General features: G+C 45.2%; 39 protein-coding genes and 2 pseudogenes. 34 read left to right on the forward strand and 7 right to left on the reverse strand.

Annotated features, from left to right (window positions below):
- Window positions 1-110 precede the first annotated feature (110 nt).
- Entirely contained in the window at window positions 111-647 is a 537-nt protein-coding gene (locus DEF30_RS00125; RefSeq protein WP_294094889.1) for a hypothetical protein, read from the reverse strand.
- A gap of 403 nt (window positions 648-1050) precedes the next feature.
- On the opposite strand from DEF30_RS00125, the gene DEF30_RS00130 reads away from it, so the two are divergent.
- From DEF30_RS00130 to DEF30_RS00140, 3 genes are read left to right on the forward strand one after another with little or no spacing between them, the layout of a single operon-like run.
- Window positions 1051-1728, forward strand: coding sequence for a helix-turn-helix transcriptional regulator (locus DEF30_RS00130; protein ID WP_294095002.1), 678 nt, complete (start codon window positions 1051-1053; stop codon window positions 1726-1728).
- Between the two features lie 8 nt (window positions 1729-1736).
- Window positions 1737-2384 carry a DUF6273 domain-containing protein gene (locus tag DEF30_RS00135; RefSeq protein WP_294094892.1) on the forward strand — a complete coding sequence of 216 codons (648 nt, stop codon included), beginning with the start codon at window positions 1737-1739 and terminating at the stop codon, window positions 2382-2384.
- The gene (locus DEF30_RS00140; protein WP_294094896.1) at window positions 2371-2844 is read left to right on the forward strand and encodes a pyridoxamine 5'-phosphate oxidase family protein; all 474 of its coding nucleotides are present in this window, start codon (window positions 2371-2373) and stop codon (window positions 2842-2844) included. The genes DEF30_RS00135 and DEF30_RS00140 overlap by 14 nt, the downstream gene beginning before the upstream one ends.
- A gap of 96 nt (window positions 2845-2940) precedes the next feature.
- Here DEF30_RS00140 and DEF30_RS00145 read toward each other — a convergent pair whose 3' ends face one another.
- Both DEF30_RS00145 and DEF30_RS00150 read right to left on the reverse strand, forming a co-directional pair.
- A complete protein-coding gene (locus tag DEF30_RS00145) occupies window positions 2941-4002 on the reverse strand; it encodes a HAMP domain-containing sensor histidine kinase (RefSeq protein WP_294094898.1) in 1062 nt (353 codons plus the stop codon).
- On the reverse strand, window positions 3995-4672 hold the full coding sequence (locus tag DEF30_RS00150) for a response regulator transcription factor (protein ID WP_294094901.1): 678 nt from the start codon (window positions 4670-4672) through the stop codon (window positions 3995-3997). The genes DEF30_RS00145 and DEF30_RS00150 overlap by 8 nt, the downstream gene beginning before the upstream one ends.
- 190 nt (window positions 4673-4862) lie before the next feature.
- Between DEF30_RS00150 and DEF30_RS00155 the strand changes: the two genes are divergently transcribed.
- From DEF30_RS00155 to DEF30_RS00165, 3 genes are all read left to right on the forward strand, one after another.
- Window positions 4863-7610 carry an ABC transporter ATP-binding protein/permease gene (locus DEF30_RS00155; protein ID WP_294094904.1) on the forward strand — a complete coding sequence of 916 codons (2748 nt, stop codon included), beginning with the start codon at window positions 4863-4865 and terminating at the stop codon, window positions 7608-7610.
- Between the two features lie 254 nt (window positions 7611-7864).
- Window positions 7865-8893, forward strand: a complete 1029-nt coding sequence (locus DEF30_RS00160) for a helix-turn-helix transcriptional regulator (RefSeq protein WP_294095004.1) — start codon at window positions 7865-7867, stop codon at window positions 8891-8893.
- Between the two features lie 155 nt (window positions 8894-9048).
- On the forward strand, window positions 9049-10416 hold the full coding sequence (locus tag DEF30_RS00165) for an RNA-binding domain-containing protein (RefSeq protein ID WP_294094907.1): 1368 nt from the start codon (window positions 9049-9051) through the stop codon (window positions 10414-10416).
- Between the two features lie 69 nt (window positions 10417-10485).
- On the opposite strand, the gene DEF30_RS00170 is transcribed toward DEF30_RS00165, so the two are convergent.
- Complete coding sequence (locus DEF30_RS00170; RefSeq protein ID WP_051651667.1) at window positions 10486-11235, reverse strand: ECF transporter S component; 750 nt, start codon at window positions 11233-11235, stop codon at window positions 10486-10488.
- A gap of 105 nt (window positions 11236-11340) precedes the next feature.
- Between DEF30_RS00170 and DEF30_RS00175 the strand changes: the two genes are divergently transcribed.
- From DEF30_RS00175 to DEF30_RS00205, 7 genes are all read left to right on the forward strand, one after another.
- Window positions 11341-12735 (forward strand): PLP-dependent aminotransferase family protein, encoded by a 1395-nt coding sequence (locus DEF30_RS00175; RefSeq protein WP_294094927.1) that lies wholly within the window; start codon window positions 11341-11343, stop codon window positions 12733-12735.
- A gap of 2 nt (window positions 12736-12737) precedes the next feature.
- Complete coding sequence (locus DEF30_RS00180; RefSeq protein ID WP_294094930.1) at window positions 12738-13256, forward strand: GNAT family N-acetyltransferase; 519 nt, start codon at window positions 12738-12740, stop codon at window positions 13254-13256.
- 222 nt (window positions 13257-13478) lie between these two features.
- A complete protein-coding gene (locus tag DEF30_RS00185; RefSeq protein WP_294095005.1) occupies window positions 13479-13976 on the forward strand; it encodes a flavodoxin domain-containing protein in 498 nt (165 codons plus the stop codon).
- A 75-nt stretch (window positions 13977-14051) separates the two neighbouring features.
- The gene (locus DEF30_RS00190) at window positions 14052-15176 is read left to right on the forward strand and encodes a DUF5050 domain-containing protein (protein ID WP_294094932.1); all 1125 of its coding nucleotides are present in this window, start codon (window positions 14052-14054) and stop codon (window positions 15174-15176) included.
- A 196-nt stretch (window positions 15177-15372) separates the two neighbouring features.
- A complete protein-coding gene (locus tag DEF30_RS00195; RefSeq protein ID WP_294094935.1) occupies window positions 15373-16545 on the forward strand; it encodes an HD domain-containing protein in 1173 nt (390 codons plus the stop codon).
- A gap of 44 nt (window positions 16546-16589) precedes the next feature.
- Window positions 16590-16802, forward strand: a complete 213-nt coding sequence (locus DEF30_RS00200; protein WP_294094938.1) for a hypothetical protein — start codon at window positions 16590-16592, stop codon at window positions 16800-16802.
- Window positions 16803-16851: 49 nt separating this feature from the next.
- Window positions 16852-17304 carry a hypothetical protein gene (locus tag DEF30_RS00205; protein WP_294094941.1) on the forward strand — a complete coding sequence of 151 codons (453 nt, stop codon included), beginning with the start codon at window positions 16852-16854 and terminating at the stop codon, window positions 17302-17304.
- Window positions 17305-17385: 81 nt separating this feature from the next.
- Here the strand turns inward: DEF30_RS00205 and DEF30_RS00210 are convergent, their stop codons facing one another.
- Window positions 17386-18351, reverse strand: a complete 966-nt coding sequence (locus tag DEF30_RS00210) for a DUF1002 domain-containing protein (RefSeq protein WP_294094944.1) — start codon at window positions 18349-18351, stop codon at window positions 17386-17388.
- 199 nt (window positions 18352-18550) lie between these two features.
- On the opposite strand from DEF30_RS00210, the gene DEF30_RS00215 reads away from it, so the two are divergent.
- From DEF30_RS00215 to DEF30_RS00300, 18 genes and pseudogenes are all read left to right on the forward strand, one after another.
- On the forward strand, window positions 18551-19345 hold the full coding sequence (locus tag DEF30_RS00215) for a Cof-type HAD-IIB family hydrolase (RefSeq protein WP_294094946.1): 795 nt from the start codon (window positions 18551-18553) through the stop codon (window positions 19343-19345).
- A 20-nt stretch (window positions 19346-19365) separates the two neighbouring features.
- The gene (locus DEF30_RS00220; protein WP_294094949.1) at window positions 19366-19941 is read left to right on the forward strand and encodes a 3'-5' exonuclease; all 576 of its coding nucleotides are present in this window, start codon (window positions 19366-19368) and stop codon (window positions 19939-19941) included.
- Between the two features lie 89 nt (window positions 19942-20030).
- Window positions 20031-20675: a MurR/RpiR family transcriptional regulator gene (locus DEF30_RS00225; RefSeq protein ID WP_294094952.1), complete on the forward strand. Its 645-nt coding sequence runs from the start codon at window positions 20031-20033 to the stop codon at window positions 20673-20675.
- Window positions 20676-20802: 127 nt separating this feature from the next.
- A complete protein-coding gene (locus DEF30_RS00230) occupies window positions 20803-23379 on the forward strand; it encodes a glycoside hydrolase family 38 C-terminal domain-containing protein (protein WP_294094955.1) in 2577 nt (858 codons plus the stop codon).
- 15 nt (window positions 23380-23394) lie between these two features.
- Window positions 23395-25026: a PTS transporter subunit EIIC gene (locus tag DEF30_RS00235; protein ID WP_294094958.1), complete on the forward strand. Its 1632-nt coding sequence runs from the start codon at window positions 23395-23397 to the stop codon at window positions 25024-25026.
- Window positions 25027-25090: 64 nt separating this feature from the next.
- The gene (locus DEF30_RS00240) at window positions 25091-26413 is read left to right on the forward strand and encodes a 6-phospho-alpha-glucosidase (protein ID WP_294094961.1); all 1323 of its coding nucleotides are present in this window, start codon (window positions 25091-25093) and stop codon (window positions 26411-26413) included.
- Window positions 26414-26700: 287 nt separating this feature from the next.
- Window positions 26701-27675, forward strand: coding sequence for a choloylglycine hydrolase (gene bsh / locus DEF30_RS00245; protein WP_294094962.1), 975 nt, complete (start codon window positions 26701-26703; stop codon window positions 27673-27675).
- Between the two features lie 69 nt (window positions 27676-27744).
- Entirely contained in the window at window positions 27745-28374 is a 630-nt protein-coding gene (locus DEF30_RS00250) for a sugar O-acetyltransferase (protein WP_294094965.1), read from the forward strand.
- Window positions 28375-28510: 136 nt separating this feature from the next.
- Window positions 28511-29443, forward strand: coding sequence for a tocopherol cyclase family protein (locus tag DEF30_RS00255; protein WP_294094968.1), 933 nt, complete (start codon window positions 28511-28513; stop codon window positions 29441-29443).
- Window positions 29444-29501: 58 nt separating this feature from the next.
- Window positions 29502-29936, forward strand: a complete 435-nt coding sequence (locus tag DEF30_RS00260; RefSeq protein WP_294094970.1) for a DUF1801 domain-containing protein — start codon at window positions 29502-29504, stop codon at window positions 29934-29936.
- A 90-nt stretch (window positions 29937-30026) separates the two neighbouring features.
- Window positions 30027-30233: pseudogene (locus DEF30_RS12115) on the forward strand (DUF1232 domain-containing protein); the annotation flags it as partial.
- Window positions 30234-30560: 327 nt separating this feature from the next.
- Window positions 30561-32300 carry a methyl-accepting chemotaxis protein gene (locus tag DEF30_RS00270; protein WP_294094975.1) on the forward strand — a complete coding sequence of 580 codons (1740 nt, stop codon included), beginning with the start codon at window positions 30561-30563 and terminating at the stop codon, window positions 32298-32300.
- 267 nt (window positions 32301-32567) lie between these two features.
- Complete coding sequence (locus DEF30_RS00275; RefSeq protein WP_294094978.1) at window positions 32568-34307, forward strand: methyl-accepting chemotaxis protein; 1740 nt, start codon at window positions 32568-32570, stop codon at window positions 34305-34307.
- A gap of 196 nt (window positions 34308-34503) precedes the next feature.
- Window positions 34504-35646 (forward strand): DNA repair exonuclease, encoded by a 1143-nt coding sequence (locus DEF30_RS00280; protein WP_294094980.1) that lies wholly within the window; start codon window positions 34504-34506, stop codon window positions 35644-35646.
- Complete coding sequence (locus tag DEF30_RS00285; protein ID WP_294094983.1) at window positions 35636-38737, forward strand: AAA family ATPase; 3102 nt, start codon at window positions 35636-35638, stop codon at window positions 38735-38737. The genes DEF30_RS00280 and DEF30_RS00285 overlap by 11 nt, the downstream gene beginning before the upstream one ends.
- 240 nt (window positions 38738-38977) lie before the next feature.
- Complete coding sequence (locus DEF30_RS00290) at window positions 38978-40573, forward strand: PTS transporter subunit EIIC (protein WP_294094986.1); 1596 nt, start codon at window positions 38978-38980, stop codon at window positions 40571-40573.
- Between the two features lie 159 nt (window positions 40574-40732).
- Window positions 40733-41422, forward strand: coding sequence for an N-acetylmannosamine-6-phosphate 2-epimerase (locus DEF30_RS00295; RefSeq protein WP_294094989.1), 690 nt, complete (start codon window positions 40733-40735; stop codon window positions 41420-41422).
- A gap of 35 nt (window positions 41423-41457) precedes the next feature.
- Window positions 41458-42312 carry a MurR/RpiR family transcriptional regulator gene (locus tag DEF30_RS00300; protein ID WP_294094990.1) on the forward strand — a complete coding sequence of 285 codons (855 nt, stop codon included), beginning with the start codon at window positions 41458-41460 and terminating at the stop codon, window positions 42310-42312.
- Window positions 42313-42409: 97 nt separating this feature from the next.
- On the opposite strand, the gene DEF30_RS00305 is transcribed toward DEF30_RS00300, so the two are convergent.
- Window positions 42410-43075 (reverse strand): rhodanese-like domain-containing protein, encoded by a 666-nt coding sequence (locus tag DEF30_RS00305; protein WP_294094992.1) that lies wholly within the window; start codon window positions 43073-43075, stop codon window positions 42410-42412.
- Window positions 43076-43096: 21 nt separating this feature from the next.
- Window positions 43097-43825, reverse strand: coding sequence for a hypothetical protein (locus DEF30_RS00310; protein ID WP_294094995.1), 729 nt, complete (start codon window positions 43823-43825; stop codon window positions 43097-43099).
- A gap of 884 nt (window positions 43826-44709) precedes the next feature.
- Here DEF30_RS00310 and DEF30_RS00315 point away from each other — a divergent pair.
- From DEF30_RS00315 to DEF30_RS00325, 3 genes and pseudogenes are all read left to right on the forward strand, one after another.
- Entirely contained in the window at window positions 44710-48489 is a 3780-nt protein-coding gene (locus tag DEF30_RS00315; protein WP_294094997.1) for an efflux RND transporter permease subunit, read from the forward strand.
- On the forward strand, window positions 48489-49142 hold the full coding sequence (locus tag DEF30_RS00320) for a TetR/AcrR family transcriptional regulator (protein WP_294095000.1): 654 nt from the start codon (window positions 48489-48491) through the stop codon (window positions 49140-49142). Before DEF30_RS00315 ends, DEF30_RS00320 begins: the two co-directional genes overlap by 1 nt.
- Window positions 49143-49433: 291 nt before the next feature.
- A pseudogene (locus DEF30_RS00325) lies at window positions 49434-49748 on the forward strand (oxaloacetate decarboxylase subunit alpha); the annotation flags it as partial.

The following is a 49748-nucleotide window of genomic DNA, read 5'->3' on the forward strand; positions in this document are numbered from 1 at the left end:
GTTTCATCACCCAAGAATCCCATCGCTTTAGCTGTGGGAGTGTCAATAGATGAATAGTGAAGATGAGGCTCCTTTTCAGTTTGAACTGGGCGTCATGATAAAGTATCAATTTATCGTTTGTTGACGAGAACGCGGCTCTCTAAGTCAGATATTCTGTTCTTATGGTCTACATTGTACAGCAAGACCCAATAGAAATCTTCGCCGTCCACTCTGAACTTCGTGATGGCTTGTCTCGTTCCAGTTCCAATGTTGTCACTGCCAAAGGGGACAGTGTAGAATGAAGGTTCTGTGTGCTTAAGAGTCAAGGACTCCCGGTCGATTTTTGCTCTTAGACTCAGTTTCATTGCATAGGATTTCACGCCAATAGAAGTATACCAATATCGGTTAGACGAATAGATGTCCTTACCGTTAGCTGCAATACTGAACGTAATACCAGACTGGTTTTCCAGAACCTGAAGATCTTGAACTCCCCATCCATAGGTTTCTTTGAACTCCTCCAAGGTTAAAGCGTTGCTCATGAAAAGACTGTCCCTACCCAGCATACTGAGGACCTCTTCGGAATTCTTATTGTAGTAATCAACAGCAAAGAGAATACATACAAATAAAGCAGTAAATAGGACTCCTTTCATGAACTCATTATTTTTCATCAAGATTCCCCCTTTTTTTGTTATGGACATATGATTAACGGTAAAGCCAAAAGAAGATAAAGGAACAGTTCCGTGGTATATAGCTCAGATTCATCGTCATCTGAACTGTTAGTGTTATAAAACAAGAAATATCTAGAGCTGTTTATTGTTTCTCAATTGATAAGAATATAAATCTTCAGATATCTTAATTAAATTTAATATACAATAAAGTGATAATTGAATCAATATCAAAAGTGGATAAATGGATTTTATAAAGAATGGTCCAGACTGACATCCGATCCACCCAGTCTCTCGGCAATGAATGTGATGCAACTTTAAGTTGCGAAATCAGCTGATTCGCAACTTAAAAGTGGTTGTACTGCTATAAAAGATAGTAGATAATGATATGCAAAGGGGTGATATGATGAATTTTGGAAGAAATCTGCAATATCTTAGAATGATATCAAAAAATATGACACAGGAAGATCTGGCTCAAAGGTTGGGCGTCTCGAGACAAACCATCTCCAAATGGGAACTCAACCAGGGAAACCCAGAGCTCACAAAAATCAAAGAAATCTGTACGCTTTTTAATTGTAAGTCCGATGATCTTCTTTTTGGAGATCTGAAAATTTCCAGTGATGCCTACTCAGAAATCACCATAGAGAAGCTGGATGAGTTCCGGTATATGAAATATACTGTCATTTCGCCTGAGCCTGAGGACGATGCAATTCGGAGGATAGAGCTTTTAGCAAAAAATCTTCATCTAAAAGATCCGAAAATCATCGGATGGGATTTTCCTTACTTGTCTCAGGAACAAATCAATGTTTACCATATGCATGGATATACCGCTGCTCTTGTTCTGCCTGAGGGCTTCGAGATCAAAGAAGGCGGTCTTCCGGTGGAAGTCAGAAAGGCAGGAAGCTATGTGACCATCACCATCGAAGAGCCAATGAAGAATCCTTTCCATCTCATCTCCAATGCGTTCAAATCGGTTTTCCAGTATATCGATGTCAACAGGTATCCGCATGGAAGGTTCTGCTTTGAATATCAATACAAGAGGAATGGAATAGAATATATGACCATTTATGTGGCCATTGAGTAGGAGGGAATATGAAGAATTCTGTAGGTGACAGGATTGATTTTGGTGGTATTCTATGGCGTATTCTGGACCTGCAGAAGGAAAAGATGCTGATGCTCACCGAGGATATACTGTTTCAGAAAGACTACCATGAAAAACCAGTAGAGATCACATGGAAAGAGTGTTCACTGAGGGACTATCTCCATAAAGAGTTTCTCGATAGATTCTCCATTGAAGAAAAAAGCAGGATTCTAGAAGTGACCAATAAAAATCTCGGTAATCCCTGGTATGGTGGAATGGAGGAAGAAGATACCGTAGACCGTGTCTTCCTTCTCTCTTTAGATGAAAGTGTCCGGCTCTACTTTGGCGACAGCAGCAAGCTTCTGGACTTCAGAAGCCCAAAGCAGCGCTACTGGTTTCAGAGAAAGGATTTGAACAATGTAAAAAGAAGAGCTGTATTTGATTCCTGCAGCTGGTGGTGGTGGATCAGAACATCAGGAAAAAATGGAAAGTATGCCGGATATATCCATGGAGATGGAAACATTGGGATTCAAGGTAATGGTGTATCGAAAAGAAACACCAATGTGATCCATCCGCACACTGGAAGTGCTGCGGGCGGTGTGCGGCCAGCCATGTGGATCCAGATAAATAAAAAGGAGAGGGATTATGACAAAATTTGAGGAAGGCATGAACATTCTAGAAGAACGTTTTGGAAGGGGCAAAGACAATGTCATTGCCTTGGCGACCATTTCTCTGGAGAATAGCCAAGATGGATATCCGATGCCCTGCGTCCGGGATGTGGATGCTTATTATGAAGATGGCGCTTTCTATGTGGTGACCTATGGAACTTCCCATAAGATCCGGCAGATTGAGGCGAATCCCGAAGTATCTGTTTCTGTGAATTTTGAAGATTTTTTTGGCAGCGGCAGAGGGGAAAATCTGGGCTGGGTGCTGGACCCCAAAAATGCAGAAATCAGATCGAAGCTCAGAACTGTCTTCAAGGACTGGTATGATTTTGCCAACAATGAAGCAGATGAGAACTGCTGCTTTTTAGCCATTCATCTGAAGAAGGGCACCCTACGAATCAACCATGGGGAGAACTTCTATCATTTTGATTTTGAAAACAAAAGAGCAGAGTAGAAGCAGACAGAATAAGTTCTACTTGAATGAAACAGAAGAACGCCATGAGTTAAAATTTTGTGACTCATGGCGTTCTTTTCCATAGGCTATTTTCTTTCAGTTCATTCTATCTTTTGATGTGTTTGGCAGCTCCACATAAAAGGTGGTGCCTTTACCAGGAGCCGTCTCCACACGAATGGAGCCTCCGTGAAGGGTGACGATTCTATGGGCGATGGTCATGCCAAGACCATTGCCGCTTGCCCCGTGAGAAGTATCTCCCTGATAGAACTTGTCAAAGATGCGGGAAGCTGTGTCCTCATCCATCCCCGGTCCCTGGTCCCGGATAACAAAGATGAAAGAAGAGACCTTCTCTATGATGTGCACCTTGATGACAGAACCATCCGGAGAGAACTTCACTGCGTTGTCCAGAAGGTTTATGAATACCTGCTTCATGAGCTCTTCATTGGCATGGAGCATCAGTTCTCCTCTTTCGAACTCAATACCCATGTTTCTCTCACTCCACTTGCTGTACATCATGGCAATGATGAGGCGGATCTGCTCACTGACATTATAGACCTTCTTATCGGTGATGATGGCTTGGTTTTCAAGCTTTGACAGGCTCAGCACCTGATCCGCAAGGTCCGCAAGACGCTCAGATTCACCGATGATGGTGTTAAGATACTCGCTCCGCATCTCTTCTGTCAGATCCTTTCTTTTCAGAATCCTCGCAAAGCCCCGGATGGAAACGATGGGTGTTTTGAATTCATGGGAGAAGTTGTTGACAAAATCAGTTCTTAAAAGCTCCACACTGGCCAGCTCCTCTGCCATATGGTTGAAGCTGTCCGAAAGCTGCTTCAGTTCATAAGGCCCCTTCAGGTGGATTCTCGCACTGTAGTCTCCTTCTGCAATCCTGTCTGTGGCCTTCATGATCTCCAGCAGAGGTTTCAGGGGCTTCTCGCTGAAGAGGAAAGCAAAGACAGTTCCGATGACAAGGCTGATGATGGCGAAGATGAGAAGAGAGAGTCTATGGTCATAGTCAATGACGTTGACTCCCATTTTTAGAAGCATGAATCCAAAGAGAAAGATCACCACAGAGGAGCCAAACATGATGATGCAGACGATGAGGGCAAAAAGAAGAGCCAGCTGTACTCTTTTGAGCTTTCTTTTCACTCTATCCATGGTGGATCACCGCTTTATATCCGATGCCGCGGATGGCCATGATATCAAACTCAGGAGCATCTTCAAAACGCTTTCGGAGCCTGTTGATGTGGACATTCACCGTCACATCGGACGTCTCGGTATCCATACCCCAGATCTCGTCCATGAGCTGAAGTCTTGTAAAAATCTTATCCGGGTAGGAAAGGAGCTTATAGAGGAGATAGAATTCTTTCTGAGGGAGGGTCTGGCTCTCGCCTTCTCTTGTCACCGTCAGAGCATCATAGTCCAGGGTGATTTTTCCCACATGGAGTTTATGTTCGTTGGCGATGGAGGCTCTTCTTAAAAGCGCTTTGATCCGAAGAAGCATTTCTTCTTCCTTTACCGGTTTCACCATATAATCATCGGTTCCGGCGATGAATCCCTTTGAAAGCTCTTCCGGGAGGTGCTTGGCTGTGACCATGAGAATTGGCGTGTTATCTCCGACACTACGAAGGTGCTCTGTGAACTCATAGCCATCCATGTTTGGCATCATCACATCCAGCACAATAAGATCAATGTGATGATTCTCCATCATCTTCAGGGCATCCAGTCCATCGGAGGCTGAAACCACCTTATAACCGGAGAGCTCTAGGACAGCTTTCATAAGTTTTGCGGTGCTTTTGTCGTCTTCCACGACCATGAGCTGAAACATAAAAAATCACTCCTTCAATGGGAAAATTATACCATACTACATAAACTGAAGATAAACTCCCTTGCAGCCATAGAGAACTATTCTGGAAGAAAATATTGAAAAAAAGAAAGTGATACGTTTTCAGTTTATTTTCAGTTTTTCTAAGGGCAGTAGAATAACAGTCGTTAGATCAAAAGAAGGAGACGAACATATGCTGCAGATTAAAAACATCAGTAAGAAGTATCAGACAGGAGACCTCATTCAGACTGCTCTGGACGGAGTGAGCCTGAACCTGAGAGACAATGAGTTCGTGGCCATCCTGGGTCCCAGTGGATCCGGAAAGACCACGCTCCTTAACATCATCGGAGGGCTGGACCGCTATGACAGCGGAGACCTCATCATCAATGCCATCTCCACCAAGAAGTATAAAGACAGAGACTGGGATTCCTACAGAAACCATACCATCGGTTTTGTGTTCCAGAGCTATAATCTCATCCCCCACCAGAGCATCCTCTCCAATGTAGAGCTGGCCTTGACCATTTCCGGCATCTCCAGAAAAGAGAGAAAAAACAGAGCCAAAAAAGCACTGGAAGAAGTGGGACTTGGTGAGCAGATCCATAAGAAGCCGAACCAGATGTCCGGCGGACAGATGCAAAGAGTGGCCATCGCAAGAGCCCTTGTGAACAACCCGGACATTCTTCTGGCCGATGAGCCCACAGGCGCACTGGACACAGAAACCAGTGTCCAGGTCATGGAGCTGTTAAAAGAAGTGGCAAAAAACAGACTGGTGGTCATGGTGACCCACAATCCGGAGCTTGCAGAGGAGTATGCCACAAGAACGGTCAGATTACGGGACGGAAGGGTTGTGGATGATACAGACCCCTATGAAGTGGAAGCGGATTCTTTAAAAGAAGCCGAGCATAAGAACATGGGAAAAGCGTCCATGAGCTTTATGACCTCTCTTTCTTTGTCCTTCAACAACCTGAAGACAAAGAAGGGAAGAACCATCCTTACAGCCTTTGCAGGATCCATCGGAATCATCGGCATTGCGCTGATTCTATCCCTCTCCACTGGCGTGAATCAGTATATTGAGGACATCCAGAAGAGCACCATGGCTTCCTATCCCATCACCATCGAAGAGAGGACCTTTGATCTCAGCACTGTCATTGCAGAGACCCCAGCCCCAGGGTTTGCTGAAGAAGAGGCTGACCATGCTCTGGACGGCGTCTATGTCAACGGCTCTGATTTGGAGCAGGCTTCCAAGGTTCAGACCAACTACAATGAGAACAATCTCACGGAGTTCAAGAAGTATCTGGATAAAGAAGACAGTGAGATCCATGAGTATGTGGGTGAAAATGGCATCATCTACAGCTACAATACGAACTTCAGTATCTTCACAAGAGACAGTGAAGAGGCTCTGGTGAATACCGATGGCAGTACACTGGAGGACAAAGAAGAAAATTCCGGAAGACCTGGCGGTGGGATGTTTGGTGGAAATCTCATGGGCGGAAGCGCAGGAAACTTTACAGAGCTTCTTCCTGGAGTGAATGGGGAGGGCATCAGCACTGCCATTACAGACACTTACGATGTGGTGGCAGGAGACTGGCCAAAAGAGTTCAATGAGATGGTGCTGGCTCTGGATAAAAACAGTGAGATTTCAGCCACCAAGCTCTATGAGATCGGCGTACTGCCCACCTCTGAATACAAAGAAATCATGGATCAGATGGAAAATGGTGAGGAAGTCACCATCGAAAACAGAAAGATTGATTATGAGGAAATCATGAATCAGCCGTTCTATCTGCTGCCTGCCGTTGATGCTTTTGTGAAAGAGGAGAACGGACAGTACAGACAGCAGACAACGACAGAAGAACTGGAAAATCTTCTGGAAAATGCAGTGGAGATGAAAGTCAGCGGGATCATCAGACTGAAAAAGGAAGCAGAGTATGCCTTTGTCAGTGGCGTCTTTGGCTACACCCAGGCTCTTACAGATTATCTCATCGACTATACCAATGGTTCAGGGATTGTGAAAGAGCAGGAAGCTTCCAAAGAGATCAATGTGCTCACAGGTGTCAGCTTTGCGCCCGCTGATGATGAGGCGAAGATTGAGGATGCCAAGAAATATCTTGCTACCTTAGGTGTTACAGAGAAAGCAAATCTGTTCCGGACCATCCTGGCCAGCGGCCAGGGCAGCACACCTGGAGACGGAAACGGTATGCCAGGGGCAGGGGCACCAGGACAGAGCGGGCAGATGGGAGAAGTGGAGCTGGCAGCCATGTTTGACAGCTATATCCAGGACCCTGAGGATGAGACCATCCTAGCAATTTACGAAAGTTATATTTCTCCTGGAAGCTATGAGGAGAACATGGAGAAGTTCGGGGTGGTAAGTCTGGATGCTCCGTCTGCCATCAACATCTATGCGGACAGCTTCGATGCCAAAGACAAGATTTCTGAAGCCATCGAAAACTACAATGGCACTGTGGCGGAAGAAAACAAGATCGTCTACACCGATTATGTGGCCATTCTGATGTCTTCTGTCACCACCATCATCAATGTGATCACCTATGTGCTCATTGCCTTCGTGGCAGTATCTCTTGTGGTGTCTTCCATCATGATAGGAATCATCACCTATATCTCCGTACTGGAAAGGACCAAGGAAATCGGAATTCTTCGAGCCATTGGTGCTTCCAAGAAGAACATCTCTCAGGTGTTCAATGCGGAAACCTTCATCATTGGGATCATCACTGGATTCATTGGAGTAGGGGTAACGCTTCTTCTTCTCATTCCAGGAAATGCCGTGATTCATGCCATGACGGGACTTGACACAGTGAATGCGGTGCTTCCACCAGTGAGTGGAATGGTACTCATCGTGCTCAGTATCCTTCTTACCGTGCTCGGTGGTCTTCTGCCAGCAAAGAAAGCAGCGAAGCAGGACCCTGTGGTTGCCTTGAGAACGGAATAAAAAAAGAAGCAGCAGGTATAAAATATCAGAAGAAGCTGATTTTTAAACATGGGCGGGAGTATCGAAGGGTACGCCCGCTTTTTGAGTGTCATGAAATTTAGTGGAGCGTAAAGGAAACCTGGGGCTCAGTATGTTCATTCACTGGAATGATGGTTGATTGATAAGCCTATGAGTTGAATACAGCTCCCTTGTATTTCAGTTTCAATCCAGTATGATGAAGACAGAGAGAAGAAAAGGAAGTGGTTATCGTGAACATGCAGGAAATCATCAGGAAGAAAAGAATGGAAAAGAACCTTTCTCAGAAAGATCTGGCGGAGTATCTGGGGGTCACGTCTTCTGCAGTGAGCAAGTGGGAAAAGGGCAAGGCTCTGCCTGATGTGACCCTCCTTGGACCCTTGGCAAGACTTCTTAAGGTGTCCTTGGAGGAGCTGCTTAGTTTTCAGCGGGAGCTGTCTCCAGAAATGGAAAAAGGATACTTGGAAGAACTTCATAGAAAGCTGAAGGAAGAGCCTTACATGGAAGCAGTCCAGTGGGCAAGGGAGATTCTCCTTACTTATCCTTCTTCCTATCATCTTATGCTCTGGGTCACGAGCCTTCTGGAGTCCCATACTGTGATGTCCCAGGAGAAAGTGCCTGATGAGAATAAGGACCTATTTGAAAAATGGTATCTGAGGGCTCTTGAGCATGGAGAGGAAAAGGAGAGACTCTTAGCTGCAGAGAGGCTCTATTATTTCTATCTGAGAGACGAAAACTATAAGAAGGCGGAAGAGATGCTTACTTATTTCTCTCAGGAAAATCCCCAGTGGAAGAGAAAAAAGGCGCTGCTGAAAACGAAGACCGGAAACCTGGAGGAAGCCTGGAAAACCTATGAGGAGCTGCTCTTTGCCACCTTCCAGATGGCCAATGAGACTTTTCAGGAAATGACCGTTCTGGCCATGAAGAAAGAGGATATGGATCGGGCTAAGCTTCTTATAGAGAAGCAGACGGCCCTTGCCAGAGCCTATGACATGGGGCTTTATTATGAGGCGTCACCAAGGCTTGAGCTCGCTGTTTATGAGAAGGATCCGGGTGAAACGAAGAGAATCGCCGAGGAGATGCTGGAAGGGATCGAGAACTTAGATCACTTCACCCGTTCTCCCTTATATGCTCATATGACCTTTAAAGCTTTCAGCCCGGACTTCAAAAATGAGATGAGAGAGAATCTTCTGCAGGCTCTGAGAGATCAGGAGACCTTTGGATATATGGAAAAGGAGGGATTGGAACAAGCTCAGAAAAACTTGTAGGAGGACTGGAATAAGACAGGGGGTTGATTTGAACCTTAGTACGCAGTGGTTCTGATTGACTTATTCTTACTGATTAAAGTATAATTAATAATAATCAGAGAGATGATTAGTAAGGATAAATGACATAAATTCATCATCAGTGAGGTGAGAGGAAAATGAGAGAGAGCAGTACCGTTGAGTTCAAGAGAGAGTTCACAGAAGACCTGAAGTACGCAGTGGTTGCATTTGCCAACAGTGATGGAGGGAAACTCTACATCGGCATTGAGGATGATGGAAGAATTCGAGGCGTGGATCAAGGGGAGGACCTCATAGTAAGAGTAAGCAATATGATTAGAGATACGGTGAAGCCTGATGTTTCTATGTTTGTCCAGTATGAGATTCTATCTCTGGAGGAAAAAGAAGTGCTGCTTCTTCAAGTTTCTCGAGGGACAGGCCGCCCCTATTATCTGCAAGGAAAAGGTATCAGACCACAAGGCGTCTATATCAGGCAAGGTGCAGCATCCGTTCCTGCTTCAGAGACAAACATTCTACATATGATCAAAGAGACCAGCGGAGACCGCTTTGAGGAAGCAAGGGCCATAAACCAGCAGCTCACCTTCCAGAAGACATGGGACTACTTCAGAAAAAAAGAAATCGAGTTTGGAGAAGCTCAAATGAGAAGCCTGAATTTCCAGGATGAAGACAATATGTATACAAATCTAGCGATGCTGTTTTCTGATCAATGCGTGTCTTCCATAAAGATGGCGGTGTTTGAAGGCAGCAAGAAAACTGTATTCCGGGATCGAAGAGAATTCACAGGGTCCATTCTCCATCAGTTGGAGGAAGCGTATGGGTTTATACACAAGTACAACAGAAACCGCTCAGAATTCAGGGGACTGGAGAGAGTAGACCGGCAGGATTATCCAGAAGAGGCCATCAGAGAGGCTCTTCTGAATGCCATTGTACATCGTGATTACGCAGTGAGAGGATCCACTCTAATCAGTATTTTTGATGATCGAATCGAATTTGGGACCTTGGGTGGGTTGGTTCGTGGGATTGCGTTTAGTGATCTTATGCTTGGTGTTTCGGTTCTTAGAAACGAAAGGCTAGGTCAGATCCTCTACAGATTGAAACTGATTGAAGCTTATGGGACAGGAATGCTGAAGATTCAGGAGAGCTATCAAGACGAGCAGAGGAAGCCGGAAATCAAGGTGGCAGAGAATTCATTCAAAGTAATCCTGCCGAACAGAAATTTCGAGCATGCAGCAGATATCCCTGCACTTAAAGAGAAAGTAGGAAAATACAGGGTTCTTCACGAAGAATCCAGGGAGGGAAAAATCCTGAAGCTGTTCATGAGAAAGAGCAGTATCTATAGAAAAGAAGTGGAAGATGAACTTTCAGTCTCTCAGGCTACTGCGGTTTTACTCATCCGAAGCTTAGTAGAGAAAGGGATTCTCCAGAATGTTTCTGGTGGTAAATACAGCAGATATGAGCTTGGGCTTGAAGGAGAAAAGGTTCTGAAGATGATGATTGAGAACCTTTGATGTGTTTAGGTCCCGAAAAGGGAAAAGGTGCAGAGGTTTCTTCATGAGAGAAACTACTCTGCACCTTTTTTAGGAGCGGTACTGTAGAATTTTTCTTTTCACTGGAGATCTTGAGAGTCCTGCGTTGATGACAAAGGCTAAGATGCCACCGATGCCAAACTGCACAATGTTCCAAGGCACACTGAAAATAGAAGCCAGGAAGTTTCCGTATATGATACCAGAAGCTACATAGTAGCCCAGTACCATGACAATGCCTGCCACAATCATGCCCACCAGCTGACTGAAGGTGATGCCATAGCGGTCCTTCAGCTTAAAGAGGATGAGAGAAAGTAAGGGGAGGCCGATGGCCACCACGAGGAGCTGGATGTTCAGGTTCTTTACAATCTCCCCTGCCAGGGCAATGCTGGAAGCGCCTTCCACATTTTCCATGATGGTTTCTAAAGTGGTGTTCCCTGCGGTGTAGATAAAGGCAAAGAGGGAACCGATCCATAAAAGGGAAGTCCCCCAGAGCACATGCTTCTGGTTTCTTTTCTCACTGGAGAAGTATCCGACGATAAAGCCCATGAGGCCTTTTATGAGGAGCGTGGGCAGTGCCCAGTGGGCATAGCCCCCAAGAAGGTCTGCCATGGCAGATCCGATGCCTGCAGCCACTGCGCCATGGACAGGTCCCAGAAGAATGCCCCCTAGAAAAATAGCGGTATCTCCTGCATGAATGTATCCATTGGTGAAGGGAATAGGAATTTTGATCACAGAGGTTGTGATGAACACAAAAGCCGTCATCAGGGCTGTATAGGTCAAAGTTCTAATGTTGCTTTTCATAGGTACTCCTTCTTCATCTTGTATTCAACTTGAGTATACTTTATAATTGACATCATCAATAGGTACAATTTAAGTGATTTCAATAAGGTCAGATGAGGTGAGAGCATGATCGGATATATGATGAAATTTGAGGATGGAACAGGCATCCCTAAATATATTCAGCTGTATGAACGGCTGAAAGAGGATATCCTCAAAGGAATCCTGAAAAAAGGAGAGAAGCTCCCTTCTGTAAGGTCGGTTTCTGCGTCCTTGGGCGTAAGCAAGATCACGGTGGAAAATGCCTATACACAGCTTCAGCTGGAAGGGTTTGTGGAAAGTGTGCCGAAAAGCGGATTCTATGTTCAGGACATAGAGAGCACTCTTTGGGATTTTGGTAAGGATCCTGGAGATAAAGAGAAAAAGGGGCATGTGCCGGAAGAAATCCCCCAGGACCGGGCCAGTGAGGGCACCTTCAATTTTCAGGAATGGAAGAAAGCCATTAACCATGTGCTGGAATATCGGAGCGACGCTCTTTTAAGTGTTGGAGACATTCAAGGGGAGTATGAGCTGCGCCTGGAAATTGCAAAGTTCATCAGCCAGTCGAGAGGCGTTCGGGCAGAGCCCAGTCAGGTGGTGGTGGGGGCAGGGATCCAGGTGCTTTTCAGTCTTCTGGCCTCTTTTCTTCGGACTTCTATCCAGGAGATTGCTTTTGAGTACCCAGGATTTTCCAAAGGCATGTATGTGTTTGAAGACCATGGCTATGAGACCTTGAAGATTCCCATTGAAGATGACGGGTTAAGGATTGAGGACCTGGAAAAGAGCAGAGCGAAAATTGTCTATGTGTCTCCCTCCCATCAATATCCCACCGGCAGTGTCATGCCCATACGAAAGAGAATGCAGCTGCTCAGCTGGGCGGAAAGGGAGAAAGGCTACATCATTGAAGATGATTATGACAGCATTCTTCGCTATGAAGGATACCCGGTGCCAGCCCTTCAGGGTATATCCACCAGCGACCGGGTGATTTATGCTGGGTCTTTTTCGAAGCTTCTTATACCGTCTCTTCGCATCAGTTTTCTCATCCTGCCCCACGAGCTTCTTGAGAGCTTCCATATGGTGAGAAATAGATACTCCCAGTCTGTATCAAAAACCGAACAGCTGGCTCTGGCAGAATACATGCGGGATGGCTCCTTTGAGAGGCACCTTCGAAGAATCCGAATTCTTTATAAGAAAAAGAACCAGCTGCTGGTGGAGGCCTTCAAAAAATATCCCACGGAATATTTTGATCTGGTGGGCAAAGAATCGGGACTTCATGTGGTCTTGTCCTTTGCAAAAGAAGTGTCACTGCCCTATATGGTGGAACGGGCGAAAGCGGAAGGCATTGCCTTGGAAGGGGTAGAGGAATATCAGGACAACAGGATCCTCGTCTTCTCCTACAGCGGCATCAAGGATGAGGAAATGGATGCTGTGGTGAGAAAACTGGTGAGATGCAGTGAGGATGCAGTGAGAAAGGAAGTGGACTGAACATGGATGGAATACTTTTTGAAACGGAAAGGCTCTATTTCAGAGCCCTTCAGAAAGAGGATCTGGACGAGATCATGGAGATCTGGGGAGACGAGGAGGTCATGGCGTGGAGCGGCGGTGCCGGAACCATAGAGCAGGAGGAACGGTCCCTCTCTTTTTATCAGACCATGCAGAAGGAGAGGGGTTTTTCTCCGTACCTTGTGTTTCTAAAGGAAACGGAAGAAGCAGTGGGCGTCTGCGGATTCAATCCGCCGGTGGAAAGTTTTCATGCGGAGCTTCTTTATCACTTCAAGAAAAGACATTGGGGGAAAGGCTATGCCACAGAGTCCGTCCTTGGAGTGACTCAGTATGCCAAAGATGTTTTACATCTCAGAAGCATCATTTCTTCTGCAGACCCCAGAAATACATCCTCCCAAAAGGTGCTGGAAAAAGCTGGCTACCGGTATATTGGGATGAAGTGGTACGAAGATCTTTCCCAGGAGGAGCCCACCTATGTGTGGGAGAGTGATGAAACAGCATAGAAACAGGGAAGTGCCTTGAAGAGATTCCAGGCACTTTTAATATGCGAAAAAGAGTGTTCCAGAACCTCATCTCAAGTGTAAAAATCGTTGCGGGAGAGGCTTCTACAGAGTATGATGAGAGTAAGATAACAAAGAATTGTATCTTTGTGAAATCATTAGAAATTCCGTGGGACAGAGTTCAGGAATTTGGAGTTTTAGAGGGGGTGAAGCAGCTTGATCATTGTGTATGCGTCAAAAACCGGGTTTACGAAAAAGTATGCGAGTATGCTGTCGGAAAAGCTTGGGGTGGATATAGTGGATGTGAAGGAGCTTCCTAAGGTGCCAAAAGAGTCGGAGGTGCTGTATCTAGGCTGGATGAAAGTGGGGAAAGTTCAGGGACTTCAGAAGATGAAGGGACATAAGGTGGTTGCGGTATGCGGATCCGGAACAGGCAGGAGTGCAGAACCCAGTGAAGAAGAAGTGAGAAAGCGAAATGGCCTTGACAATACCCCGTTTTTTTATCTTCGTGGCGGATGCAGACCTCTTCGTGATCTCAAGGGGATGGATAAGGTGATGCTTTCGATGTTTGTGAAAGCGATGATGAAAAGCGCAGAGAAGGATGAACGGAAAAAGGAGGCGGTGGATATCATTCTTCATGGCTTTGATGGAGTAAAAGAAGAAAATCTAATTCCGGTTTTAGAATGGGCTGAAAAAAGAATGTCTTCATTAGAGAATAGGTAGGGGTCCATGAAATGGTGAATGATCATTGGCAGACTATAGTTCACAGGAATAAAGAAAGAGAAAGGATGGTGTTTTATGAAAAAAATGTGGGTGTTCCCTTTTCTGATGGCAATGATTCTGATAGTTGCAGCTGGCTGTGGCAAGAGTGAACCTGTGGATACACCGGAAAATGAACCCAAGGAGGAAGAGCCCTCGGAAGAAACCCCTTCTGAGAGTCCTGAGACGGAGGAGCCTGGAGAGGAAAAGCCAGAAGAAGAAAAAACCGTCGTACTTTCCTTGGAGGGCTTCGGCAACACCATGTCCAACATCATCAATGATGGTATGGCAGTTTTTGAGGCCCCTTATCTTTATCACATGGACAGCATGATTACAGGAAATATTCTTCGGACCAACCTGGAGACAAAGGAATCAGAGGTGCTGGTGGAAGGGCAGTTCAGTTTTCTAAACTATGGAGATGGAACACTCTTTTTTGCAGGTTCCTATTATCCAGAGGAAGCTACTGAAAGCTCCTATGGTATTTTCAGAATGGATACGGATGGAGAAAATCTCATGCTGCTCCAGAAAGGATACATTACAGATCTACTACTGTATGACGAGTATCTATATTTCTTTAACAGCGATGAGGGGGGCCTCTTTAGGCTCAAGTATGATGGAACAGAAGAAACCTTGCTGGTGAAGGATGTTTACGAAGGCTATGCTTTGGTGAATGATATGATCTATCTGAATAACTATCTGGATGGAGCCAGCGAGTCTTATGTCTACAAGCTTCCTCTTACTGGCGGAACACCAGAGAAGGTGGACGAGCAGGATACCTTCGGTACCGATCTTTTCCCAACCAAGGAATTCATCTTATATGAGCCGAGAGTAAATGGCAGCAGAAGCCTCACGAGATATAGTACGGAAAATGGTCAGTTTTCTCAGCTGGATAAAGCAATCAGCGGCGTCACTGAGGCAGAAGACATCATCTACTATTATTGGTCTGGCCGCCGGCAGGATAAGGCAGACCAGGGTATTTACAAGAGCAAGCCAGACGGGACCGAAGAAGAGCTGATTCTACAGGTGCAGAATGCATTCAGCCTGAACTATGTAAACGGTAAGCTCTATTATCACACCAATGATGAGAAAAGAAGAATCTCTGTGCTGGATCCCGTGACGCTGGAACAAAGCTTCCTTCCCCTGATGGAAGAGGTTGCGCCATAGCCGTTATAATAAACTAGATAAGACTGCTTCCACTTTCAAAGAGGGGAGCAGTCTTTTTCACCGTTATCTACGGATGTCTACAAAATGATTGAAAATTTCAAAAAGATAGAGTACCGTAAAGTATATAGGTTGACGCTCAGAACGAAAGAAGAGTCTTCAGGTGGATATACGCAGATCAGATGAAGAAAGTGGTGAAATGATGAAACAGGTGATACATATCTATGGTGCCTCTGGCTCTGGCACATCCGCTCTAGGGAGGAAAGTCAGTGAGCTCTTGGGGTATACTCTACTGGATACGGATGAATTCTTCTGGAAAAGAACCAATCCCATGTACAGTGAAAGAAGAGAGCCGGAAGAAGCGGTGTCCATGATTCTCCAAAAGATCAAGGCTTCCCAGAAGACCGTCCTTTCAGGTTCTCTGGTGGACTGGGGGGATGAACTCATCAAAGAGTTCACCTTGGCAGTGCGCCTGGATACAGATACGAAAGTCAGGCTTCATAGGATTAAAGAAAGAGAATATGAAAAATTTGGAGCACGTATTCTCCCGGAGGGAGATATGTATGAGCAGCATCTGAGGTTTCTGGAGTGGGCTGGAAAATACGATACTGGAAGCGCCCATATGAGAAGCCGCGAAAAACATGATCAGTGGCAGAAGCTTCTTCCATGCCCTCAGCTGAACCTAAGCGGGGAAGATCCTCTGGAGAAGAATGTGGAGAAGATTGAGGATTTTCTCGCTTTTATGGAGAAGACCGAGGTGATTAAGAAGCTGGTAGAAAGTCATTTTCTAGGGGAAGCATCGGGTCATGATGTCTATCATACCTTAAGGGTTTATCGGAATGCACTGATGCTGGCGAAAGAAATAAACTGCTCTTTGGAGGTGGTGTCTCTAGCCGCTCTACTTCATGATGTGGATGATGAGAAGCTGTTTCAAAGCAGGGATCATCAGTATGCCCGTAAATTTTTGCAGGAAGTGAACCTCTCGAAGGAACTCACAGAAGAGGTTCTGGAAGCCATTCGCACCGTGTCTTTTAAGAACCGCAGAGAAGGAGCGCCATCCACCATAGAAGGAATGGTGGTTCAGGATGCGGACCGCCTGGATGCATTAGGTGCCATAGGAATAGCGAGAACCTTTGCCTTTGGGGGAAGCCGTGGAAGAGCCATGTATGATCCCACGGAGAAACCGAATCTTGAGATGACTCCGGAGGAGTATAGAAACAGCCAAGGCACCTCGGTGAATCATTTTTATGAGAAACTGTTTCTTCTGAAGGATCTCATGAACACAGAGGCGGCTAAAGAGATGGCTAGAGAGCGGGAAGAGTTCATGAGAAGATTTCTAGAGCAGTTCTATCAGGAATGGCATGGATTCTAAGGAAGATTTTGCAGACAAGAAAATAAAGGCAAGGGGAATGAAAAATGGATGAGTTAAGAAGTATATTGATAAAGTTTGTGGATTCAGGGTGGGAACTTATTTCTATCCCATCCCAAGGGTATTTGGATGGAGTGGTTTCTGAAGAAACACTCTTGGAAGCCGTGGAACAGGCTGATAAAGAATGCGGCAGCTGTGGCTGTGAGCTGGATCCGTTATACAAGAGATGTATGGTTCTGTTGGAAGAACAGAAGGTGTGAAGTCTACAGTTCGTTATGAAGAAAAAATGACATTGGAGGGGGACTAAGTATGTTATATGTGTTTGTGGGACCCAGCTGCTCTGGAAAATCCACTACAGCTGAGATTGTAGGAAAAAGGACCGGTGCACAGATTTATTCCGGAAAGGATTATCTGAGACTTGCAAAAGCGGAAGGTGAGGCCTGGAGGATCTTCCAGGAGAAAATGGTAGAAGCTGCTGGGCATGGTAAGGAAGAATCTCTGATTTTTGTTTGTACAGAGAAGGAACTTTTCGATCGGCTCACCCTTCAGGAGGGCTTCTTCACCGTACGGTTTACGGCGGCGCCTGAAGACATCAAAAGAAGATTTGGAGAGCGCATGCGGGGAAATCTCCCCAAACCTCTGGAGATGATGCTGGAGAAGCAGATGAATCTTTGGGAAGAAATAGAGTCAAGACTTCTGGTGGATTCCAGCAGTGAATCACCAGAGGAGGCTGCAAAAAGAGTGTTATCTGAGCTAGCATAGTGTGATTTTTAAAATCAGGACAACGAAAAAGGGAAGAAGTGATTGCTTCTTCCCTTTTTAATGCGTTTAAAGTACGGCTTATTAGCCGAAAAGTCCTTTAAAGAAATTCCCAATGGCCTCCATGATGCTTTTGAAGAATCCTGCGATGCCTGTCTTCACATCCTCATCCAGGTTGTCCCAGGTGGACTTCACATCATCCAGAAGATTTCCCCCGTTTTCAATGAGATTCTTACCAAAGTCTTTGATGGCTTCTTTCTGGGCCTCTGTAAACTCCAGCTCTCCAAACTTCTTCATGAGCTCAATGAGCTTTTCTTTATTTTCTTCAGAAAGAATATCGCCTAAGTTGTAGTTGTTGAGAACATTGTTCACGATGTTTGTGATGTTCACCTGATTGATGTCTCCGCCATTTTCCTCTTTCTCTTTCTGGATCTGGGCTTTGATTTCTGCGATGGCAGCATTTAAGAGCTCATCAGAGTATCCATCTTTCCCCTCATTCTCCTCACTGATGTCAGAGGTTTCCTGAAGCTCTTCTTGAGCTACGATGACATTTTCTTCAGGCAGCTCAAAACCTGCATCACTGAAGGCTTTGTACACACCGGCCAATGCACCGGAACCGTCCACGGCTTTTACGGAAGCGATGCGGATGGTGAGATTCACAGCTCCTGCGGTGATGGCCGCATTCTGGTACTGGGCTGGAGTGATTTTTGTGATGGTTTCTGGGGTGACAATCTCCACCCGGACCCCTTCCCCAGTGTCCCCGGGCTTCAGGTAGACGGAAGAGTATACCTGATAGTAGTCGTAGCTGTTGTGAAGAATGTCATTGAGTTCATTGATTTTTACGATGATCTCTTTGTTATCCTGCTCTACAGATAGAAGCTCTGCGGTTCTTTCCTTCTCAGATGCCGTGAGGCTTTCTCCATAGGCGAATACCGGGTCTTTCAGTTCATCGGCCAGAACTATTTTTGAAGGCATAGCAAAGTTTGAAAGCATGAGGCCTGAGAGCGCTAGAGTCAGTGCTGTATTTTTTATCCATTTTCTTTGATTCATCTTCATAGATCTCCTTTCATGAGGGCAGTATTCTATTCTCCCTGAATATAACACAAAGTTCTTGGGAAAGAATGTAGAAACCTTTAAGATTTTTCTTGGTCGTTCTTCAGAACTTTTCATCCTCACCAAAGGATTAGTTTCCATGGTAGAATAGAAGAAAGATGAAGTATGAAAGATAAGATGCGAGGAGAGAGAACGATTGATTAAGCTGATACTGACAGATATGGACGGGACGTTTCTTAATAAAGAAGGAGACTACAACAGAACCCTCTTTAAAGAGGTGAAGCAAAAACTGAAGGAAAAAGGCGTGCACTTTGCCTGCGTCACAGGAAAACAGTGTGAGCGGGTGGAGGAGCTGTTGGAAGACGAGAAAGAAGATGTCTGGATTCTAGGAGACAGTGCCACAAGAATTAAAAAAAATGGGGAAGTGATGTTTGAATCCCTCATCGAAAACAGTCTGGGAGAAAGGATCCTTGCGAAGCTGGAAGAAGTAGGAGCTCATCAGACGCTGATTCCCTGCACCAATGTGGGAGCTTATCTGAAAGATACGGTTTCAGAATCGGAAGCGCAGATTGTCAGAAACTCTTATCAGACGGTGATTATTGTGAAAGACTTTAGAGACATCAAAGAGCCCTTTGTGAAAATTACGGTGCATGACCCAAAAGGAAACTGCTATGATACACTGAAAAAAATGGAGAGCTTCCAGAAGGAAGCCTATCTTGTGGCATCCGAAGACACATGGCTTGATATCGCAGCCCACGGTGTTCACAAAGGAACTACGGTGGAAAGGCTTCAGGAGATGCTCTCTGTGAGCCGAGAAGAAACCATGGCCTTTGGCGACGGATATAACGATCTGGAACTTCTGGACCGGGCTCATTTCAGCTTTGCCATGAGAAATGCAGTGGATAAGGTCAAGGACCGGGCCAGATATATCACCGGGAATCATCATGAGGATGCAGTGATGCAGACCATGCTGGATTTTCTGGCCTTATAGATGAAGAGAGGAATAGAGATATGGAAAAAAGCAGAAGCATTCGTAGAGCTGGGAAATACATCGAAGATTTTTTAGAGGAGTATGTGGTTTTGGACCTGGAGACCACAGGACTTTCTCCGGTGACCCATGAAATTATTGAAATCGGGGCCATCGCTTTTCGGGGTGGTGTTAAGACAGGAGAGTACTGCACCCTGGTGAGACCTAAGACGAGAATCTCAGGGTTCATTACAAATCTTACTGGCATCAGCAATGACATGGTGAGATTCTCCCCTACCATTGAGGAAGCACTCCCTGGACTTCATGGTTTTCTTGATGGACGTCCAGTTCTTGCCCATAATGCAAGTTTTGATTTAGGTTTTCTCAATGCTGCCTATGAGAGGCACTTTGGCATGCCATTTCCAAATGATTATCTGGATACCATGAGAATCAGCAGAAAACTCTACCCAAACGAAAGACATAGACTTCAGGATCTGACGGAGAGATTCGGCATTGAGCGGGATGGTGCGCACCGCTCCATGGCTGACTGCATCATGACTCAGAAGGCTTATGAATGTATGCGGGAACATTGCAGAAGACAGGGGATTGTATTTCGATAAAATGATCCAAAAGGAGGTATGTTATGCGGTATAGAGTGATTCATCAGCTCCGTGAAAGAAATTTTGACAAAGCTGTAACCTGAAGTGAGATGGAAGTGCTAGATTATCTGGAAAAGAACTTTGAGAGAATACCCCACATTTCTGTTGTCAAGGTGGCAGCAGAGAGCTTTACCTCTCAAGCTACAATAAACAGAACCTGCAAGATTCTGGGATTTCGGGGATATAGTGAACTGAAGTATGCTGTGGAAGAGGATCTTGTGCTGATGAAGTCCTCCACTGAAAAACATATTGCCCATACAGAATACATTCTTAGAAAAATTTCTTTTGACAGTGTGGATGAAGTGGCAAAAGCTGTTTCTGAAAATAGACGTAAGCTACTTCTTTTTGGTCTGGGCGCTTCTAATATCTCAGCACTATATCTCCAAAGACAGCTTCTTTATAAGGGGATTCCCTCAACGATTATTGCAGAAGTGCAGATGCTGAAAAATTTTGAGGACTTTGCACTCATTATTCTCTCAAGTTCAGGAGAAACTCAGCGTTGTCATCAGATGGCAAAGGAAGCTCAAAAAAGAGGACTGAAGGTTCTGGCACTTACCAAAAAAGACTCAACTCTTATGCAGCTTAGCGATCTGACTTTTTATCATGAAGTCCCCGTGGATAAGCAGAAAGGAATTTCCAGAGAACAGCAACTGCATATCATTCTGATGGTCAACGAACTCATAGACCGAATCTAAAAGGATCCCAAAGTCCCATCCCACCAGATGGGGCTTTTCTTATGGATAATTATCCGGAATTTTGGAACAGAAGAACGTATGAAACCGTTATAATCCAAATATAGTGATAAAAAGAGGAGCTGAGGTATTGAATAGAAAAATCAAAATCCTTATGCATACCCATTGGGATCGAGAATGGTACTTCACCAAGGATGAGACAAAAGTGCTGCTTAGGAACCATATGCAAGAAGTCCTAGAGTATCTGGAAGACCATCCAGATTGTATTTACATATTAGACGGACAAAGTGTGATGATAGATGATTATCTTGAAATGGATAAAGGCGGCGAAGTGAAACTGCATAAATTTATAAAGAATGGGCAGCTTCGGGTAGGACCCTTTTATACTCAGACTGATTTGCTTCTGGTTCATGGAGAATCTGTGTTCAGAAATCTTTACTATGGAATCAAACGAGCACGAGAGTTTGGAGAACCTATGCTCATTGGTTACGCACCGGATACATTTGGTCATGCCAGTCAGATGCCTCAGATTTACAAGTCTTTTTCCATAGGATCCACTTTTTTTTGGAGAGGCTTCAGTGAGCTGAAAGCGGAGCATTCAGATTTCTTCTGGGAAGGTGTTGACGGCACCAGAATCCTTGGGGTGAACCTGGCTGCTGGTTATCAGGGGGCAAAGTATCTGGAAGAGGAAGAAGTGGCACTGAAAAATCGCATGGGGAAGATTATGAAGGTCCTGGATACTTATTCGAGTGGAAGTGGCAGACTGGTGATGAACGGCCATGACCAAATGCCGATTCAGAAGAACATTGAAGATATCCTTGAGACGCTTAGAAAACTCTACCCGGAAGATGAAATTGAGATTGGAGATTTTGAGAGCTATCTTGAGACTCTTCCACTGGAAAAGCTGGAAACTGTAAAAGGTGAACTCACACACAGCAAGCATGCGAGGATTCACAGAACCATCGGTTCTACCAGGATGGATATCAAGCTTTTGAACACTGAGATTGAACATAAGCTGCTTCATCAGCTGGAGCCTTTAGCAGTTATTGGTGTGGGGGCCGGTATAGAATATCCTCATGGGGTGATTGAAGAGATTTTGAAGATTCTCTTTGGTGTACATGCCCACGACAGCATCGGTGGATGCAACTCGGATGCCGTGAACCGGGATATATACCATAGACTTCTGAATGCTAAAGAAATGGTGGATACGCAGCTGGAACTGCATCTGAGGCTTCTGTCCTTGGCAAGACCTGAAAAGAATACCATTGTCTTGGTGAACCCATTGCCTGAAGCGAGAGAAGAGGAGATGGTGGAGCTTGTCACGCTTACGAGACAAAGGGATTTCACCATTTTGGATGAGCATCATCAGGAGATTCCTTTTTCCATTCTTTCTCAAGAAGAAGAGGATGCGGGACTCACAGACCGACAGGTGGCTGCAAGGCTCATGGATATTAAAGTCTACCGGAGCAGACTGCTTTTGAGAGTGGAGAAAATGGATGGATTGTCTGTAAAATATCTTCAGCTGCAAGAGGAGCGTACCAGTGTACGGCCGATCATGAAAGTGGAGAAGGCACTCATCATCGAAAATCTGTGGGGCGTGCTGAAAGTAGAGGGAAATCAGATCAGTTATCAGGATAAGATTACGGGTATTCATCATGAGAATGTGTTTTACCTCGAGAACTCTGGAGATGCTGGAGACAGCTATGACTATTCTCCACCCGTGAAGGATCTGTTGGTCCGATCGATGGACTATGCTGAAATCACAGGGGAAAAACGAAGGGGAGCGGGTTTTCAGGAACTTCAGCTTACGATTCAGTTTGCAGTGCCTCACTCCCAGGAAAGTAGAGAGAAGAGCGTAGCAGATAAAACGGTAACCTTTGAGGCTGCTTTCCGTCTTTATGAGAAGGACCCGAAAGTATACTGTGAGTTAAAACATAAAAATGCAGTAAAGGATTCCCGATTCCGTGGAGTTTTTTCAACTGGGATGATCGTAGATGAAGTCCAGGTGGATGGATATCTGTCCTGCCAGAAAAAGAAGGTATATTTGAAAGAGGAGCTCGCCATCTGGGAAAAGGAACAATGGGTGGAGAAGCCTGTGAGCATCGAAACTATGCAAAGCTTCGCTGTGCTTCATGATGAGGAGAGAAGCGGACACCTATATACTGAGGGACTGAAGGAATATGAAGTGCTGGAAGATCAGATTCATTTTACTTTGTTCCGGGCATTCTCTCATTTAGGCAAGAGAAACCTTGTCAATCGGCCTGGAAGGCCTTCAGGAATTGAGATAGAAACCCCGGACAACCAGCTCCTGGGAACGGAGTTTCATTTCAGATTTGCATTTTCTTTCCATCTGAAGGATGTGAACCCCTCAAAAGAATCAAAAAAGTATCTGACTCCCATCATGGGGTACCATAAAAAAGAGTTCAATCGTTTTAACATCAACAGAAGAAATGCCTTGATTGTGCCGAAGAAAAAGCTGAGCCTTCCTTTACAGGAAGCAGTTGTGTCGGCTGTAAAGAGAACAGAAGAAGGGAATGAGGTTTTCGTAAGAATCTTCAATCCAGAGAATAGAGATATCACCGTTGAGTTTCCGGAAGGAACCTTCCTTGCCAATGGTATGGAAGAAAAACTAAGACCATTGGAGAAGGTCCAGATGAGACCTCAGGAAATTCTCCAAGTAATTTTGTCTTCAATGGAAGAAATATAAATAAGAAGGAGCGTAATGATGTCTAACTTCAAGAAAAACTTTCAAAGCTTCGGCAAATCTCTCTTATTTCCAATCAGTCTGCTCTCATTTATGGCTATTTTCCTTGGGCTCGCAGCGGCACTGCAAAACAAAAATATCATCGCGACACTGCCTTTTCTAGAAAACACAAGTATCCAGAATGTCTTGGGCCTAATCCGTAGGCTGGCAGGGCTCCCCTTTGGGCAGCTTCCTTTGCTCTTTGCTATGTCCATACCTTTAGGTATGGTAAAAAGAGACAAGGGTGTAGCAGTGTATGCGGGAGCTGTGGGATATATCGCTATGCTTATGGGCATGAGCTATATTCTCCAGGTTCAGGGACTTACTTCAGCGACAACGTCAGTGGACTATCTCATGCAGAACAGTGGATTAAGCCAGGTGGATGCAACGCTTAGAAACTCTGCCTTCACGAATGTTCTGGGCATCTTTGTATACAATACGAATGTCATTGGTGGTATTATTGCTGGTCTGATGGGAGTATATATCCATAACAAGTTCAGGGAAACTGAACTTCATCCGTCACTGACCTTTTACAGCGGCAAACGTTTTGTGCCCATTGCAGCTGCTCTGATTATGGCAGTTGTAGGTATTCTCCTGACCTTCGTTTGGCCAGTAGTCAATACCGCCATCATCTCCATGGGAAAACTGATCAGTGAAACGGGACTCTTTGGAGTGTTCTTGTATGGATTTACTGAAAAAATCATCAATCCAACGGGACTGCACCATATCCTCAACCAGACATTCCGGTTTACAGCACTTGGTGGAGTAGAAACCATCAATGGGGAATCTCTTGTAGGAGCACTGCAGATTTATCTGTACCAGCTGGATAACCAGCTTCAGTTCTCTACTCAGGCTACACAGTTCCTGGCACAAGGCAAAATCCTTCATATGGTGTTTGGCATGCCTGCTGCAGTCATGGCCATTTACCATACTGCGCTACCCGAAAAGAGGGATAGAGTACTGAAGTTCTTTCTTGCTGGAGTCACAGCTGTCATACTGACAGGAATTACAGAACCCATTGAGTTCACCTTCATCTTTATTTCGCCCATACTTTGGATTGTCAACGCAATATTTGCTGGACTGGCATTTCTTGTGCCTGCACTTTTCGGAGCTGCCATCGGGAACATCCAAGGTGGAATTATTGACTGGCTTGTGTTCGGAGTTCTCCAAGGGGCACAAACCAAATGGTATCTCTACCTGATTGCAGGACCAGTCTTCTTCGCTATGTATTATTTTACTTACAAGTTCATCATCACCAAATTCAATGTAATGACCATCGGCAGAAGAGAGGCGGACTTCACAGAGGAGGATGACGAGTTGAATGGAGCAGTATCCATCTCACAGGATGACAGAGTCATTGCGAAGCAGATCATTGAAGGCTTGGGTGGGCTGGAGAATATCGCAGATATTGACAACTGCATTACAAGGCTTCGAGTGGAGGTTCTGGACGCATCAAAAATCCAGGAAGACCTCATCAAGAAATCCAATCCCAATGGCATCATCAGACCAGACCAGAATACCATCCATGTGGTATATGGCGGGAGAATCACCAAAATCAGAAATATTGTAGACAATTATGTTTATGAGCTAAGAAGCCAGGAACAGCACTGAAGATAAGAGGGGACAGGGCTTCACAGAATGAGCCCTGTCTTCGTTTATTATGAAAGGAGTTATCATGAAAAAGTTCAACATAGTCATTGTAGGTGGAGGAAGCACCTGGACACCAGGACTGCTGAACAGTCTTTGCAAAAAGAAAAGTGAGTTCCCACTGGGGAAACTTGTAATGTATGACATAGATGAAGAACGTCAGAGTGTCATTGGTGAGTTTGCAAAGATTCTATTCAAGGAAAAGTATCCGGAACTCGATTTTTACTACACCACTGACAAAGAAACAGCATTCACAGACGTAGATTTCGTATTCTGCCAGATGAGAACAGGTGGATACACCATGCGTGAAAAAGATGAGAAGATTCCCATGGAATTTGGAGTAATCGGACAGGAAACCTGTGGTCCAGGAGGATTTGCCTATGGCATGAGATCCATCCGGGATATGATTCAGCTGGTGGAGGATGTGAGGATGTATGCCAAGGATGCTTGGATTTTAAACTATACCAATCCAGCTGCGATTGTGGCAGAAGCGTTGAATCGGGTGTTCCATGAGGACAAGAAAATTCTCAATATCTGCGATCAGCCTGTAAATCTTCTTCGATCCTATGGAAAGATTCTAGGCATGGATCCCTATGAATTTGAACCGGTCTATTTTGGACTCAATCATTTTGGCTGGTTTACCCATCTTTTTGACAAAGAGGGCCATGATCTGGTTCCTGTGATTAAGAACATTGTGAAGGAAAGAGGGTTTGCGCCAGCGGATGCGGAGCAGCGGGATAAGTCGTGGCTGGAGACCTATGCCATGGTGGAAGATATGCTGAAAGATTTTCCGGAATATCTGCCCAATACCTATCTTCAGTACTATCTGTATCCAGAGTATAAGTTTAATAAAATGAATCCGGAATTTACAAGAGCCAATGAAGTGATAGAGGGACGGGAAAAGAGAGTCTTTGAGGAATGTAGGCGGGTTGCCTTGGAAGGCACCACGAAGAATGCCCATGTGGTCCATAATGACGCCCATGGCGACATGATCGTAGAAGTTGCAGAATCCATTGCATTCAATAAACACCAGCTCTATATTGTCATTGTGGAAAACAACGGACTCATCGGAAACATTCAGAACGATGCTATGGTGGAAGTCACAGCAACCTTAGGTGCCAATGGACCAAGACCTTATGGAGTTGGGAACATTGACACATTTTATAAAGGCATGATAGAACAGCAGCTTGCATATGAGAAGCTAACTGCAGATGCCTATTTTGAGGGATCATACAGCAAAGCGCTGAAAGCTCTGACATTGAATAGAACTGTTGTAGATGCCAAGAAAGCTAGAAAAGTACTGGATGCTCTCATAGAAGTGAATAAAGACTATTGGCCTGAACTCAAGTAATACGAGAGGCTGTATCTAAATACAGAAGCCATCCAAAAACAAGACCAGCGAGAAAGAATGCATTCTTCGCAGGTCTTGTTTTTAATTGATTTCAATCTTCAAAGTAAAAAGCTGAATCATGCACATTATGAATAGAAGGGATAATGTATGCGAGAATAGGCATCCACACAATACTACAGCAGTAAACTTTGAATGAAGCATGTAGTATGTATACATTATGTGAACAATGAGGACTCCATCACAAGAACGGTATATGATAGTCTTAAGAAAATGAATGGAGGGATTTTATGTGTACAGCTGTGAACTATAAGACTGATGGTTTTTACTTTGGCCGCAATCTCGATCTGCACTACAGTTATGATGAAAAAGTCACTATTACGCCAAGGAATTTTCCGCTGAAATTCCGTTCTGTGGGAGAGCTGAAAAATCACTACGCCATCATCGGCATGGCTACGGAGATGGAAGGATATCCACTTTACTATGACGCCACCAACGAAAAGGGGGTCAGCATGGCAGGGCTTAATTTCCCAGGGAATGCGGTGTTTCATCCTTTTGAAGAAGGAAAAGACAATGTATCACCTTTTGAGTTTATTCTCTGGATCCTTGGTCAAAGTAAGGATATGGAAGAAGTGAGAAAGCTTCTTTCAAAACTCCATCTCTACGATGAGCCCTTTTCTAAAGAGGTTCCGCTGGCACCACTGCACTATATGATTTCTTATAAGAATGAGTCTATAGTGGTGGAGTCTGTGGCAGAGGGGCTGAAAATCTATGAGAATCCGGTGGGTGTTCTTGCAAATAATCCGGAATTCACCTATCACCTTCACAGGCTGAATGACTTTATGCAGGTTACAGGAAAAGCTCCTGTGAATCTCTTTTCGGAGAAGCTTCCCCTGAAACCATACAGCCTGGGCATGGGCAGTATGGGGCTTCCAGGGGACCTTTCCTCCAGCTCACGGTTTGTAAGAGCTGCTTTTGTAAAGTTTCAGGACTATGTGCCCAAAGGAGAAGAAGAAAGTGTCAGCCAGTTCTTCCATATACTGGATGCGGTTTCCCAGCCTAAGGGATGCACGGAAGTGGAAGGTGGGCACTTTGAGTACACCATTTACAGTTCCTGCGTGAATACGGAAAAAGGGATCTATTACTATAAGACCTATGACAACAGTTCATTGACGGCTGTTTCACTTCAGAAGGAGAATCTGGATTCTGACAAACTGCTACAGTATCCGCTGAGGAAAAAGCTGGTTGTTCAAAGTGAGAACTGAAACATAGAAGTTTCAATGGAAACGAGTTAGAATGATTTGAAGACGAATGAATATTTTGGAGGAAACTTGATGGATCATAAAGAAAGAATGCTGCAGGGGTTACCCTACAAGGCCTGGATGGACGGACTTTCAGAGGAAAGGGCAATCTGCAGGGAGAAGATTTACGAAATCAATCATCTGCACCCAAAGGAGTGGACGAGGCTTCCGGATCTTCTCAAAAACCTTTTTGGTTCCACAGGAAAAGAGCTACAGGTAAATCCGCCTTTTTTCTGTGATTATGGCTACAACATTCATGTAGGAGAGAATTTCTATGCAAATTACAATCTCACCATCCTGGATGTGGGGAAAGTCACCATCGGCAAAAATGTGATGTTTGCTCCCCATGTTTCCATCTATACGGCAGGACATCCCCTGCATCCAGAGATGAGAAACACAGGATATGAGTACGGCATTGAGGTGACCATTGGAGACAATGTGTGGGTTGGCGGCAATGTGGTGATTTTACCGGGCGTCACCATTGGAAATAATGTGGTCATTGGGTCCGGGAGCGTCGTCACAAAAGATCTTCCGGACAATGCACTGGCTGCTGGAAATCCTTGCAGGGTGCTGCGATTGATCACAGAAGAGGACCGGAAGTATTACTTCAGAGATAGGGTTTTTGATGAAGAGACCTTGAAGGATCTGGGTTTAGAGCTATAGTTAAAAGAGTACAGTCTGCGGAGCTTCTGCAGGCTGTTTCTATTTCTTTTTGAAATAACACAGATTGTTCATGCCTTTTCCCGAGCCGCTGACTTATAATAAAAGGAACTAGAATGAATGGATAGGAGTGGTTTTATTGGACGCATTTGGACTTATGGTTGGTTTGGATAAAAAAGATGCATTTGAAGGATGGTTCTCCAAGGTGGATGCCAAAGAGGCAGGAATCTTGTTTTCTGTCATCTGGGGCTATACCACCCATGAGAAGACAAAGCATGCTTTTATTCAGTTCACAAGCAGCTTGGATCACGACACTGCATACATCTCCTACCCCATAGAAGAGATGTGGGTGGAGGAGAATCCTTTTGTGCTGCATATTGGGAACAACGTACTGTCCAAGGAGAAGATGGTTCTGGACTTCGTGATGGATGGAAAGAATGTGAAGGGCAGCTTCCGTTTTGGAGAACTTTCTCCCATCAGAACCTCCTTTCTGAAACCTGGCATCATGGGGTGGCTCACCCACTTTCCCAATGAATGCAATCATGGCATCATCAGTATGAACCATGAAGTGTCTGGAAACCTTGCTGTGGGAGAGGACAGCTTTCTCATATCAGGTGCCAAAGGGTATATGGAGAAAGACTGGGGTATCAGTTTTCCGGAAAACTATGTCTGGGCCCAGGCCAATGACTTTGAAGACTCTTCCATCGCTTTCAGCTATGCCACGGTGCCCATGCTGGGAAAATCTGCGAAAGGGTTTTTCCTGGTTCTTCATCATGAAGGAAAAGAGTACCGTTTCAGCTCCATTGAAGGAAGTTTTATGCTGGACTTTAAGGTTCGGGAGGATGCCTTTGTGGCCGTGATTCAAAAAGGGCGTTATAAAGTGGTGCTGAAAGCGAAGCAGCTCAATCCAGTGGCTCTGGCATCTCCAGACCATGGGGAGATGCGGGCGAAGATTAAGGAGTCTTTGGATGGAAGGATGGCACTTCTGCTGTTTAAAGGAAAAGAAAAAATCATGGAGCTTCAGACGGAGAGAGGGTCCATCGACGTGGATTTTGGAGAGAAAGCCGACTAGAAGCGAAAGGATCGAGTATCCTTCCTTGTGAGAAATGAGAAGAGAAAGGGGTAGAAAAATGGCAGGCATCAAAACCAAGAAAACAGAGGAAGATGTGGTGGAGTTCATCCATGCATTTTCAGATACAGAGAAAAAGGCTCAGGATGCTTTAGCGCTGCTGGCTCTTATGGAAGAGTTCACCGGGTGGAAAGCAAAGATGTGGGGAGCCAGCATCATTGGTCTTGGACAGTACCACTACAAGTCTGACAGAAGCAAACAGGAAGGAGACTGGCCCATATTAGGCTTCTCTCCAAGAAAAGCGGCGATTTCCCTTTATGTTTATTTCGGAGGAGAAGACCAGGATGCGCTTCTAGAGAAGCTTGGAAAGTTCAAAATGGGCAAAGCCTGCATCTATGTGAAAAAACTGGAGGATATTGATCTTTCCGTTCTGAAGGAACTCATGGCATCCACCATGAGAAAAGTGGAGGAGAAGTATCCAGTGGTGAAAGCCTGATCAATGGAATGAAACTTACTGAAAAAGGTGAAATGATTGAAAAAGATTGCTGAAGTACTGAAAGAAAGAAGTGAGCAGCTGGCACGGATGCTGCCTGCTCTATTTCTCGCCCTGAAGGACAAAAGGACTCCGCTGCTGGCCAAAGTGCTCGCAGCAGGCACACTGATCTATGCCCTTTCTCCCATAGATTTGATCCCGGATTTCATCCCAGTCCTCGGATATGTAGATGATCTTCTGATTCTGCCTCTTCTTGGGGGACTTGCCATCCGGCTCATTCCTAAGGAAGTTCTTGTAGAGTCCGTGGATAGAGCAAAAGCTTTATGGCCGAGGGGTCTTCAAGCCAGATGGTACTACAGTGTGCCCATCCTCATTTTCTGGGGGGCACTCCTTGGTTGGATTGTTTTTTCATAGTTAGATGAAGTCAGGTGATTCGCAGCCTGGCTTTTTTTTCGCTTTCTCGCGTAAAAATATTTGGGTCTCAAATTAAAATCCTCTTAATGTCTGGTGATTGCATACCGATAGATAAGTGTAAGGTTTCTGCTTTCTTGTATTTTGAAGAAAAAGAAGCGAAATGCGTGGACGCAGTATACCCTCATGAAGAAACCAAGGATAAAGGAGCAATCTATGTTTAGAAAAATTAGAACGAAACTTGTTGTCATCACCAGTATCCTCTTACTGACACCCATTCTGATATTGGGCATCACCAGCTACCTGTCGGCAAAGTCGGAGCTGGACAAGAAGGGAGAGGTGCTTCTGAAAAATGGCGTGCGTCAGGTGATGCAGCTCATTGAAGTGAAAAAAGGGGAAGCGGAACGAGGAGAAATCACCGAGGAGGAAGCCAAAGAATACGTTCGAGTGCTGCTTCTGGGAGAGAAGAATGCGGAAGGGAAAAGACCCATCCGAAGAGAGATTGATCTTGGGAAAAGCGGATATTTCATTGCCTATACCTCTAAAGGCCTGGAAGCCATGCATCCCAGCCTGGAAGGACAGGATGTGTGGGAAGTGGAGGAGAAGGGAGGCACAGGCTTCAAATTTGTTCAGGAGCAGATTAAGATCGGTATGAATGGCGGTGGGTTCCTGCGCTACGCCTGGACACTGCCAAACTCCGAAAAGATCGGGTATAAGATCTCTTATCAGGAGTATGACAAGGACTGGGACTGGGTGGTGTCTGCCAGTGCCTATGAGGAAGACTTCAATGAAGGTGCAGAGAACATTCTGATGCTCATCGGTATTGTGCTCTCCGTCTCTTCTGTTTTGGGACTTCTTGTCATTGTGCTTCTGGCCAATAATATTACAAGGCCCATTCAGGCCATCGCAAGCTCCATCAAGAAAATGTCTGAAAAGGATCTGAATCTTGTTGAAGTTCAGGTGAAAAGCAGGGACGAAATCAGAGTCTTGGGGGATTCCTATAACAGGCTTCTAAAGAATTTAAGAGGACTTGTTGGCACCATGCAGAACACCTCAGGGTCTGTGGCAGAGCTTTCAGGAAACCTTGTGGACATTACAAAGCAGTCCACCAGAGCCCTGAATGAAGTGACCCAAACCATCCAGGAAGTGGCAGAAGCGGTCAGTGAGGAAAGCGCTATGACAGAGCAAGGGGCTGTCATGGCGGAAGATCTTGCTGGAAGCATTGAGGATGTGGCCGAAAAGACCAAATCCGTAGAAAAGCTGTCCAAGGAAACGGAAAAAGAAAGCAGAGAAGGACTTTCCGCTGTAGAGAATCTCATTACAGTCACCGGAAAATCCAATGAGGCCACCAGGAAAATTGCAGAGGTCATCTCCAAGGTGGAAGACAGTACCAAGCACATTAGTGTTTTCACCTCCACCATCACAGGGATTGCAGACCAGACCAATCTTCTGGCGCTGAATGCCAGCATTGAAGCCGCCAGAGCTGGGGAAGTGGGCAGAGGCTTTGCAGTGGTTGCGGAAGAAATCAGAAAGCTTGCAGAGCAGTCTTCTCAATCTGTTCATGAGATCAGAGACCTGATTTCAGAGATTGAACGTCAGTCTTCTCAGTCTTCCGAATCTCTTATAGAACTGGAGACTGCCATGAAGGAGCAGAATGAGAGTGTTGTCTTCACCAAGGAAAAGTTCACATCCATTGAAAGGGGCATCCGCAGCGTAGTAGATGTGCTTACTGGCATCCAGAAGGATGTAGAAACCATGAACCTCAAAAAAGAGAAAATTGTGGATGCCATGACAGGCATATCCGCCAGTACGGAAGAAGTCTCTGCCAGTACGGAGGAGGTTTCCGCCAGCACAGAAGAGCAGCTGGCCGGCATTGAGGAGATCAATGCCCAGACGGATAAACTCAATGAACTGGCCAAAGAACTGGAGCACTTGATTAAAGAGTTCAGATTATAATCGAAGTAAGGATACAGACAAAGGGGTTCTTGGGAATCCCTTTTCCCTTTGGGTAGAAACAGTGCTATGAACAAGATAAAGTGGAATCATCCTTTGTGGAGAATAATTCTCCATTTTCTTTGTAAAAGCACTTAACAAAATTAAGTTGCACCCGATTAGAAAAATATAGATATATAAGTGATTCATTTAAATAATTACAAACAATCACTTGTAAGTATTGTTACTATATTAACAAAAATTGGATAATTATATCCCGAAGGAGGACTCATGTTTCAAACGATAAGAACCAAACTCATCACGGTATCGAGTCTCTTGCTGCTTCTGCCCATTATGATCCTTGGAACAGCCAGTTACCTTTCTGCCAAGGAAGAGCTGAACACCAAAGGCGAAGTAATCCTGAAAAATGGCGTGCATCAGGTGAGGCAGCTCATTGAGGTCAAGAAGAAAGAAGTGGAGTGGGGAGAACTGACTTTGGAAGAAGCCAAAGAATCCATCCGCCAGATTCTCATGTCTGAAAAGGACAAGGATGGAAAAAGAACCATAAAGAAGGACATTGATCTTGGAGAAAATGGCTACTTCATTGCCTACGACAGTGATGGCACTCTAGTGATGCATCCCAGCCTGGAAGGAGAAAATCTATGGGAAACCACGGATAAATCAGGGTCCGGGATGAAGTTTGCCCAGGAACAGGTGAGAGCTGCCAAGGACGGGGGAGGCTTTGTCACCTATTCCTGGAATCTCCCAGGGAGAGAAGAAGCTGCACCGAAAGTCTCCTATCAGGAATATGACGAAGAGTGGGACTGGATCATTTCTGCAGGAGCCTATGAGATGGATTTTAACGCCGGAGCAGACCATATCCGTACGATCCTGATATATGTTTTCCTTGGGGCTGTACTATTTGGCGCTATCATCATCATCATCTTATCCAGAAGCATCACAAGGCCCTTGGGCAGAGTTACAGAAAGTCTGGAAAAAATGTCTGAGAACCATCTGGATCTTTCACCGCTTCCCGTCAAAGGGAAAGATGAGACAGCAGTATTGTCGAAATCCTTCAACATGGTGCTGCAGAACCTTACGGATTTGGTAGGCACCATGAAAATCAGTGCATCTTCCGTGACAGATCTTTCCAGCAGTCTGGCCGCTGTGACCACCCAGTCGGAAATGGCGCTGAATGAAGTCACAAGGACCATTCAGGAAGTGGCCCAGGCCGTATCTGAGGAGACAGGCATGACGGAAAAAGCTGCAGTGGAAGCTCAGGAACTGGCAGAAAGCATTGAAGAGATTGCAAAAAAGACCAGAACCGTAGAAAGCCTTACCAAGGAGACGGTAAAAAAGAGTGAGATGGGTCTTAAGACTGTTAGAGAACTTTTGGAGGTGACAGAAAAATCGGGAGAAGCCACAAAGAAGATCAGTGAAGTGGTTTCGGGGGTCACGGATACCACAGGAAGAATCAAGATCTTCACTGAAACCATCACAGGCATTGCCCAGCAGACGAATCTTCTAGCTCTTAATGCCAGCATTGAGGCGGCAAGAGCTGGAGAGGCAGGTAGAGGATTTGCAGTAGTGGCTGAAGAAATCAGAAAGCTGGCAGAGGAATCTTCAAAATCCGTCATGGAAATCCGGGACCTCATTCAGATCATTGAGGAAGGTGCGGTACAGTCAAAAGTGACTCTGGGCGGTCTCACATCTGCCATGGAAGAGCAGAATGTAAGTGTTGAGGGCACAGAAGTGCAGTTTAACGGTATCATGGAAAGCATCGGAAAAGTGGTGGCTGTAATTTCAGAGATTCAGAAAGAAATGCAGACGATGACGGTGAAAAAGGAAGTCATTGTGGATGCCATGAATGGCATTTCTGCGAGCATCGAAGAGATTTCTGCCAGCACCGAGGAAGTCACAGCCAGCACCGAAGAGCAGCTGGCTGGGGTGGAGGAGATTAATTCACAGACGGAGAAGCTCAATGAGTTGGCAAAAGATCTTGAAAAGCTCATCAGCGCATTTGTTTTATAGCATCAAGAAGACTTGGAGACAGGAAGGGGAACCTTCCTGTCATCTTTTTTATTCCCATGAAACCGAACTGTGGGGTCAATGAGGCAAAAAAGAACAATCATTCGTTTTTTATGGTAATGGATACAAGGACCTGATAGAATTATAGGAACGATTCAATTAAATATTCACATGAAGTTGAAGTGATCAGGAGGCGAAAATGCAGAAGGTGAAAATACTCCATTGTGCAGATTTACATTTGGGGTCAGAAATGATGACCCTGCCAAAGAAAAGCAAGGAAAGAAGAGGGGAGCTTCTCCGGACCTTTAGAAAAATCACAGACCTCTGCCGGGAAGAAGCGGTGGAGATTCTTCTCATTGCGGGAGATCTCTTCGAGGGGTCCAATGTGGATTCAGAGACCGTGCAGTCCGTGAAAAGTTATCTTGGGGCTCTTTCATGCCCTGTTTTTATCTCTCCGGGGAATCACGATTATATTTCCTTGGATTCTCCCTATCTTGAAGACGGATGGCCGGAGAATGTAAAAATCTTTAAAGGAGCCATGGAGAGGGTGCTTCTTGAAGACAAGAACGTAGCTGTCTATGGTGCTGGATTCACAGGAACCTATCAAAGAAAATCCATGCTCCAGTTTGGGGAAGTGAACTCTTCGCTTCTCAATATTTTATGCATTCATGGAGATGTGGTATCCCCAGGCCAAAAAAGTGATTATCATGCCATGACACTGGAAGACTTCAGAAAAAGCGGCATGGATTATGTGGCCTTGGGTCACATCCATAAACGGGACGACATCGGAAGGGCTGGCGATACATTCTATGCCTATACTGGATGCCCCGAGGGCAGAGGATTTGATGAGCTGGGCAGTAAAGGCGTATATCTTGGAGAACTTTATAAAGGCCGCCATACGCTCCACTATGTGGAAGTGTGCCAGAGACAGTATATCCGTTTGGCCCTGGATATCACAGGACTGGTACGAGAGCTGGAGGTGGAGCATAAAATCAGGGAAACCCTTCTAACATGCTATGGTAAAGACTTCGACCGCCACATCTACCAGATATCTCTTACTGGAACCCGTAAAGAAGAAGAGGCTCTACCTGTGAAGACCATCGAGAATACCCTCTCCGAATCTATATACCACCTGGAGCTTTCGGATGAAAGAGTGGTGGAAAGAGACTATGAGATCCTTCGTGAGGAAGTGAGCCTCCGTGGACTCTATGTGAGAAATCTCTTAAGTCTTCTGGAGGAGGCAAGAGAAAAAGAAGATGAAGTGCTTCTTGCCACCTACGGGAAAGCACTGGAATACGGCATGACATCCTTTGAGGGGCAGGTGAATATCATTGAAGATTAGAAAGATCCATATCGACTGCTTCGGCAAGTTTGAAAACTACGACCTGGAGCTCTCAGATGGAATGAATGTCATCTTTGGTCAGAATGAGGACGGAAAGAGCACCCTTATGGCCTTCATCCTCATGATGTTCTATGGATACAGCGGAAGATCGAAGGATCTCTCCAAGAACCTGAGAGAGAAATACAGACCCTGGAATGGAAACGAGATGAAGGGGCATGTTCTCTTTGAACATAAAGGAATCCTCTACCGATTGGAAAGAACCTTTGGCAAGAGCAACAGCTCCGACAAGGTGAAGATCTTTGATGAGATCACGGGAGAAACCATCAAATGGGCAAGCACAAAGGACCCAGGACAGGAGTTTTTTGGCCTTGGAGAAGAGGCGTTTTCCAAGAGTGTATTCATCGGGCAGGGCGGTATTCTTGTGGATGCCAGTGGCAAAAAAGATGAAATCACGGAGAAGCTTCTCAATCTCGTCACCACAGGAAGTGAAGATGTGAGCTATAAGAAAGCCTTGGATACCCTGACATCCTCCATGGAAGCGCTCATTTCCAAAAGTGGGAAGCAGGGAGCCTTGGTGAAAGCCAAAGAAGAGATGGCAAGGCTGAAAGAAGAGCGCTATGAGGCAGAGCAGGATGAGATGGATAAAAATGAGGCGCACCTGTCCATAGGCCAGTTGAAGAAGATGCTCATGGAAGAGGAAGCCCAGGAGAGAAGCTTGAAAGAGCAGCTGAAGGTACTTGAGTATGCTTCAGAGATGGAAAAAGTAGAAGAAGCTCTTTACCGGGAAGAGAAACTTCTTTTGGCAGAAAAAGAGGCGGACCGAGTAAAGGAAAAGCTCTCCACAAGAGAAGGAACGCTCAGTAAAGAGCATCTGGAGCATCTTAAAAGGCTTCTGAAAGACCAGGATGATCTCTCGAAAAGCCTGCAAGCGGAAGAAGAGAGGCTGGAGCGGCTGAAACAGGAGCTTATAAGGCTGAAAGATAGTCCGATGCAAGAAGTGAGAAAAGAGGATCTGGAGGCACTGAAGGAGAAAGAAGAACATCTTCTAAAGTGTAAAGAGCTTTTAACCCATCTTCATCTGGAGGAAGTAAAACTGGATGAACTGGAAGAGATCAAAAAGAAAAGAGATGCGCTGAAAGAGAAGCATGTACAACTGAAGCTCACCTATCATCGTGAGAGAAAAGATCTGCACGACAAAGAAACCACCTATAAGCAAGGTGCAGTGGAAAAGGAAAGACTGGAAGAAGAAAAAAAACAGCTGGAACTGGAGCTCAAAGATCTGCAGGTGGAAGCCGCCATCCTGAAAGAGAAGGTAAGAGGGACTGAAGAACGACAAAAGGAAGAGTCCATCAAGGGAGAGCGCAGCATAAGAGAGGCCATGGAGCGTCTTCAGGAAGCAGAGGAACCAAGAAAGGTCACCGAAGAAACTGCAGGCGGAAAAACGCTGCACAAAGGGATGCTTGGACTGGCTCTTTTAGCTGCAGCCGCTTCCGTGCTTTTGGGCATTTTAGTTGAACCGTATTTTTACAGCGGACTGCTCCTTTCCGGGCTTCTCCTTCTTCTTTCCATAAGAAAGAAAAGCCCCGTTGTGCGAGTCCTAGAAACAGTGGATGAAAGCCTTGTTGCGAGATACCGTGATGAACTGAAGATGGTGCAAAAGGAATCAGAAGACAGGAAACATGGAATCCAGGAAGCTCTTTTGGATCAGCGGAAAGAGATGGAAAAGACAGAAGAAGGAGTTCAGAAGATAGAAAGCCTTTTGAGAGAGCTTGTGGATGATCTGAAGGAGAAAGCTGCGCTGGTGACGGACCTTAAGAAAGACTTGGAGGAGAAGACGATTCTTTCTGCCCAGCTGGCAGAAAGACTGGCAGGAGCGGAAGAGGATCTCAAGGAGCAGGAGCTTCTTCTTGATAAAGAAGAGAATGAGAAAGGATTTCCGGACCGCCAGGAGCTCTCAAGTAAAATCACAGATACAGAGACTGAAATGAATAGGCTGAAGAAGGAGACGGAAGACATTCTTGGCAGTTTTCAAGTGGACACCTATGATCAGCTTCTCCAACGGCATCACCTCTATAAAGGGCGTCAGGAGAAGATAAAAGAGAAGGAGGAAAATCTTCAGGGAGAACGCGAAGCGGTGTCAAAGATGAAGATGGCAGGGGAAGAAAACCTGAAGCTCTTACTTAAAGAACTATCTTCCATAAAAGAGGTCGAAAATCTCAGCTCTGCAGAGCATGTGCTTCTTATGATGGAAGAGGCTTTAGAAGAATATGACAGGCTGTATCGCCATGTTTCCTACCTGAAATCTGAAAGAAAACCCTTGGAGCTTTCCATGACAGGAGAAGAGCTGGCAAGTAAAAGAGAGGAGCTGCGAAACACCATAAGGAAGCTCCTTGGCAAAGAGAACTATACAGAAGAGGATCTTCAGAAGGTCCGTCAGGGAAAAGAAGAGCAAGAGGCTCTGGAGAAAAGGATACACAGCCTCCGAGAAGAGATCACCAAAAAAGAAACGGAGCTGAAAGAAAAATACAAGCACAAGAAGAACCTCAGTCAGATTGACGATGAACTGGACTTCTATAAAGAGAAAGTGGAGAAAAGGCAGAGGATCTATGATGCGCTGAAAATCGCAAGAGAACAGCTGGAAGGAGCTTTTTTGGAGCTTCAGAGAAGCTTCGGGCCAAAGGTGAATGAAAAAACAGAAGAGATCTTCAAAAGACTGACAGGCGGTAAGTATCAGAAAGTCCGTGTCACCAAAGACTTCTCCATCTCCGTGGAGGATCCTGAAAGAAAGAGCAGCTATGAGTGGGGCTTCTTAAGTGGAGGAACCATTGATCAGGCCTATCTTTCTTTACGGCTTGCCATCTCGGATCTAGTGATGTCTGGAGAAGAAAACCTGCCCATTTTCCTGGATGACGTATTCACCCAGTATGACGATGAGAGAGCCTACGAAGGACTTCGATTCCTATATGAGTATGCAGTGAAAAGAGAAGACCCTCTTCAGGCGGTGCTGTTCACCTGCCACAGAAGACTCTTTGAGTGGGCAGGGGAACTGGGAAATATCGATGTAATGGAGATTGGAAGAACTCGGAAATAAATAGAGAGAGTCATGAAAAGAGCTGGGTTTCATTCGCTTTTCCTTTTCATGGCTCTTCTTTTATTGAGTAAAATACTTTGAACTACTAACAAATTGGCAAAGTTTTCCATTTTGCATTTCATTTTGGAAATATTTTCCAAAAACTATTGAAACCTGAAAATGAACGTGGTACTCTTTTGGTAACCGGTAATGGATTACAGCCGGTGGCACTTATTGAATTTATTTTTGGAGGTAAAAATTATGTTTGAAAAGCTTCAGCGTCTTGGTAAAGCTTTCATGATTCCCATCGCAGTTCTGCCGATTGCTGGTCTTATGCTTGGTATTGGAAGTGCATTCACCAATGGTCTGATGATTGAAACCTACGGCCTCACATGGCTCCTTGGTGAAGGAACATTCCTTTACTATGTATTAAGCACCATGGCTGCCATCGGTAATGTGGTCTTTGGCAACCTTCCTCTGATTTTTGCTGTGGGCATCGCCTCTGGTCTTGCGCTTCAGGAAAAAGGAGCAGCGGGTCTTTCTGCAGCCATCTCTTTCGTTGTTATGCATTCTGTTATTGGCAAGGTGCTTTCCTTCCTGGGACATACTCCAGAAACCACCTCCATTGATTATTTTGTTTCCCAGGGAATGAATGCGGTGGAAGCTGCAAAGCAGGCCAATGTGTATGGCTATGAACTGGGAATGTTCTCTGTTCGTATTGGTGTACTTGGCGGTATCATCATCGGTATTGTAGTCGCATTCTTAACCAATAAATATTATGACAAGAAAATGCCAGAAGCTCTTTCCTTTTTCTCTGGCGTCCGATTTGTACCCATCATCAGTGTTCTGGCAGCAAGCCTCATTGGTGCAGTGATTCCTTTTGTATGGCCTTATGTTCATCTTGGGATCTCCACCTTCGCAGAGTTCTTTGGAAAGACCGGACCCATCGGTGTGTTCTTCTATGGATTCTTCATGAGACTTTTGAACATCTTTGGTCTACACCACGCCATCTATCCTCTCTTCTGGTTCACCTCTTTAGGTGGAGAAATGGAAGTGGCAGGAAGACTGGTCCAGGGTGGACAGAATATTTTCTTCGCTCAGCTGGCAGACCCCAACACTTTGAGATTCAGTGCAGAAGGCACTAAGTTCTTTACAGGTGGATATCTGCCCATGATGTTTGGACTTCCTGCAGCTGCTTATGCCATGTATAAAGTGGCTGATACCAAGAACAAGAAGCTTGTAGGCGGACTTCTTTTCTCCGCAGCTCTTACTTCTTTCCTTACAGGAATCACAGAACCCATTGAGTTCACCTTCCTGTTTGTAGCTCCTGCTCTTTATGGAATCCATGCCCTCCTGGAAGGTATTGCCTACGCAGTGCTTTATATGCTGGATGTTGCGGTTGGCGTAACATTCTCCAGAGGAATCATTGACTTTACTCTCTTTGGTCTCCTTCAGGGAAATGCGAAAACAAACTTCATCTGGATTCTCATCCTGGGTATTCCCACTGCGCTGATCTACTACTATGTGTTTAAAACCCTCATTCTGAAATTCAACTTCAAAACCCCTGGTCGTGGAGACGAGGAAGTGAAGCTTTATTCCAAGAAAGATGTCCTTGCAAAGGATATGGATATTGAACAGGTCATTGACGCGCTGGGTGGAAGAGAAAACCTGGTGGATGTGGATGCCTGCATCACAAGACTTCGTGTTACTGTAAAAGATGTCTCCAAGGTTGCGGATGACGCCACCTGGAAAGGAGAGCTCAAGGCAAGAGGAGTCTTCAGAAAAGGCAATGGTGTTCAGGTGGTGTATGGAGCACTGGCTGAAGTGCTGAAAAATGACATCAATAAAGTAAGATAAACTTCGGATATATCTCCAGATTGAAGCTGAGACGCTTCTTTCTGGGGATTTCATCCTATGAGGCATGGTATATACCATGGACAAATGGAAACCTCAAAATATATAAAAATGAACAAAAAGGAGGAAGCTTTTCCCTGAGAGGGTTGAAAAGCAGACCGAATGAATAAAATAGAAATTATGGAGGCTCTCAAAGGAAATCTGGTGGTTTCTTGTCAGGCGCTTCCTGGAGAACCTCTTCACAGCTCCTTTATCATGGGGAGACTTGCCTATGCAGCCTATCTTGGCGGTGCCAAGGGCATCCGGGCGAATTCTGTGGAAGACATCAAAGAAATCAAAAGAAATGTGAACCTTCCTCTCATCGGAATCATTAAAAAAGTCTATGGGGACTGTCCAGTATTTATTACCCCCACCATGAAAGAGATTGATGCCCTGGTGGAAGAAGGTGTGGAGATCATTGCGCTGGATGCCACAGACAGACTGCGTCCAGATGGTGAAACCATCCGGGAAGCATTTCCGAAGATCCGGGAGAAATATCCCCATCAGCTCTTCATGGCGGACTGCTCCACCTTCACTGAAGCGGAGACTGCAGAAGCCTTGGGATTTGATTTTCTAGGGACAACGTTAGCCGGCTACACGGACTATACAAAAGAAAGACAGCTTCCCGATGTTTCTCTCATGGAAGAGATTGTGATGAAGCTTCATACGCCACTCATTGCTGAGGGCGGCATTTCCACACCTGAGGAGCTGGAAGCTGTAATGAACAGCGGTGCCTTCTGCGCTGTGGTGGGTTCTGCCATCACCAGGCCTTTGGAAATCACAAAAAGATTCATGGAAGCTGTTAAAAAATAAGACATCTCGTGGTAAAGTAGTAGAGGGGGTGTCCTATGAAAACCTATGATATTTATCAATCCATAGAAACCTTATACAATACCTTTACGAAATCCGAGAAGAAAATCGCAGACTATACGCTGAAACACCGGGAAGAGATCATGTATATGTCCATCACGGAGCTGTCTGATGCCACCAAAGTGGGAGAAGCCAGCATATTCCGGTTCTGTAAAACCGTAGGACTGGAAGGGTATCAGGCCTTTAAAATTGCCCTGGCCAATGCATCCAGTGAGGAAAAGACCAGTCAGAAAATCTACAGCAGCATTCAAAAGGAAGACTCCATGGATGTGCTGACAGACAAGGTCCGGGTGGCGAACATCTCTGCCATTGAAAGCACAGCGCAGCTGGTCAATCCTGACCATATGGAAAAAGCTGTGGACTACCTGGTGGCAGCGGACAAAATCACCTTTTTTGGGGTAGGCTCTTCTTTTACCACAGCCCTGGAAGGGCATATCAAGTTTCTAAGAATCACCAGTAAAACCGGTGCAGCCTTTGATTCCCATCTTCAGGCCATGACAGCTTCTCTTATGAAGCCCAGTGAAGTGGCGGTGATCATTTCGTTCTCCGGCCAGACCAAAGACAGCATCGAAGTGGCGAAAGAAGCAAAGAAAGCCGGGGCCACGGTGATTGTCATGACGAGATACCAAAAATCCCCACTGACAGAGTACGCAGACCTTGTGCTTCTTACCGGTTCAGTGGAAGGACCCCTTCAGGGAGGATCCACTTCTGCCAAGGTGGCGCAGCTTTACCTTCTGGATATCCTTTATACGAAATTTTATTTGAGGACCTATGAAGCAAGTGAAATGAATAAAGAACTGACTCTGCAGTCGGTGCTGCCAAAGCTCTATTAAGCATGATAAATAAGATAAGAGCGTAGATGCCGGAATTACCATCCGGCGTCTGCGCTCTTATTTCTATATATGGGGAAACATATAAAGTGAAAGGAAATTAGTTTCTGGTGGCACCTTCGATTTTGTAGGTGACATCGATGATGAATTCAGGTGTGTCAGTGATGAACTCTCTATACTTACCATCGGTATACTGCGCCATGCCGCCTACATTGTAGACTTTACTCATGTCATAGCCGTTGGCTTCCAGGATCTTCATCATCATGGCCACTCTGCCGCCAGACTGGCACATAAGGAAGAGGGTCTTGTCTTTTGGAAAGAGGGTATTCAGAATGGCCTCTGATGATTCATATACTGCAACTGGTGCATCCTGAGGTCCTCCATAGAGCTGAACCATGGAAGTGTCTGTATGGGCATTTTCATTCCAGATGTAAGCGAAGAAGGGAACGGCTTCAAAGTTCTTGAAGTGTTTTTTAGCATAGTCGTTGTAGTCTCTCAGATCAATATAGACCACATCATTTCTGCCAAGATACTCCACAAGGTTTTCGGAGCTGATGGCGGAATTGTCAATGGAGTAATCTCCTTCGGTTGTTCTTGGGGCAGGCAGCTCTTCCACTTTGGTGTACCCTGCTTCCTCAGGGTTCTTCACCCAGCCTTCAGCAATGAGCTGGTCATCCGTTTTTGCTTCCTCTTTTGGTGCAGCAGTGGCTGCGCATCCTGTAAGCACAACAGAAAGTGAAAGAATAGCAATGAGTTTTTTTAACATGGTGGTTCCTCCTAAATTATCTTATTGGAAAAATTCGTCTGTGGCATGGTAATCCATGAGAGCATTGATGATTCTGATGATGTTGTTTGCGGAAACAGAAGATCCGGAGAAGGTGTCGATGGTGAAGTCTGTTCTTCCTTCACCTGTTGTATAGTCTTCTGCTTTAATGTCCCAGATGGTGCTGATGGCCTTCATATAGGCCTGGTTCTTCCCTTCAAAAAATGGAAGATACTCGGTCTTGAATGTCTCATAGGTGACACCGGCAGGAGTTGGATTTGAATCTCCCCAGAATCCCCCCAGATAATGATTGGTGGAGTCCTTATCAAAGGAGAGGGTCACAACTTCCGCATCCTCAATCTTCTTGCTGCTTGGAAGACTCAGTTCAATATAAGCAGTCTGCCAGAAGTTCACATCAGCAGAACGGCAGGTACAGGACAGATAGGTGACCTGATACTTGATGTAGTCTCTTGCAGTATACTTGAAGTTCACAAAAGCATAAAAAGGTGTTTCATTCTTTGGTCCGTCAATATGTGCATGAGGGATAACCTGCACCACATTACCAATAGAACCAGGCCCTAAGCCTGCGCTGGTATTAAGGAACTCATTGACTTCCTCCAGGTTGATGTCACCAGCGGGTGTAGTTTGTTCTTCGCCTTCCACTGGTGTTTCAGCTGTTTCCTGTGGGGCAGCACATCCGGTGAAGCTGGCAACAAGAAGAGCAGCGAGAAATAATGAAATTTTCTTAGACATTGTTTACCTCCGTTTTTTAATTGATAGGTCGATTATGGCATGCTGTTCATAAAAGGTCAATATATTAACAATCTTTAAAATTATTGTTAAAAAAATAAATAAGTCAACGCGAAAGTAAAATTAATAATTATGATAAGCATTGGTTTTCAATGATTTTAATAAAAATAGCCAGATCGCTTAATGATATATAAAATTGAATATGAGTTAGATATTAAGTATGGATTTATATAATAAAGCATTGTAGAATCATGTCGAATTGTTTTTGTGAATAGAGAAATGAAAACGAATTAAAAAAGAATGGTTTTGAATATCAAAAATGTGATTTCTGACAAGGGTCAGAAATGATGATTTAAAAAAACAGCAGGGTATAAAATTATGATATTCATTTTTCATACAGGCGAAAAGATAGATGAATTTTAGAAAATCAAAGAATGCACACTTTAAATTCGTTGGAATTTTATAGAAGCAGCTTTTATCTGATTGTGGATCTGAGTCTTTTTTAGTTTCGTTTATGAGAATCTGAAGGTGTTGGTCTGAAACAGGGCGGTAATATCAGGTCTTTTTATTTTTTTGTGGAGACAGAAGAAGAGAAGTTGGAATAGATACCCCGTACCCGTATTAAAAAAACAACATATGTCATAAATGGACTCTTTTTTTGAGACGAAAGGTAGAGTATTACAGTTTGTCTTAAGAGAAGAGCGTGTGGAACCAAATAAAAGAAGCAGGAATGCAGTGACATAGGTGAACTTGAGGATTATACTTCTTCCTGGAGACAAGTTAAGGAAAGTCTAAGAATTTCTTTGTTTACAGGGGTTTTGGGTGGTGGTAGAATGAAGCAAGATTTCCGACCGACCGTTCGGTCGGATGAATGAGGAGGACCTGAAGTGATTTCAAAATACAGTGTTAAGAAACCCTATACCGTTGTGGTGGCGGTGATTCTGACCATCCTTCTGGGTGTCATTTCCTTTCTGGGGATGAAGACAGACCTTCTGCCATCTCTGGATCTGCCCTTTGTGGTGGTAATCACACCCTATCCAGGTGCAAGTCCTGAAAAGGTGGAGCAGCTGGTCACAAGACCCCTGGAGGCAGCCCTTGGCACTTCCAGCGGACTAAGCAGCATGAACTCCACGTCCAGTGAGAATTCCAGTTTGATTTTCCTGGAATTTGTGCAAGGCACCAATATGGACAGCGTTATGATTGAACTTTCCGGAAGCCTGGATCAGGTGAAAGCAAGGCTGGAGGAAGGCATTGGCACACCGATACTCATGAGGATCAGTCCGGATATGCTGCCCATTGTTGTGGCCAGTGTAGACGTGGAGGGAATGAGCCTGGATGAGCTTTCAGCCTTTACAGAAGAAGAAATCATGCCCTCTTTTGAGCGGCTTGATGGTGTAGCTGCAGTAACAGGCAGTGGTCTTGTGGCGTCACAGCTGGAAGTGAGTCTTCTTCCTGAGAAGATTGCAGTACTCAATGAACGGGTGGAGAATCACCTTCTGGCGGAACTTGCAAAAAATGAGACGGAACTGAAAAATGCCATGGCCAGCCTTGAAAGCGGCCAGAAAACATTAGCAGCCGAATCTCAGAACCAGAAAGAGCAGGTGGCCAAAGCCAGTGTGGAACTTTCCAGCGCCATGGCGAATCTCAATGCCCTCTTGGCAGAGGAAGCAAAGCTTACCGCAGAGAAAGCCGCTCTGGAAGCCACCAGAGACCAGCTGAGAAGTGTCCTGGATATGAACGCCATCTTCACGTCTCTCTTTCCAGAAGGAACAGACAACCTGACACTGGAAGATCTGCAGCTGATTTTATCCTCCATGGAATCCGGAGCACCTGAAGCCATGGAAGGGATGACAGAAGAGATGATTTCCGGGCTTTCGGATCAGGTGCAGGAGGCGGTGAAAACTCTTGTGGCGGTGGAGCTGGAACTTTCCAGCCTGAATGTCCGTCAGATGACTTTAAGTGCCATGAAGCCGGAGCTTCAGAAAGGTCTCAATCAGTCCAAGGCTGCCGCAGAGCAGCTGGAAGCTGGAAAGATCACCATGGCCATTGAGCTGGCAAAAGCAGAAGTGCAGATGGCCACAGGAAAAACAGAACTGGAGAAAGGCCTTGCCGCATTTGAGGACGCAAAAAAGCAGGCACTGGAAAGTGCGGATCTTACAGGAATCCTCACAGAAGAAATGGTGAAGAACATCCTCATGGCTCAGAACTTCAGTATGCCTGCAGGGTACATTGAAGAGGGAGATGGACAGATCCTTGTGAAAGTAGGGGACGCATTTGAAAAACCTGTGGACATCAGGGACCTTGTGGTCTTCAGTATGGAGCCCATTGGAGACATCAAACTGAATGAAGTGGCTGAGGTGGAGAAAAGAGACAACTCCGATGAGATCTATACAAAAATCAACGGAAACAATGGTGTGCTCTTAACCTTCCAGAAGCAAAGCACATCCTCCACGGCAGAGGTTTCTGATCTCATTCACAGTGAGATTGAAAAGCTGGAAGGGCAGCATGAGAATCTCTCCATCACGCCCATGATGGACCAGGGAGAGTATATTGATATGACCACCAGCAGCGTCATGGAGAATCTTCTTTTTGGTGGGATCCTGGCCATTCTGGTGCTGATTCTATTCCTTCGGGATCTGAAACCAACCTTTGTCATTGCTTTAAGTATTCCCATCAGTCTGACCTTTGCGGTGGTGCTCATGTACTTCAGCAATGTCACGCTCAACGTCATCTCCCTTTCAGGACTTGCTTTGGGTGTAGGAATGCTGGTGGACAACAGTATCGTTGTCATTGAGAATATTTACAGACTGAGAAAAGAAGGAATGCCAGCGAAGGAAGCGGCCATCACTGGAGCCAACGAAGTGGCAGGAGCGATTTTTGCATCCACCCTCACCACGGTCAGCGTATTTCTTCCCATTGTGTTTACCGAAGGAATCTCTCGACAGCTCTTTACGGATATGGGGCTTACCATCGGATACAGCCTCATCGCAAGTCTTATTGTAGCCCTTACACTGGTGCCCTCCATGGGAGCCACCATGCTGAAGACCACCTCGGAAAAAGAACACAAGTGGTTTGATAAAACTGTGCAAAGGTATGAGAAGCTGCTGGGAATCGCCCTGAAGTATAAGATGATTGTGGTGCTTTTTGCTGTGGGACTGCTCGGTCTTAGCATCTACCTGACGACCACCATGGGCACAGCATTCATTCCAGAAGTGGACTCTCCTCAGATGAGCGCTTCCTACGAGGCGCCGGAAGGTCTTGAAACCGATGAGGTGAATGCTCTCAATGACGATATCGTAGAAAGAATCCTTTCCATAGATGCAGTTGAGACTGTGGGTGTCATGAGAGGCGGCAGTGGCTTTATGGGATTCGGCGGCGGCGGAGGTACAAATAATGGAGACGCCAGCACCTTCTACATCTTATTGAAGGATGAACGAAGCCTCAGCAATAAAGAGGTGGAGCAGCTGATTTATGAGAACACAGAGGATCTTGGGGGAGAAATGTCCGTGAGCGCCAGCAACATGGACATCTCAGCCTTCGGTGGCAGCGGTATTCAGGTGAAGGTGGAAGGATTTGATCCGGATGAGATGGCAGTGCTTGCCAAAGATGTGGCGAAAGTCTTATCTGAAACAGAAGGAACAGAAGATGTGACCACGGGCTTGGAAGATGCAGGGGAAGAAATCAGAATCACTGTGGATAAAGTGAAGGCCATTCGAGAAGGTCTTACAGTAGCCCAGGTCTTTGCAGAAGTATCCAAAGCGCTGAGCCAGGAAATGACGGCAACGCAGCTGACAGAAATGGGCGCCAGCTATCCGGTGGTGCTTTTAAAGCCCATACAGGAAGGTCTTAATAGAAACACCGTGGGAGATCTTTCTATGGTGGTGCAGCAAAGAGACGGTTCAGAAAAGACGGTCATACTGAAAGATATTGCCACTGTGGAAGTGACAGAAAGTGTACAGTCCATCAGCCGAGAGAATCAGAGCAGATACATGACCGTATCGGCAAGCATTAAAGACGGCTACAACATCGGTCTTGTGGGCAGAGAAGTGGAAGAGAAGTTTGCATCATTTGAAGTGCCTGAAGGATATAAGATTACCTTTGAAGGAGAAAATGAGACCATCAATGATACTTTAGGAGATCTTGTGATCATGATCACCCTTGCTGTGGTGTTCATCTATCTCATCATGGTGGCTCAGTTCCAGAACCTTCTATCGCCGTTTATCGTGCTGTTCACACTGCCCCTAGCCTTCACAGGAGGTCTTCTTCTTCTCTACATTGCTGGCATGGAGCTGTCCATCATTGCGATGCTCGGGTTCCTTGTTCTGGCAGGTGTGGTGGTAAATAATGGTATTGTGTTTGTGGACTACGTCAATCAGCTTAGAGAGAGAGGGATAGAGAAGCGTGAAGCCATTTTAAGAACTGGCGCCACCAGAATCCGTCCCATCATTATGACAGCACTGACCACAATTCTCGCTCTGACGACCCTGGCTTTAGGCTACGGCAGCGGAGCAGAAATGATGCAGCCCATGGCTGTAGTAACTGTGGGCGGCCTTACCTATGCGACACTTCTGACACTCTTTGTGGTACCGGTACTGTATGACCTCTTTGTCCGTGTGAAAAAGAGGAACTCCTTAGAGAAGATAGATTCAGAGGAGGTGCAATCCTAATGGATGAACAGATACAGTATTCCCCAAAGCAGATTCTCATCTTTGAAGGGGTGATGAATCTGCTGCAGGAAGGAAGACCCATTCATGAACTGAAGGTGGCGGAAATTGCCGAAGCATCGGGCATGGGGAAAAGCACCGCCTATGAGTACTTTTCCAGCAAAGAAGAAATCCTAAGAGAAGCCCTTACCTATCATATGAGTGAAAACTTTAAAAATATGGTCCGGTTTGTCTTTGAGGCTGACACTTTCAAAGGGATTTTGGAGAAGGCTCTCTTATACTTGGAAGACAGCTTGGAAAAAAGATTCACTGGGATCTTTCTTCTTGCAATGTCAGAGCATCAGGTAAAATCAGATAAGGGGCATTATATGGACCCTTTCATGATGGAGAAGATGGATGCAGTGACCATGAGGGAACTGGAAAGAGCGATGCTGATCGGAAAAAATGAGGGCAGCGTTGCAGCAGATCTTACTTTAATGGATTTAAAAATGACTGTTCTCGGATTTTTCAGCGCTTTTGTGCATGAACTGCTGCCTTTGAAATCCATCCATTGTGGGATCAAGGTGGAGCCTGATCTGAGCCTTGAAAACAGCGAGGAGATGATAAAACGTCTCCATGAAAGAACGGTTCGCCTTATGCTTAAGACATTGGGGTAAGGCAAGAAAGGAGCTGAGCAGTATTGCTGAGCTTCTTTTTTTTTTAGATTAATTATCCTCATTGATTTTATTAATCTAAAAATAAGTTGCGGTTTTGTGGACATATTTTTATTTTTGTTTTTCTATCTCGATAAATTATTAGACAAAGTTATGAATGATATGTAAGTTCATCAGTTCACATTGGTTGTGAAATAAAATGTAATCGTTTATACTGATATGGATTGCTATAATTTTATCCATCTTGGACATTCAGATGGGTATTGAATAAACAAATAGTAGGAGGGACTTTGCATGACGAAAGTCTTATTGAATGACTTAACAGTCCGGGATGGAAATCAGAGCCTTCTGGCCACGAGAATGGCCAAAGAAGACATCATCGCTCTGGTGGAAGCCCTGGACAAAGTGGGATACAATGCCATGGAAGTGTGGGGTGGCGCTACCTTTGACGCATCTCTGCGCTTTCTTTCTGAAAACCCCTGGGAGATCTTAAGGGAAATCCGAAAGGCAGCCAAGAACACCAAGCTGTCCATGCTGCTGCGTGGTCAGAACCTCGTAGGCTACCGCCATTATGACAACAACACTTTGGAGCGGTTCATCCGCCTTGCC

The sequence above is a fragment of the Proteiniclasticum sp. genome (assembly GCF_003514505.1).
In the GTDB taxonomy this organism is placed as follows: Bacteria; Bacillota; Clostridia; order Clostridiales; family Clostridiaceae; genus Proteiniclasticum.

Bases quoted from the DNA above. Each gene is read 5' to 3' on its own strand.
- DEF30_RS00125 (WP_294094889.1), bottom strand. From the start codon at position 647: ATGAAAAATAATGAGTTCATGAAAGGAGTCCTATTTACTGCTTTATTT.
- DEF30_RS00130 (WP_294095002.1), top strand. From the start codon at position 1,051: ATGAATTTTGGAAGAAATCTGCAATATCTTAGAATGATATCAAAAAAT.
- DEF30_RS00135 (WP_294094892.1), top strand. From the start codon at position 1,737: ATGAAGAATTCTGTAGGTGACAGGATTGATTTTGGTGGTATTCTATGG.
- DEF30_RS00140 (WP_294094896.1), top strand. From the start codon at position 2,371: ATGACAAAATTTGAGGAAGGCATGAACATTCTAGAAGAACGTTTTGGA.
- DEF30_RS00145 (WP_294094898.1), bottom strand. From the start codon at position 4,002: ATGGATAGAGTGAAAAGAAAGCTCAAAAGAGTACAGCTGGCTCTTCTT.
- DEF30_RS00150 (WP_294094901.1), bottom strand. From the start codon at position 4,672: ATGTTTCAGCTCATGGTCGTGGAAGACGACAAAAGCACCGCAAAACTT.
- DEF30_RS00155 (WP_294094904.1), top strand. From the start codon at position 4,863: ATGCTGCAGATTAAAAACATCAGTAAGAAGTATCAGACAGGAGACCTC.
- DEF30_RS00160 (WP_294095004.1), top strand. From the start codon at position 7,865: ATGCAGGAAATCATCAGGAAGAAAAGAATGGAAAAGAACCTTTCTCAG.
- DEF30_RS00165 (WP_294094907.1), top strand. From the start codon at position 9,049: ATGAGAGAGAGCAGTACCGTTGAGTTCAAGAGAGAGTTCACAGAAGAC.
- DEF30_RS00170 (WP_051651667.1), bottom strand. From the start codon at position 11,235: ATGAAAAGCAACATTAGAACTTTGACCTATACAGCCCTGATGACGGCT.
- DEF30_RS00175 (WP_294094927.1), top strand. From the start codon at position 11,341: ATGATCGGATATATGATGAAATTTGAGGATGGAACAGGCATCCCTAAA.
- DEF30_RS00180 (WP_294094930.1), top strand. From the start codon at position 12,738: ATGGATGGAATACTTTTTGAAACGGAAAGGCTCTATTTCAGAGCCCTT.
- DEF30_RS00190 (WP_294094932.1), top strand. From the start codon at position 14,052: ATGAAAAAAATGTGGGTGTTCCCTTTTCTGATGGCAATGATTCTGATA.
- DEF30_RS00195 (WP_294094935.1), top strand. From the start codon at position 15,373: ATGATGAAACAGGTGATACATATCTATGGTGCCTCTGGCTCTGGCACA.
- DEF30_RS00200 (WP_294094938.1), top strand. From the start codon at position 16,590: ATGGATGAGTTAAGAAGTATATTGATAAAGTTTGTGGATTCAGGGTGG.
- DEF30_RS00205 (WP_294094941.1), top strand. From the start codon at position 16,852: ATGTTATATGTGTTTGTGGGACCCAGCTGCTCTGGAAAATCCACTACA.
- DEF30_RS00210 (WP_294094944.1), bottom strand. From the start codon at position 18,351: ATGAATCAAAGAAAATGGATAAAAAATACAGCACTGACTCTAGCGCTC.
- DEF30_RS00220 (WP_294094949.1), top strand. From the start codon at position 19,366: ATGGAAAAAAGCAGAAGCATTCGTAGAGCTGGGAAATACATCGAAGAT.
- DEF30_RS00225 (WP_294094952.1), top strand. From the start codon at position 20,031: ATGGAAGTGCTAGATTATCTGGAAAAGAACTTTGAGAGAATACCCCAC.
- DEF30_RS00235 (WP_294094958.1), top strand. From the start codon at position 23,395: ATGATGTCTAACTTCAAGAAAAACTTTCAAAGCTTCGGCAAATCTCTC.
- DEF30_RS00240 (WP_294094961.1), top strand. From the start codon at position 25,091: ATGAAAAAGTTCAACATAGTCATTGTAGGTGGAGGAAGCACCTGGACA.
- bsh (WP_294094962.1), top strand. From the start codon at position 26,701: ATGTGTACAGCTGTGAACTATAAGACTGATGGTTTTTACTTTGGCCGC.
- DEF30_RS00250 (WP_294094965.1), top strand. From the start codon at position 27,745: ATGGATCATAAAGAAAGAATGCTGCAGGGGTTACCCTACAAGGCCTGG.
- DEF30_RS00260 (WP_294094970.1), top strand. From the start codon at position 29,502: ATGGCAGGCATCAAAACCAAGAAAACAGAGGAAGATGTGGTGGAGTTC.
- DEF30_RS00270 (WP_294094975.1), top strand. From the start codon at position 30,561: ATGTTTAGAAAAATTAGAACGAAACTTGTTGTCATCACCAGTATCCTC.
- DEF30_RS00275 (WP_294094978.1), top strand. From the start codon at position 32,568: ATGTTTCAAACGATAAGAACCAAACTCATCACGGTATCGAGTCTCTTG.
- DEF30_RS00280 (WP_294094980.1), top strand. From the start codon at position 34,504: ATGCAGAAGGTGAAAATACTCCATTGTGCAGATTTACATTTGGGGTCA.
- DEF30_RS00290 (WP_294094986.1), top strand. From the start codon at position 38,978: ATGTTTGAAAAGCTTCAGCGTCTTGGTAAAGCTTTCATGATTCCCATC.
- DEF30_RS00295 (WP_294094989.1), top strand. From the start codon at position 40,733: ATGAATAAAATAGAAATTATGGAGGCTCTCAAAGGAAATCTGGTGGTT.
- DEF30_RS00300 (WP_294094990.1), top strand. From the start codon at position 41,458: ATGAAAACCTATGATATTTATCAATCCATAGAAACCTTATACAATACC.
- DEF30_RS00305 (WP_294094992.1), bottom strand. From the start codon at position 43,075: ATGTTAAAAAAACTCATTGCTATTCTTTCACTTTCTGTTGTGCTTACA.
- DEF30_RS00310 (WP_294094995.1), bottom strand. From the start codon at position 43,825: ATGTCTAAGAAAATTTCATTATTTCTCGCTGCTCTTCTTGTTGCCAGC.
- DEF30_RS00320 (WP_294095000.1), top strand. From the start codon at position 48,489: ATGGATGAACAGATACAGTATTCCCCAAAGCAGATTCTCATCTTTGAA.